Raw genomic sequence first — 56896 nt, 5'->3', positions numbered from 1 at the left:
ACGATGCCAGGCAACTGGACATGGCCGGCGCGCAACGCATGCTCAGCCAGAAAATGGCCAAGCAGAGCCTGCTGGTCGCGCAAGGGGCGCTGCCGCTGGCGAGTCTGGAGGCGACCCTGCAGCGCTTCGAAAACGCCCACCGACTGCTGGTTAACGGCGATTCGGCGCAAGGCGTCGCCGCGGTGGAACTGCCGGCCGCCCAGCAGCGGCTGCGCCAGGTCGATCAGGCCTGGGGCCGCTACCGCACGCTGGTGCTGGCCGTGGCCCAGGGCGACCGCGCTGCGCTGCAGACGCTTGCCAGCGACTCGGAAGCCCTGCTTGCCGCGAGCAACGACGTGGTGTTGCTGATGTCGGCCGAGGCCAACCGCAGTGCCAGCGTGCAACGCTGGGTGGCGCTCGGTTCGACCCTGGCCATCCTGTTGCTGGTGATACTCGGGCGGGTGGCCGGGATGAGTTGGTTGATGCGCCAGCTCGAAGAGCTGCGCGGCAGGCTCGAACGGGTCAGCCAGGGCGATTTTTCCCAGCCGTTGGCGGTGGCTTACCCCGACAATGAACTGGGCCGGATCGGCAGCGACTACAACCGGCTGCTGCACCAGGTCAGCGAGATGATTCGTGCGGTACGCCTGGCCGCCGATCAGGCCGATGGTCACTGCAGTCACATGGCTGCGGTGGCCGGCGAAAATGCACGCAGCGTGGTCGGCCAGCAGGCCGAGATCGACCAGGTGGCCACCGCCATGCACGAAATGCTCGCCACCGCCCAGGAGGTTGCGCGCAGCACCGTGGCGGCCGCGACGGCGGCCGATACCGCCGACAGCGAGACCGGTAATGGCCGTGAAGTCATGCGCAGTTCGGTGGCGGCGATTCGCCAACTGTCCGGGCATGTCGAGGGATTGTCCGAGCTGATGTTGCAGCTGGCCGCCGACAGTCAGGAAATCGGTCGGGTGCTGGAAGTGATCAGCGCGATTGCCGACCAGACCAACCTGCTCGCGCTGAATGCCGCCATCGAAGCCGCCAGGGCGGGGGAGCAGGGGCGGGGCTTTGCCGTGGTCGCCGACGAGGTACGCAGCCTGGCCGCACGGACGCAGAGTTCCGCCGGCGAGATCAGCGGCCTGATCGAACGCCTGCAGCAGCAAACCGGGCGCGCCGGCCGGGCCATGGACGAGTCACGGCGCGGCAGCGATGCCACCTTGCAGCAGATCGAAGCCGCCCAGGGCGCGCTGGAAAATATCGTCGCTGCGGTGCAGTCCATTCGCGGCATGACCAACCAGATCGCCACGGCGGCCGAGGAGCAGTGCCAGGTGGCCGACGACATGCACCGCTCGCTGACCCATATCGCTGGAGTCGCCGATCAGGCGGCCGTTTCCACCCGCGATACCGCATCGACCAGCCAGGCCATCACCCAGAGCATGGATGGGCTGCAAGCGCTGACCGGGCGTTTCCGTCTGCAGGATTGAGCTGCGGCTCGATGGGCAGCGTACGTCTGCCCATCACGCCAAGGCTGCGACCTTGCTGGGCGCGCGCGAGCAACTGCGGCGCCCCCTCTCAGGTCTAGTCGCGGGTCACTCGTAGTAGCTGGCCAGTCTGGGCGTATTGAGGATGCGAATGTTGCGCCGCTCCATGGCGATCAGCCCGGCATCGATCAGCCTATGGAGGATGCGCGAGAAGGTTTCCGGCTGGATTCCCAGTTGCGAGGCGATCAGGCGTTTCGGCACGCTGAGCTTGATCTGCCCATTGCCGGCGGCCTGTTCCTGACAGAGGAAACGCACCACCCGGCGGCTGGCATTGGCCACGGCCAGGGTGTCGATTTCGCTCAGGCGCTGGTCCAGGCGGGTACTGAAACTGGCCAGCAGTTGCAGGCAGATACTCGGTTGCTCTTCGAGCAGATGGCGATAGTGGGCGCCGTCGATGCTCACCAGGCTGCTGGGTTTCAGTGCACTGGCGGTCACCGGATAGTGGCGGGTATCGCTGAACAGCAGGGATTCGACAAAAATCTGCCCCGGCTGGATCACCTCGACCAGCTTTTCGTTACCTTCCGGCAGCACGCGGGTGAGGATGATCTGTCCTTCGAGCAGCAGGTAGAAACGCTCGGCCAGATCGCCCTGGTGGAAGAGGATGTCGAGGCTGTGCAGGCGTCGATGAATCGCCAGGTTGCCGACTTCCTGAAAAGCGCTGTCGGGTAGCCTGTCGAACAACTGGTGCTCGCGCAGCATGGCAAGGGTCGTAGAGTCGCTCAGCATGGGTCACCTCAGTAGGCACCATCTTAGAAGCGCCAGCCGAGACTGCCCATTCCTCCTCAGGACTACCTCTAAAGAGGCAGCCCGGCGTAGGCCCGAGTCAGGCCGTCCATCTGCTTGAGCAGCGTCTCGCAGGTGATGCTGATCAGCGTCGGTACATAGCGGGCGTCCTCGGACAGCTGAAAACCCTGTCGCGAAAATTGCCATTGGCCACTGGCCTTGGCCAGTTCTGCATCGATTGCCGCATTGTTTTCCGGTGCCGCGCGCAACTCTTCCAGGGCCTGGTCAAACTCGTCCACGGCCTGCTCGAACTGGGTCTGCAGCTCTTTGCGCGGCAGTTTCCAGCTGAGTGCCAGATACAGCTTGGCAATGCGCTGGCTGAGCATGCGCTGGCGCCCACTGCGGTTGACCAGGTGCGCAGTGCGACCACCGCTGGTTCGTTCGATCTGTGCCACCAAGGCCTCGCTTTCGGCGAGCAATTGGTCGCTGAGGCTCAGCACCCGCATCGCGGCGTCGCGTTCGGGGCGCTGCAGGATCAGGCTGCGGTACTCCTGCCAGCATAGGATCACACGCTGCAACTGCTGTTCGATGGCCGGACTGGAGGCATAGTCATCCAGGGCGAGGAGGTTGCTTTCGAAACGTGCCAGGCTCTCATCGAGCTGCTGATTGGCCTGTTCCGGCCGAACCTCGGCGCCGATCATCAGGTAATTCTTGGCGATGCGTTGGCTGAGCATGCGCTGCATGCCCGCCAGGTTGACTGCCTCGGCGACGCCGATGGCCGCCAACAACGAAGGGCTGAGGAGCACCAGGCCGAACAGCAGGCCGCACCAGTTTTTCTTGCGCATGGAATCTCTCCAGAGGGGCGCGCCTTGCCACAGGGAAGACGCGCCCGGGGGCGCCCGGTAAAAAACGACCGAGCCTATCGATCAATAGCTGAACTGTGCTTGCAGCCAGAGCTTGTCGGTGTCCACGGAGTACTCATCGGCATCGTAGCCGGCGTATTTGACCAGGCCGACCAGCCCCTGCACGCCGGGAATCGGGTGGGCGTAGGAGACATCGATTTCTTCGCCGTACTGGCTGCTGCCGCGTTCGGCGCGGAAGTCGTGGTACCAGGCCGCCAGGTTGCCGCCGAGCAGGGGGGTAGCAAAGCCGACGTAAGCGTCCTCGACCCCGTCGGCCGGGGTGGCGAGAAACAGGTCGGCCCAGCCCTGGAAGGCGTGCTTGGTCGCCAGTGGGGTCTGGAAGGCGCGGTTGCCCGGCCCCGAGTCGCCGCCGAGCACTTCATATCCGGCCTTCAGCGCCACGCCCTTGAGCGTGTAGCCCAGTTCGCCCAGGTAGTAGTCACTGTCCAGGTCCTGCGGGTTGTCGGCGTAATCCTTCTGCTGGGCGTATTCCAGGGCGTAGCTGACGCCGGCGATGGCGCCATTGAGGCGCAGGCCGCTGGTCTGGCTCGACTGGTTGCCGGCCAGCAGGTTGTCCAGGCCCAGGCGGTACTGGTAGGCGGTGACGGTCAGCTCGGGCATGGCCTGGTACTGGGCATTCAGCAGGTGGCTGTGGCCCTCGATATTGGCCGGGTTGCCGGCGTTGTCGAAGCGGTTATCACCGGGGCCGAAGATGCTGTTGATGTTGTCGATGTAGGCGTAGGTCAGGGTCAGGCCGTCCAGCGGCTTGAGCTGGCCGAGCGCACCGTCATAGGTCTGCTCGTTCTGCCGCCAGCCGACGCCGCCGACGAAGCGCTGGTTGTCCAGGTTGATGCGCTGGCGGCCGACGACTGCGTTGCCCAGGGCATGGTCATAGCGCAGCAGGGCCTGGTTGACCTCGCTGCCGTCCGGGTCGGCGACCACCGCGTAGTCGCCCTGGCCGTTGCGCGTGCTGTTGTAGCTGGCATCGCCGATCCGGCTGACGTTGTCCGCTTCGATCAGCGCCGACAAGCCGTACCACTTGCCGCTCTGGAAGCCGACGCGGGTGCGCAGGGTCTGGGCGTTGGCGTGCTTGAGGGCGTTGTCCTGGTCGACGTGCTCGTAGCGGTAGCGCAGGTCGAGGATCGGCTTGCCGTCGCTGAACAGCTTGCCGAGGTTCTCACTGGCGCTGGCGTTGCTGGCGAAGGCGAGCAGGGCAAGGGCGATTGGCGTCATGCAGGTTTTCATGGCGATGCCTCATCAGATGAATTCTGCGGGGCACGTTAGCGGCACGGCGGCCGAACATATTGATGGCCGTCAAGATGGCGAAAAAGTTGTCGCAGGGCTGCTCCCCGCCGTTGGCGCGCCCTACCTCTAAAGAGGTCGTCCTGATTCAGGAGGGGTAGAGGGCATGGAATATTGATCCACAACAATTTTGCTGCCATGCACCATGCCTATCCTCGCGCATGCCCCTGCCGCCGGTGGGGAGATCGGGAGCTTCGATGGACGTTGATCAGTTATTGGCCAATAACCGCTTCTGGGCCGAGTCACTCAAGGCCAGGGATCCGGAGTTCTTTGCCCGCCTGGCGCGCCAGCAGCGCCCGGAGTTTCTCTGGATCGGCTGCTCGGACAGCCGGGTGCCGGCCAATGAGGTGGTCGGCCTGATGCCGGGCGAGCTGTTCGTGCACCGCAACGTGGCCAATATGGTGGTGGCCACCGACATGAATTTCCTCTCGGTGCTGCAGTACGCGGTCGATGTGTTGCAGGTCAAACAGGTGATCGTTTGCGGTCACTATGGCTGTGGCGGGGTGCGCGCGGCCCTGGGACACGAGGCGCTGGGCCTGATCGACAACTGGCTGCGCGCGCTCAAGGCGCTCTATCACCAGAATCTGGAGCGTTTTCGCGGCTTGGAATCGGAGGCCCAGGTCAACCTGCTGTGTGAGCTCAACGTGCAGCGCCAGGTGCGCAATGTCTGCCATACCACCATCGTGCAGAACGCCTGGAAACGCGGCCAACCGCTGGCGGTGCACGGCTGGATCTACGGCCTTACCGATGGACTGGTCAACGATCTGGGGGTGACGGTCAGCGGGGCGGATCAGCTCGACGACAGCTTTCTCTACGATCAGTGAATGCAGGCGCACACGTCGAAAATTGCTTGATCCCACGCGCCTGAGTGGCAATACAGCTGGTGACACTGAGCGTCACGATTTCATGCAATAGCGCGATCCCGTAGCCCGGACTGCATCCGGGCTACCAGAGAGGGCGCATTGCCCTTATATGTGCGCCGCGTGATGGATTGAACGCTTGGCCCCCGCTGCGCGAACTACAGAATGGCCAGGGCGAAACGCCCAAGACAAGGCCGGATATACGCATGCAATCGCGCTGACGACAGGGTTGGAAAAGCTTTGCTCACTACTTGTGGGGAGAGTCCATATACCACTAGTTAGGTGCCATTGTGCTGATTGATGCGCTCTTGTGAGCGTTGAACAGCGCTTGCTGAAAAGTAACTAGGATGCCGAAGTATCACTGCTTCAAATGCATAATCTTCAAGTCCCATTTCGACAAGAGCAGTGTAGCCAACTGTTTCTTCTTTTCGATTAACTGCCCGTTCAACTGCTTCAAGTATTCCATGACGCTCAATCATGGGCCATGTACGAGAAGCACGGGTTTTCTTTCCGTTCTTTGCGCTTAGCACTTGCTCGTAGGCAAATACTGCTTCTAAACACTCGCGCTCGACGTCTGTTGTTACGCCGTGCTCAATAGCTCTAAGTTCCACTGCGCGCTTTCTAGCGGCTAGCGCAAGATCGGGACGGCCACGCTCTGTCGCATTTCTTTCAAAGACTGCGCAGTCTTTTGGAGTTTTTAGTTTCGCGATGAGGTCGGTCATGTGGCACCTAACGATTAAGCTAAGGGGCTTGCTTTAGCAAGTCCCAGCGAACGAAGTGAGCGATTTGAGCGCATTGTTAGGCGTCTGCTTCGCGTTGTTTTTGTGCTTTGCGCCAGTATTCAAGAAGCTCAGTATTGCCAGATGCTACTTCAATAAGCATTTGTAATGACAAGATAGAGCCGGGAACAATTCCTGCCTCATCAATTTCTTGCCCGTCATAATCTGGGTTGGTGGCAATTTCAAGGTTAACGACCCACCACAGTTCTATTTTACGTAGTAACTCTAGCAGCTCTTCGAATTGAGCTTCATGTTCCGACTCAATCTGGCCTGTGACTACTTCAAATAGTTGATGCGCTAGCAAATTTCTAGTTTTCTTGAGCTTTTCGTACTGATCCAGATCTTTACTGCCTATGGCTCCACTTTCTTGCAGCCATTCAAATGATGCATAAAGCGGGCTCTTATTTCGGGATAAAACTCTGCTCTGGTACTCAGGGCTAATGATTGGGCCGTTTTCGTCCCAACCATTGGCATAAAAATTACGCAGGTGATCAATTACCGAATTTTTGAGTATCTCAAATGCTGTGATGAACATTGTCGCCAGGAAAAGAGATGGCTTGACCGCATCAGGGTCAAGAAAGCGTTCCCAGCGTTCAGCGGTGGTTTCCATCAGATGCCTAACGATAAGCTAAGGGGCGGGCTTTAGCCCGTCCCAGCGAGCGAAGTGAGCGATTTGAGCGACTTGTTATGCATTTCTACGTAGTGCCCAGAATTCACGCATGCTTTTAATGTGATCTTTTGTTGCGATTTTAGATTGCTCACGACTTAGGCCGCGGTGTCTAAAATATTTGCCAGTAAAATCTAATAGAATTTTATCCCATATTTGTTCAAATCCCGTTTTAGGCACCTCAATGAGAACTCTTCCCTCTGATAGTTTTTGGCTCACTCTTTCTCCAGCACTTCCTGTTTGAAGATAAAGCCCGTTGCTCTGTATTATCCCATCAATCAGTGCGTGATTTTTTTCGACATCAAAGCCGATTGCGAATTCAGTGAGTACGGGGCGAGAACTTGTGATTATCAGTGACACTTTCTTTTTCTTCGGAAAACTTGTTGCCCACTGAACGACTACATCTCCAGGGGGCTGATTTCTGTGAGCCTCTACATACTCGCTTATGTCTTTTCTTTTACTGGCATCGACTATAACTGATGGAATTGGCCTGCCATCTGCCCAGCAGGAATCTATTACAACTCCGTCCTCTAAAATTTTGACAGCATCTATATTTGTGAATTTCCTAAGCATTCCGATACTCTTTTATTAAGTAGGAGGTCGCTTCGCTTGCATTTCCTTGAGTGTCCGTGACTCTAAGGGTGTATTTATCAATTCTTCCGAATTTTTTCATTGCCTTGCTGAGCGAAAATAAAAACCAACCTGCCTGCGCGGACTTTCCTTGAATTTCCATGGGAAGCTTAAATGGGCTGACGTGATGACCGACAATAGATTCGTACAGAGAGCTATCGTGCTGAATAATGGAGTTGCCTATGGTTTCGTCTTCCCGGATAAATGTGATGATTAGCTCGATTCTTTTAATTGTGTTAGCCAGAGTTGCTTGATTGGTAACTGATGTATTGAATGCAAAAATATATCCTTCGTTGGCGTCAAGGTAATTAACGCCTTCTATTAGATATATGTTTAGTCCTTCTTTCTTTGACTTGTATTCATCTTCTGCAATTAGCAGTGCTCTTTTTGCTATGCGCGTGCTTCTTATCGCAAACAATGCAGAGATTAGAGCGGCAATCGCCGAGCATGCAGATATGAGTGATTCAATGGTCAATGCTAGGGTCTCTCAATCTATTGCATAACGATTAAGCTAACAGGCGAGCAAAAGCGCAGCTTTTGCGAGTCCAGTGAGCGGAGCGAACGGTGTTGAGCGCATTGTTGTGCGCCGTACTTCAGAGTGAGAGCAAGGCTTTTTCTTTGTCATTTAACTCAATGTCAGCGATCTTTTTACTGATGGGAGCTCTATATGACTTTGGTAGCTCCGATATGGTGAGATATAGCTGTGCCAACTTTACTTCGATTGGCGACATTACTTGGACGAGCTCTGTGGCTCTTGAATTTCCACACTTTTTGACGCTGCGGAGCCACTGTGCCATTTCTTTTAAATTTGAGTTTGCGATTACTGCTTCACGGGTCGGAGGAGCGGTGAGTTGGTTCACTGTATGTGGCCATAGCCAATTAAGAAATGCGTAACCGTCTCCGCTATACCCGCCCGTATGAGCGGTTTTATAGGTTTTCATTAAATTAAGATGTGCGTCTATAAGAGAACTTTCGTTCTCTTTTTTACTTGAGATGTTGTGCCAAATTGCATACAGCACTCCATACACCGTTGCTAAAGCAACAAAGGTTCCTCCAGAAAAAGACCCTAGGTTGGCATAGTCGCTGGGGGTTACTGGCAGCCCGAATTTAAAGAGATAAACGCCAACAGTAAGCAAGGCTAAAGTTGCGAGAGTAATTATGTGTTTCAGCATGGAGCTTTGGACCTCTCTCTAGGTGCACAACGATTAAGCTAAGGGGCGGGCTTTAGCCCGTCCCAGCGAACGAAGTGAGCGATTTGAGCGCATTGTTATAAGTAAGGTACGCAAGGCTAAAGAAAAGTGAATGCATAGCAGGTGAATTTGTGTTCATAGGTTTCGGATTTTTTGCTTGGTATTACGTAATTAACTATGGCAAGGCATTCTGTTGTTACGAACTTGGTTATAGTTGAGCCTGCTTCAGGGTTTTCACTGTTGGCTGCGACGATGCTGTTTAGTTTTGATGTTTTAGACGATATTACGATAGTTTTTCCGGGTTCTATAACCGCTTCCTCATTGCGTAATGGTAGGATGCTCTCAACTACCAACTCGCCATCTAGGTAAGATTGAAGCTTAATGCTTTTCACTGCTGCCGATGAATTGCCGTCGTTCAATATGGCTAATGAAAATTTCTCTGTAGTACTGTTGAGTGTGGATGCGTTTAGTTTTGCGTAATTTCCTTTTGTTATTTTTATAAATGCTGGTTGAGCAATAGCTACCAGTGAGATGGCAGATGCTATAAGAGATGTCAGTATTGCAGCTCTTTCAAAGTGGCTAAATTTCAATTGGAGTATTTTTGCTTTAAGTTCTTTTAGGATTTTCAATGTGTTTGCCGGAAATGGTTGCTTATAACGATAAATAGACACCAATTGGTGTGATAACGCTTTTACGGGCGTGGTGGCTAACATTCCTTGTCCTTTCTGGCGGGCGCTCTAGCCTGGGCTTTGCAGCGGATGAGTGATCAAAAAAGGGAGTTATGCACCAAGGCCGGAAAGCCTCGGTTGCTCGGCCAGGTTCACCTGGATCGAGACTGAATTGAGGGTTGTTATATCGGTTTTTAGCGCAGCAGTCACCGCCAAAGTGGCAAAAGGGTGGCAGATCTTTGACCGCGCGTGCCCATGCTGGAAACCGCGTTGCGGTTTTCCGCTCTACGCTGAGTGCGTAGGTTTGGCTGCGGGCTTTGGGATCGGCTATGTGCCGGATCTGTGTTGCAGGATTGCATGGCTTGCACCGGCGGCAGGTGCGTGATTGTCAGAAGCGAGTAGAGGAGGGGGCAGGCCTCCACGTTGTAAAGAGAGCAGACAAGGCTGCTCCAACCACCTATGCAATCCCTACCGCAAATGTTCCATCGCCCAGACCGCCGCCTCGACCCGCGAGCGCAGGCCGAGTTTGTGCAGCAGGTTTTTCACATGGACCTTGACCGTGCCCTCGGTGATGCCGAGCTTGTGGCCGATGACCTTGTTGCTGTGGCCGGCGGCGATGGTCTTCAGCACCTGACGTTCGCGCTCGGTCAGGTCGGCTTGCGCGCTGGCTTGCGGCGTGCGCAGCGCCTGGGCGAGGATTCGGGTCAGGGTGGGGCTGACCACCAGGCTGCCTTGCAGGGCATCGCGAATCGACTGGATCAGCAACTCCGGCTCCATGTCCTTGAGCAGATAGCCATCGGCATCCAGGCGCATGGCATCGCGGATGTCGTCTTCGGAATCGGACACGGTGAAGATCAGCACCTTGCCGTGGTACTGCATCTCGCGCAGGCGACGCAGGGTTTCCAGGCCGTTCATCTGCGGCATGTTGTTGTCCAGCAGGATCAGCTCAGGCTGGAGCTGGCCGACCATTTCCAGGGCTTCCTGGCCATGCCCGGCCTCGCCGATGACCTCCAGGTCCGCTTCGAGTTCGAGCAGCTGGCGCATGCCGCGGCGCATCATCGGGTGGTCATCGACAAGCAGGATGCTGTGGCGGATCGGCGGGTTCATGCGGCGCTACCTTCTTCGTGACGCCCGAGGAACTCGGGGCGGAACTGCAAATGGATACGAGTGCCCTGGGGCGTGCGGGGTTCGATGTCGAGTTGGCCATGCAGGCTGCGCGCACGCTCCTGCATGATGGTCAGGCCGTGGTGCTGGCGCGGGTCAAAGCCGGGAACCAGGCCGCAGCCGTCGTCTTCGACCGATAGTTCGACCTGTTCGCCGACCTGGCGCAGGCGCAGCCAGGCGTGTTTCGCCTGGGCATGCCGGGCGCAGTTGGACAGCGCCTCGCGGGCAATCTGCAACACATGAATCTGCTCGCTGGCCGAGAGCTGAAAGGCCAGGCGGTCGATCTGCAGGTCGGCGCTGAAGTCGCCGCGCTTGGCAAACTCCTGCACCGTGTCCTTGAGCTCCTGGTCGAGGCCGCCGTCCTGGATCTGCAGGCGGAAGGTGGTCAACAGTTCGCGCAGTTGCCGGTAAGCGGTGTTCAAGCCGTCGCGCAGTTCGTCACTGACGGTTTCCAGGGTTTGTGCGCTCTCCCCGCGGCGGATCAGGGTCTGCAGGCGGCTGACTTGCAGCTTCATGTAGGACAGCGCCTGGGCCAGCGAGTCATGCAGCTCGCGGGCAATGGTGGTGCGCTCGTCGAGCAGCAGCAGGCGATGTTCCTGCTCGCGCTGGCGCTTGAGCGACAGCGCCGTGCCGACCTGGTTGGCCAGGGCCTGGATCAGTGCGGTTTCCCAGGCCTGCGGCTTGTGCCCGTCGCGGAAGTAGGCTTTCAGTTCGCCCAGGTCATTGCCCTGGTTGCTGATGATGAAGGTGGCCTGGTCGGGGTTGTTCTTGCGCTCGCAGGTGTCGCAATTGATGCGCGCGCAGACTTCGCGGGTCTCGCTGCCATGCAGGGCCAGCAGGTGCTCGGCGGGAGCCTGGAGGTTGTCTTCCAGGCACAGGGTCAGGCGCAGGCCCGGCAGGCGTTGCTGGAAGCGGCTGATCAGCTCGTCGAGGCGTTCGGCATTGGCCTGGCGGGTGGCCAGGCTGCGGCTGCTCTGGTAGAGCAGCTCGAGGGCGGCATTGGTCTGCGCCAGGGTCTGGGTCTTCTGCGCCACCCGGCTTTCCAGGGTGCGGTGCGATTCCTCGATGGTCTCGGCCATGGCATTGAAGCTCTCGGCCATCTGTCCCAGTTCGTCATCCGAGCGGAACTCGACCCGCGCGCCGTGATCGCCGTTGCGAAAGCGCTCGGCCGCCTTGACCAGTTCCTGCAAGGGGCTGATCACATTCAGCTGCAGTTCGTACATGCCCACCAGCAGGATGATCACGGTAATCAACAGGGCGGCGCCCTGAATGCTCTGTTGCCAGCCCTGGCGGCGTTCGCTCTGTTTCTGCAGGAGCATGACGAAATGCTCCAGCTGGGCGACGAAGCTCTCGGTGTGCTGCTGGAAAGCGACCTTGTCGCCACGATCCAGGGCCGGACGCAGTTGTTCCTGCCAGAGCGCATGGATATCACGGTAGGCGTTGTACAGCGGATCGTCCGGGCTGGCGCTGATGCGCTGTTGCAGGCTGCCGTCCAGGCGCTGCTGCAGGTCATCGCGCAGCCCGGCGATGCTCTCCGGGGGCGCGCCGGCTTCGAGTTGCCAGTTCAGTCGGTAGGTGGCCATGCGCAGGGAGCCGGCAGTATTGATCGCCGCCGCATCGTCCTCGCTGAACCAGGCGATCAGCCCGGCGCTGATGGAGCTGCCGAGCGCCAGCACGGCGATCAGGGTCACCGCCAAACCGGCTCTGACCGGCACTGAACTGCGCATCCATCTCAACATCGCACTGACTACCTCTAAAGAACTCGGCCTGCCTGCAGGCGTGCGGGCAAGCATTTCAACTTTATATAACTATATGATTTTAAAAGGATTTTATGTGAATTATCGGTCTACCCCTTAAGAGGTAGGCGCGCACAGGGTAGGCCCAGGCAGCTCAGAATTAATTGACTCAAGTCAATTGCGCCGCCCCCCGGCCTCTCTAGTGTGCCGCCCATGGTTCGGGAATTAGGGGGTTCGCTATGGCAACGTTAAGACGACAACAGGGCCTGGTTCTGGGTATGAGTACCCTGGCGTTCACTATCTGCTTCATGGTCTGGATGATGTTCGCCGTACTCGGCGTTCCGATCAAGGAGTTACTGCAGCTCAACGATACCCAGTTCGGCCTGCTGGCCGCCACGCCGGTGCTCACCGGGTCCTTGGTGCGCCTGCCACTGGGCATGCTCACCGACAGATTCGGCGGGCGCATCGTGTTCTTCCTGCTGATGCTGGTCTGTGTGCTGCCGATCTACATGATCAGCATGGCCACCGAGTACTGGCACTTCCTGGTGCTGGGCCTGTTCGTCGGTCTCGCCGGCGGCTCGTTCTCGGTCGGCATCGCCTATGTCGCCAAGTGGTTCGAGCGGCAGAACCAGGGCTTCGCCATGGGCATCTTCGGTGCCGGTAACGCCGGCGCCGCGCTGACCAAGTTCGTTGCGCCGGCGATCATCGCTGCGGCGAGCTGGCAGATGGTGCCCAAGGTCTACTCGGCGATCATGTTCATCACCGCGCTGCTGTTCTGGTTCTGCACCTACGAGAACAAGGGCCATAACGTAAAGAGCAACGTGTCCCTGGCCGATCAGCTGCGCGCCCTGCAAGACCCCAAGGTGATGCGCTACTGCCAGTACTACTCGATCGTCTTCGGCGGCTATGTGGCCCTGGCCTTGTGGATGACCAAGTACTACGTCGAGGAATACGGCTTCAACCTGCAAAGCGCCGCCTTGTTGGCTGCCTGTTTCTCCCTGCCGGGCGGCGTGCTGCGCGCCATGGGCGGCTGGATGTCGGACAAGTGGGGCGCGCAGAGCGTCACCTGGTGGGTGATGTGGGTGAGCTGGGTGTGCCTGTTCCTGCTGTCCTATCCGCAGACCGAGCTGATTGTGCAAACCGTCAACGGCCCGCAGAACTACAGCATCGGCCTCAATGCCTGGGCCTTCACCGCGCTGCTGTTCGTCGTCGGTATCGCCTTCGCCTTCGGCAAAGCCTCGGTGTTCAAGTACATCTCCGATGACTACCCGCACAACATGGGTGCCATCTCCGGCGTCGTCGGCCTGGCCGGCGGCCTCGGCGGCTTCATCCTGCCGATCCTGTTCGGCGCCCTGGTCGACCTGACCGGCGTGCGTTCCTCCTGTTTCATGCTGATGTACGGCGTGGTCTGGGTCTCCCTGATCTGGATGTACTTCAGCGAAGTTCGCAAAACTCCCGTTCTGGGTCTGGTCTCCGAAGAGGCCATGGCTCCTGCTTTCCTGCCGCTTGAAGGAGAATGAGCATGTCCGTAACCAAGAATCCCCCGATATCCGGACAGCCTGCCCAGGGCCCGGTGATTCACGACTGGCGCCCCGAAGATCCGCATTTCTGGGGCAGCGTCGGCAAGCAGATCGCCACCCGCAACCTGTGGATCTCGATCCCCGCGCTGCTCCTGGCCTTCTCCGTGTGGATGGTCTGGAGCGCGGTGACCGTGCGCCTGAACAGCATCGGCTTCAGCTTCAGCAATGACCAGTTGTTCTGGCTGGCGGCGCTGCCGGGCCTGTCCGGTGCGACCTTCCGCATCTTCTACTCGTTCATGGTGCCGATCTTCGGTGGCCGCAGGTGGACCGCCCTGAGCACCGCCTCGCTGTTGATCCCGGCGATCTGGATGGGCTACGCCGTGCAGGATCAGAGCACCACCTACAGCGTGTTCGTGATCATCGCGCTGCTGTGCGGTTTCGGCGGCGGCAACTTCGCCTCGAGCATGGCCAATATCAGCTTCTTCTATCCCAAGTCGCAGCAGGGCACCGCACTCGGCCTGAATGCCGGCCTGGGCAACCTCGGCGTCTCGGTGATGCAGTTCAGCGTGCCGCTGGTGATCGGTGCCGGCCTGTTCGGTGCGGTCGGTGGGCAAGCCCAGGAACTGGGCGACGGTAGCCAGTTGTGGCTGCAGAACGCCGGCTTCATCTGGGTGCCGTTCATTGCCGCGGTGGCCGTGGCGGCCTGGTTCGGCATGAACGACCTGTCCAGCGCCAAGGCGTCCTTCAAAGAGCAGTCGGTGATCTTCAGCCGCAAGCACAACTGGTTGATGTGCTGGCTGTACCTGGCCACCTTCGGCTCCTTCATCGGCTTCGCCGCCGGCTTCCCACTGCTGATCAAGACCCAGTTCCCTGGCGTCGACCCACTGCAGTTCGCCTTCCTCGGCCCGTTGGTCGGCGCCCTGGTGCGCCCGCTGGGTGGCTGGCTGGCTGACAAGCTGGGCGGTGCGCGGGTCACCCTGTGGAACTTCGTGCTGATGATCGCGGCGGTGTTCGGCGTGCTCGCCTTCATCCCGGTAGCCGGCACCGAGGGCAACTTCTACGGCTTCCTGGCCATGTTCATGTTGCTGTTCGTCACCACTGGCATCGGCAACGGTTCCACCTTCCGCATGATTCCGGTGATCTTCCGCACCCTGCATGAACGCAGCAGCGCCGGCCAATCGGATGCGCTCAAGGCGCTGGCGATCAAGAGTGCCGGCAAGGAAGCGGCCGCGGTGCTGGGCTTCAGTTCGGCGGTGGCGGCCTATGGCGCCTTCTTCATTCCCAAGTCCTTCGGCACCTCGATGGCGCTGACAGGCGGCCCGCAAATGGCCCTGTACGTGTTCATCGGCTTCTACATCAGCTGCATTGGGGTGACCTGGTGGTGGTACTCGCGCAAAGGCGCGGAAATCTCCTGCTAAGCGGTAACGAATCGAATCATTGCGTGCGCGGGACGCAGATCCCGCGGCAAGCCTGAGAGGAATTAAACAGATGAGTCATCTACTCGACCAATTGCGTTTCTTCAACCGTAAGCAGGGTGAATTTGCCGATGGTCATGGCGAAACCCGTATCGAGTCCCGCGATTGGGAGAACGTCTACCGTTCGCGCTGGCAGTACGACAAGATCGTGCGCTCCACCCACGGGGTGAACTGCACCGGTTCGTGCTCCTGGAAGATCTACGTGAAGAACGGCCTGATCACCTGGGAAACCCAGCAGACCGATTACCCGCGTACCCGCAACGACCTGCCCAACCACGAGCCGCGCGGCTGCCCGCGTGGCGCCAGCTACAGCTGGTACATCTACAGCGCCAACCGCCTGAAGTACCCCAAGGTGCGCAAGCCGCTGCTGAAACTCTGGCGCGAAGCGCGGGCCAGTCTGGGCCCGGTAGACGCCTGGGCGAGCATTGTCGAAGACCCGGTCAAGGCCGAGTCCTACAAGAGCAAGCGCGGCATGGGCGGTTTCATCCGCTCGAGCTGGAACGAAGTCAACGAGATCATCGCCGCGGCCAACGTCTACACCGTCAAGGAACACGGCCCGGACCGCGTGGTCGGCTTCTCGCCGATCCCGGCCATGTCGATGGTCAGCTACGCCGCCGGCAGCCGCTATCTGTCGCTGATCGGCGGGGTGTGCCTGAGCTTCTACGACTGGTACTGCGACCTGCCGCCGTCGTCGCCGCAGGTGTGGGGCGAGCAAACCGACGTGCCGGAATCGGCCGACTGGTACAACTCCAACTACATCATCGCCTGGGGCTCAAACGTGCCGCAGACGCGCACCCCGGACGCCCACTTCTTCACCGAGGTGCGCTACAAGGGCACCAAGACCGTGTCCATCACCCCGGACTACTCCGAGGTGGCCAAACTGACCGACCTCTGGCTGAACCCCAAGCAGGGCACCGATGCGGCCCTGGCCCAGGCGTTCAACCACGTTATCTTCAAGGAATTCCACCTCGACAAGCCGAGCGCCTACTTCACCGACTACGTGCGCCGCTACACCGACTTCCCGGTGCTGGTACTGCTCAAGGATCACGTCGGCGCCACGCCTGAGCTGAACGGCTACCAGCCGGACCGCTTCCTGCGCGCCGCCGACCTGGCCGACAACCTCGGCCAGGACAACAACCCCGAGTGGAAAACCATCGCTCTGGACAGCGAAACCAATCAGCTGGTCTCGCCGCAGGGTTCGATCGGCTACCGTTGGGGCGAGAAGGGCAAGTGGAACATCGAGGCCCGCGAAGGCAGCGACGGCCGTGAGGTCAAGCTGCAACTGAGCCTGATCGGCGAAGAGATCGCCGAAGTGGCCTTCCCGTACTTCGGCGGCCAGACCCACGAGCACTTCCAGCATGTCGCCGGTGAAGCCGTGCAACTGCGCCGCGTACCGGTACGCAGCATCACCCTGGCCGACGGCACTCAAGCCAAGGTCGCCACCGTGTTCGACCTGTCGGCGGCCAACCTGGCGATCGACCGCGGCCTGGGTGGCGGCAACGTCGCCAAGGATTACGACGACGCCAGCGTACCGGGCACCCCGGCTTGGCAGGAACTGATCACCGGCGTCAGCCGTGAGAAGGCGATCCAGATCGCCCGCGAGTTCGCCGACAACGCCGACAAGACCAAGGGCCGCTCGATGATCATCGTCGGTGCGGCGATGAACCACTGGTACCACATGGACATGAACTACCGTGGCCTCATCAACATGTTGATGATGTGCGGTTGCGTCGGCCAAACCGGTGGCGGCTGGGCCCACTACGTCGGCCAGGAAAAACTGCGTCCGCAGTGCGGCTGGCTGCCGCTGGCCTTCGGCCTGGACTGGAGCCGTCCGCCACGGCAGATGAACGGCACCAGCTTCTTCTATGCCCACAGTTCGCAGTGGCGCCACGAGAAGATGAGCATGCACGAAGTGCTCTCGCCGCTGGCCGACAAGTCGCAGTTCCCCGAGCACGCGCTGGACTACAACATCCGCGCCGAACGCGCCGGCTGGTTGCCGAGCGCGCCGCAGATGAACCGCAACCCGCTGCAGATCACCCGTGACGCCAAGGCGGCCGGCATGTCGCCGGTGGATTACGTACTCAAGTCGCTGCAGGACGACTCGCTGCGCTTTGCCTGCGAGCAGCCGGACAACCCGGCCAACTTCCCGCGCAACATGTTCATCTGGCGTTCCAATTTGCTGGGCAGCTCGGGCAAAGGCCACGAGTACATGCTCAAGTACCTGTTGGGCACCAAGAACGGCGTGATGAACGAAGACCTCGGCAAGCGCGGCGGCTTCAAGCCGAACGACGTCGAGTGGCAGGACGAAGGCGCGATCGGCAAGCTCGATCTGGTCACCACCCTGGACTTCCGCATGTCCAGCACCTGCGTCTACTCGGACATCGTGTTGCCGACGGCGACCTGGTACGAGAAGGACGACATGAACACCTCGGACATGCACCCCTTCATCCACCCGTTGTCCGCGGCCATCGATCCGGCCTGGGAATCGCGTTCCGACTGGGAAATCTACAAGGGTATCGCCAAGGCCTTCTCGGAGATGTCGGTCGGCCAACTCGGTGTCGAGCAGGATCTGGTCACCGTACCGATGATGCACGACAGCCCCGGCGAACTGGCCCAGCCGTTCGGCGGCATCGACTGGAAAACCGCCGGCGAAGCCCCGGTGCCGGGCAAGAACTGCCCGAACATGACCGTGGTCGAGCGCGACTACCCGAACGTCTACAAGAAGTTCAGCTCCCTCGGGCCGTTGCTCGACAAGTTGGGCAATGGCGGCAAGGGCATCAACTGGAACACCGAGCATGAGGTCGAGTTCCTCGGCGAACTCAACCACAAGGTGCGTGCCGAAGGCGTCAGCCAGGGCCGGCCACAGATCGAGTCGGCCATCGATGCCTGCGAGGTGATCCTCACCCTGGCCCCGGAAACCAACGGCCACGTGGCACTCAAGGCCTGGGCGGCGTTGTCCGAGTTCACCGGCCTGGATCACAGCCACCTGGCGATCAGCAAGGCGCACGAGGCGATTCGCTTCCGCGACATCCAGGCGCAGCCGCGCAAGATCATCTCCAGCCCGACCTGGTCAGGCCTGGAAGACGAGAAGGTCAGCTACAACGCCGGCTACACCAACGTCCACGAGTTCATCCCATGGCGCACCATCACCGGCCGCCAGCAGTTCTACCAGGATCACCCGTGGATGCAGGCGTTTGGCGAGCAAATGATGAGCTACCGGCCGCCGATCAACACCCGCACCATCGACTACGTCAAAGGCAAGCGGCCCAACGGCAATACCGAGATCGTCCTCAACTGGATCACCCCGCACCAGAAGTGGGGCATCCACAGCACCTACAGCGACAACCTGATCATGCTCACCCTGAGCCGTGGCGGGCCGATCATCTGGCTCTCGGAAACCGACGCCAAGCGCGCCGGTATCGAGGACAACGACTGGGTCGAGTGCTTCAACGCCAACGGCGCGCTGACCGCCCGGGCGGTGGTCAGCCAGCGGGTCAAGGACGGCATGGTGATGATGTACCACGCCCAGGAACGCATCGTGAACGTGCCGGGTTCGGAAACCACCAAGACCCGCGGCGGCCACCACAACTCGGTGACCCGCGTGGTGCTCAAGCCCACCCACATGATCGGTGGCTACGCCCAGCAGGCCTACGGTTTCAACTATTACGGCACGGTCGGTTGCAACCGCGACGAGTTCGTCGTGGTGCGCAAGATGGACAAGGTCGACTGGCTTGACGGCACAGACGACGAAGCCCTGCCACAAGCCCTGCCACAAGACATCTGAGGATTGATGCCATGAAGATTCGCTCACAAGTTGGCATGGTGTTGAACCTGGACAAGTGCATCGGTTGCCACACCTGTTCGATCACCTGCAAGAACGTCTGGACCAGCCGCGAAGGCATGGAATACGCCTGGTTCAACAACGTCGAGACCAAGCCTGGGATCGGCTACCCCAAGGAGTGGGAAAACCAGGACAAATGGCGCGGCGGCTGGATCCGTAACAAGGACGGCTCGATCAACCCGAAGATCGGCGGCAAGTTCCGCGTGCTGGCGAACATCTTCGCCAACCCGGACCTGCCGACCATCGACGACTACTACGAGCCGTTCGATTTCGACTACCAGCACCTGCACACCGCGCCCCTGGGCGAGCACCAGCCGACCGCCCGACCGCGCTCGGTGATCACCGGCAAGCGCATGCAGAAGATCGAGTGGGGCCCGAACTGGGAAGAGATTCTCGGCACCGAGTTCGCCAAGCGACGCAAGGACAAGAACTTCGACCAGATCCAGGCCGACATCTATGGCGAGTATGAAAATACTTTCATGATGTACCTGCCGCGTCTGTGCGAGCACTGCCTCAACCCGACCTGCGCGGCCTCCTGCCCGAGCGGGGCGATCTACAAGCGCGAAGAAGACGGCATCGTCCTCATCGACCAGGAAAAGTGCCGCGGCTGGCGCATGTGCATCAGCGGCTGCCCGTACAAGAAGATCTACTTCAACTGGAAGAGCGGCAAATCCGAGAAGTGCATCTTCTGCTACCCGCGCATCGAGGCCGGCATGCCGACCGTCTGCTCGGAAACCTGCGTGGGCCGCATCCGCTACCTCGGCGTGCTGCTGTACGACGCCGACCGCATCCACGAAGTGGCCAGCACACCGAACGAGCAGGACCTGTACAAGAAGCAACTGGAGATTTTCCTCGACCCGAATGACCCGAAAGTCATCGCCCAGGCCCTGGCCGACGGCGTACCGATGTCGGTGATCGACGCCGCGCAGAAATCCCCGGTGTACAAACTGGCGGTGGACTGGAAGCTGGCCCTGCCACTGCACCCGGAATACCGCACCCTGCCGATGGTCTGGTACGTGCCGCCGCTGTCGCCGATCCAGAACGCCGCGACCGCCGGCACAGTAGGCATGAACGGGGTGATCCCGGATGTCGACAGCCTGCGCATCCCGCTGCGTTACCTGGCCAACCTGCTCACCGCCGGCGACGTCATTCCGGTCAAGCTGGCGCTCAAGCGGCTGCTGGCCATGCGGGCCTACAAGCGTTCCGAGCAAGTCGACGGCGTGCAGGACCTGCAGGTGCTGGCCGATGTCGGCCTGACCGTGGCGCAAGTCGAAGACATGTACCGCTACCTGGCCATCGCCAACTACGAAGACCGCTTCGTCATCCCCAGTGCGCACCGCGAGGAGGCGACCAGCGATGCCTTCGCCGAGCGTTCCGGTTGTGGCTTCAGCTTCGGCAGCGGTTGCAGTGGCTCCTCCGACACCAACATGTTCGGGGCGAAGAAGGCCAACAAGCGCGACATCCTCAAAACCGTCCAGTTGTGGGAGGACTGAGCATGCAAATTCTCAAGGTGATTTCACTGCTGCTGGATTACCCGACCGAGCAGTTGCTGGAGGGCCGGGCCGAGTTGGCCCTGGCCATCGAAGCCACTCGCGAGATCAGCCCGGCGCAACGCGGCGCGCTGCACGAGCTGCTGGCACTGATCTGCGACCACGACCTGATGGATGGCCAGGAGCACTACGGCGCGCTGTTCGGCCGGGGTCGCTCGCTGTCGCTGCTGCTGTTCGAACACGTGCATGGCGAATCGCGTGACCGTGGTCAGGCCATGGTCGACATGATGGCGCAGTACGAGGAAGCCGGTTTCGCCATCGGCATCAAGGAACTGCCGGATTACATCCCGCTGTACCTGGAGTTTCTCTCCACCCGCGAAGACCTGGAGGCCCGCGAGGGCCTGGCCGATGTCGCGCATCTGCTGGCGTTGTTGGCCACCCGTCTGGACGAGCGTGAAAGCGCTTATGCCAGCTGCTTCCGCGCGTTGCTGCAGATTGCCGGGGTCGAGCCGCAGGAGGCCATGGCCGAGGTGCGCGAGCAGGTCGCCGCCGAGGTCCGCGACGACTCGCTCGAAGCCCTCGACAAGATCTGGGAGGAGGAGGCCGTGGACTTTCTCCAGGCCGAGCAACAAGACCGCTGCCCGAGCCAGACCACTTTGCCGGGCAAGGCCCGTGAAGAGTCGGCGGTGCCGTTGCACTGGGTGGATTTCAATCAGGATGGGTTGGCCACCGAGCTGACCCAGGAGGTGCGCAATGTCTAACATCAATCTGCTGGCGTTCGGGGTGTACCCCTATATCGCCCTGGCCATCTGCATCATTGGCAGCTGGGCGCGTTTCGACCTGTCGCAATACAGCTGGAAGGCAGGTTCGAGCCAGATATTCGCCCGCTCGGCGGCTGAGCAACGCTATATGCGCATCGCCAGCAACCTGTTCCACGTCGGCGTGCTGTTCGTCCTGGCCGGTCACTTCGTCGGCCTGTTGATGCCCGCAGCGCTCTACCACACGGTCATCAGCACCGAGAACAAGCAACTGCTGGCCATGCTTTCCGGCGGCTTCTTCGGCATCCTCTGCCTGATCGGCCTGGTCATGCTGCTCAAGCGTCGCCTCGGCGATCAGCGGGTGCGGGCCAGTTCCAGCACCTCGGACATGCTGGTGCTGGTGGTGCTGCTGGTGCAACTGGTCCTGGGCCTGCTGACCATCCTCGCCTCGACCAGCCACATGGACGGCTCGGTAATGGTCATGCTGGCCAACTGGGCGCAATACACCGTGACCCTGCAACCGATGGCAGCCGCTGCGGCCATCGCGCCGGTGGGCCTGGTCTACAAGCTGCACGTATTCCTCGGCCTGACCCTGTTCGTGCTGTTCCCCTTCACCCGTCTGGTGCACATCATCAGTGCGCCGGTGTGGTACCTGGGACGCCGCTACCAGATCGTCCGGCAGAAGGCCGTGCACCCGGTCGCGCAACGGCCGCAGGGACGTCCGCTGGCCCAGCCTGCCCACGAGATACCGGTGCAAGCGCCGAAGCCTGGTTATGCCTTTGGCGCCGTCAAGGCCAAGGAACTCTAGCGCCTGGGGTGGGCCGGACGGTGATTCGTTCTGGCCCACCACACAGCAAATTTTCTAAGTGCTAACGAGGAATTTCTCATGGGATGCGGATGTGGTGGTGGCAATGCAGGGCAGGGCGGGTGCGGCGGACAAAAGCCGCCCGTCGATCTGATGATCGATACCCCCGGCGTACAAGAGGTAACCCCCCCGGCGCGGCCCTCGGCCGATGAGCCTGAGGCCCTCGCCGAGCAGGTCGAGCCAGCCCCCACGCTGATCGCCAGCAGTGAGCAGGAATGGCCACGGATTACGGTCAACGGCGTGACCATCGCGCCCGACGCCATGGCCCAGGAGCTGCAATATCACCCGGCGGACAGTCGCGAGGAGGCGGTGTTTCTGGCCGCCCAGGCGCTGGTGATTCGTCAGCTGCTGCAGCAGCGCATCGTCGAGCTGGGCTTGCTGGTGCAGGCCGAAGCGGGCGAAAGCGCGGAGGAGGCCGCCACCCGCCAGCTGATCGAGCGCGAAGTGGCGCTGCCAGAGTGCGACGAGCAAAGCTGCCAGCATTATTACCAGAGCAACCGGGCGCGCTACGTCACCGCGCCCTTGCTGGCGGCGCGGCATATCCTCCTCGAGTGTGCCCCGGACGATGCCGAGGCGCGCAGCCTGGTCCGCGAGAAAGCCGAGCAACTGCTCGAGCTGTTGCGCGTCGATGGCGGGCGCTTCGCCGAATTGGCCCAGGCCCACTCGGCCTGTCCCTCCAAGGCCCAGGCCGGCGCGTTGGGCCAACTGAGCAAAGGCCAGACCGTGCCCGAGTTCGAGCGGCAACTGTTCAAGCTGCCTGCCGGGCTGGCCGGCCAACCGCTGGAAAGTCGCTACGGCTGGCATGTGGTCAGCGTCGACCAGCGCATCGAAGGCAAGCAATTGCCCTACGAGGTGGTCGCCGACTCCATCCGCACGCTGCTGCAACAAGGCGTATGGCAGAAGGGCGTGGCGCAGTACCTGCAAACCCTGATTGGCGCGGCGGATATCGTCGGCATCCAGTTGCAGGGTGCCGATTCACCGCTGCTGCAGTAATGCAATCCGGGATGCCGATACGAGTCCCAGGATTGCATCCGGCCAAGACGGCATCCTTCCTGTGGGAGGGGCTTTAGCCGCGATGATTGAAGATTGTTCCCACGTCGAGGCGTCGAATCGTCCGCGTGGGAATGCAACTGCTGACGCTCCGCGTCAGGTGGCGCTGCCCAGCTATCGGAGGAACGATGACTACCCAACTGGCAGATGGCTTTGGCCGGCAGATCGATTACCTGCGCATGTCGGTTACCGACCGCTGTGATTTTCGCTGCGTCTATTGCATGGCCGAAGACATGACCTTCCTGCCACGCCAGCAGGTGCTCGGGATTGAGGAGCTGTATCGCCTGGCGGCGCTGTTCGTCGGCCTGGGGGTGAAGAAGATCCGCCTGACCGGCGGCGAACCGCTGGTACGCAACGGCATCGTCGAGCTGTGCCAGCGCATCGCCGCCTTGCCCGGCCTGCGCGAACTGGTGATGACCAGCAACGGCTCGCAACTGGTCAAACTGGCCAGGCCGCTGGCCGATGCCGGGGTCAAGCGCCTGAACATCAGCCTCGACAGCCTGGATGCCGGCAAATTTCGTGGCATCACCCGTACCGGCAGCCTGCGCCAGGTGCTGGACGGCATCGAGGCGGCGCGCGATGCCGGTTTCGAGCGGATCAAGCTCAACGCGGTGGTCATGAAGGGGCGCAACTTCGACGAAGTGCTCGACCTGGTCGACTACGCCATCGCCAAACAGCTGGATATCAGCTTCATCGAGGAAATGCCCCTGGGCGACGTCGGCCGTTCACGCGGCGAGTCGTACTGTTCCAGCGAAGAAGTGCGCAACCTGATCGGCAGCCGCTACAGCCTGGTCGACAGCGCCGAACACAGCGGCGGGCCGGCGCGCTATATCCGCCTGCAGGGGCATGCGGCTACCCGCATCGGCTTCATTTCACCGAATTCGCACAACTTCTGCAGCACCTGCAACCGCGTGCGCCTGACCGTCGAAGGCCGTTTGCTGTTGTGCCTGGGCCATGAAAACTCCATTGACCTGCGTGCCCTGGTGCGCCGCTACCCGCTGGACGATCAACCGATCATCGACGCGGTGCAGCAGGCCCTGCAAGGCAAACCCTGGCGCCACGAATTCAGCGCCGATGGCGAAGTCAAAGTGCTGCGCTTTATGAATGCCAGCGGTGGTTAACGCTTTACCCTCCCTCTTGGCCGCACTGAGCGGCCTTTTTTTCTGGCGCTTTGCCAATCATGGCTGGCACGGGACTGCTGCCATTGCCCGCCGCGCTCTGTGCCGCCACGAGTCACGCGGCAAACTGGGCGCCGGACTCACAGCACTGGGCGCATGTGGGAGGGGCTTTCGCCTCGACGTTTTTGCTAATAGCCAGGCTCTGCGGGACCAGTAGCGGGGTGCACTCCAGTAATCGAATTGCAGCGTGCGCTAGCGTACAGAGCAGGCCAGACTTGGCGGGTATAGTCGCCAGGTCTGTTTAATCTGGGTGATCGTGATGTCGTTTGGAATATATATCGTCGGCTACCTCATATTCATCGTCGGCCTGGCATTTGGCGCTCATCTGCTCGATGTACCGGGGCAGTGGATCGGCGTCGGTGTGCTCTGCCTGTCCGGGATTGCCGTCGTCCATGGCGTGACCGCCACTCGGCAAAAAGACGCCGCATCCTGACTGCCTAGAACTTGCTGGGGGCGCCAAGCCGCTGCCCAGCGGTTGACCGCCGAATCGAACTCCACAGCCCGAGCCGCCGCTAATTTCATCGAATCAGCGCTGCATTGCCCCCTCGACGGCAACTCCAAGCGCCGCGTCTGCACGGCTGCGAGTCCAGGCCGATCTGCACCTCCAATTCACCCGGCTCGGTCGGCTGTTGCAACTGCGCGTTGCAGCACTTCAGCTCACCTGGGTGTGCTCGCCGGCCTCGATGGCGGAGACGCGATGTCGCCTGCCAATTCCAACTCGATGCCAGGGCCAGGCTGATCGGCCCATGGTGCAGCCTGGACAACGGCTTGGCTGCGGCCGGCCGGTATCGGTTACAACCAACGGCGAACCGTGGATTTATAGCGGGCAAAATCAGCGCCGAACAGTGCCTCAAGCGCACGTTCTTCCGGGGTGATCTGCCAGCGGTTCATATAGAAGATGAACCCCAGCACCCCAAGCAGAGCCCAGGGCGCCGCGAGAAACACCGCCCAGGCAGCGAGAAACAGGGCAAAGCCGAGGTACATCGGGTTGCGCGAGACTCGATAGATTCCCGAACTCACCAGCGCCGAAGCCGTTTGCGGTTGCAACGGATTGACCGTGGTCTTGGCCCGGCGGAAAGACACCACGCCAGCCAGACAAAACAAAGCACCAAGCACCAGCACGCCCGCCGTGCAGGCCAGGCGCAGCGAATCGCTCAGCTCAAGCCCCGGCAGCACAGAGCCAAGCGCCCACATAAACAGTGCGAAAAGCGTCGCGACCAGCGGCGGTGGAATCTTGTTTTCAAGCGCTTGCATGGATTGTCCTCACGATGGCGTTCAGTCTGCAGGGCAGGGCGCTCCGAGCATGGCAGCCCCGGTTTAAGCGCCAAGGTGCCACTCTAAACTGAGCGGCCCGTAAATACCTGGCTTGACCGCACGGGTCGCGCAAGTCCACTGGCGTAATACGCCGTAATCGCTGAACAGGCAGCGCGTCGTCCAGCCTACCTGTGCCCACGTGGGCGTCGGCTGGAACACCGCCAAACCTTGCCCACCACGGCTTATCCAGGCGACCTGGCCGGGCGAGGGGGAGGGCTATTGGCCAGGCGCACCCGTGGGCAAGCAGACAGTAGCCCAGCGGTGATGCTTGCTTGTGACGGACCAGGCGGTTGCCCAGGCGACGACCGTTCAGGCGCTTGCGGCGGCTGAGCCGCAGACGCGATGGTCAAGCCCCTTCCAGGCTGCTGCAATGGCCTGTCAGGGTGTTCCTTGATCTGGAGCAATGTTCACTAACAGCATCTTGCTTATCACAAGGGTAGGTAAGGCGCTGTCCATCGACGATTTTCAAGAGAGTGTGCTGCACAGAAAAAGGAGACCAGCAAAAGCGCCTGACACATCGCTCATTGGCTAAAGCGAGGCGAGTCGGCATGCTTGAATTCGTGTTGGGTGTGGCGTTCTTTACCGGGATCGCGATGACGCTGGTGCTGGCCATACTCCTTGCCCGCTCCCGCCTGATTCCGGCCGGCGGCGTCATCGTTCGGATCAATGAAAAACGCTCGGTGCAGGTTCCCGTCGGGGTCAAGTTGCTGGCCGCGTTGGACCGCGCGGGCCTTCACCTGCCATCGGCCTGCGGCGGCAGGGGCACCTGCGGGCAGTGCAAGATCCGGGTGGTCAAAGGCCGCAGCGCGGCCACTCCCGTCGAGAGCTCCTTGCTCAGCCGTCGTGAAATCGCCAGCGACACCCGGCTTGCCTGTCAGCTGACCATCCATGGCGATCTCGCTATCTCGGTGGCAGACGAAGTCTACGGCGTGCAACGATGGCGCTGCCGGGTGCGCTCTAGCCGTTGCGTTGGCACCCTGATGAAGGAATTGACTCTAGAGCTGCCACCGGGGGAGTCGATCGAATTTCGAGCCGGCGCCTTCGTTCAGGTCACCTGCCCACCCTTTCACGCCTGCTTCAGCGACTTCGATATCGACCCGGACATCCACGATGAATGGGATCGGCTGGGTTTGTGGGCGCTCGAAGTCGACTGCCAGGAACCGCAAACCCGGGCCTACTCGCTGGCCAATCATTCGCAAGAGCAGGGCATCGTGATGCTCATCGTGCGGCTCGCCATTCCCCCTGCCGGCGCGCCCGCCTCCGTTCCCCCGGGCTGCGTGTCGTCCTACCTGTTCAGTCTCATGCCCGGCGACGAGGTCGAGATTGCAGGTCCCTATGGGCACTTCTTCGCCCCCGATACCCAGTGCGAGATGATATTCGTCGGAGGCGGTGCGGGCATGGCGCCGATGCGTGCGCACATTTTCGATCAGCTCAAGCGCTTCAGGGCAAAGCGCAAGATCAGTTTCTGGTACGGCGCCCGGAACAGCCGCGAGCTGTTCTATGTCGAAGACTTTGCAGGTCTGCAGCAGGAGCATGACAACTTCGAGTGGTATGTGGCGCTCTCCGAGCCGGGTCCGGAATGCGACTGGCAGGGCGATGTCGGCTTCATTCACCAAGTGCTGCATGATCGCTACCTTGCCGGGCATCCCAACCCCGAAGAGTGCGAGTACTACCTGTGCGGACCGCCGGAGATGATCCGGGCGGTGCGCAGCCTGCTCGACAAGCTGGGGGTCGAGCCGGAGAACATCAGGTACGACGATTTCGGTGCCTGAGGTGCCGGATCGAGCGAATAGTCAGGCCTGGAATGAGCGGCTACGCTGGGTTCAGCCGAGCAGGGCCCGCCGCAGAGCCGGGCCAGGGCTGAGTCTTGTGCCCGGCTGCGGCGGCGAACCTGACCTGGATAGCGGACGATGACCATCGAGCTGGAAAAGCCTGGCCCTGGCGAACCGACCCCCGCGACACTCGGCGGGCGCGATCCGGTAACGGTAATCCGCCGCTACGTGCAGGCGACACGGCCAATGTTCCTGACGGCCTCGATCCTGCCGGTACTGGTCGGCACCAGCTGGGGCTATCGGGCCGCGGACGAGCTGGATCTCTCCGCCCTGGTGTTGGCGGTCGCGGCCACGGCCTGCGTGCATGCGTCGGTCAACGTGCTCAACGACGTGTTCGACGACCTTGGCGGCAGCGACCCCATCAATACCGGGCGGATCTTCCCCTACACCGGCGGTTCGCGTTTCATCCAGAACGGCGTGCTGAGTATTCGGGCGATGGCGGTCTGGAGCGTTGTCCTGCTATTGCTCGGCGTGCTGCTCGGCGCAGTCCTGATACTGGAGAAGGGTATTGCTGTCCTGGGCTTCGGCCTGGTCGGGGTGGCGCTGGGCATAGCCTACTCGGCACCGCCCCTGCAATTGAGTGCTCGCGGTCTGGGGGAGGCCGCAGTCGGCATGGGTTTTGGCGTACTGCCCGTTGTCGGCGCCGCTTGGCTGCAGAGTCCGGACACGGCGCTGAGCGCGTTGCTGCTGTCCGTGCCGGTTGCCTGCTGGGCGATGGCCATCCTGCTAATCAACGAGGTACCGGACCAAGCAGCAGATGCGGCGACCGGCAAGCGAACACTGGTGGTGCGCCTGGGCCCGACAAGCACCGTCGTGCTCCTTATCCTGCTGCAGATACTGGCGCTGATCGCGATTGCCACGGTGGTGGGCTTGCATTGGCTGCCGCTTGCGGTGCTCGTTGCGCATCCCGTTCTGCTGATGGCGGCTATCTATGCCAGCCTGGGGGGCGTGGCTGGGCAACGCCGGTTGAAGCGCAGCATCGAGCTGACCCTGATGATCCATGCGTTCGGCGGAGTCTGGTTGAGCGGCTGGCTATTGGTGCCAGCGTGATTGCATAAAACCCTTCATTAACTATGGTTTTTATTAGACAGTCCCGCACCGGCGGGCCTGGGCAATCGCTGCGCATCAAGGTCCATACCAATGCCACAAGAATTGATCCTGCTGCTGCATCCCACCTTCGGCGCCCTTGCGATCCTCGCCTCAGTCTGGGTGTTCGCCGAAACCCTGAATAACAGCGAGGCCAGCCAGTGGCGCATCAGGATGGTGAGCCTGGCGGCTGCGCTGCTCATGTGGTTGAGCTGTCTGTTGGGTGGGTATTGGTACGTGCGCTATTACGGCGCAGACAAGGCCCTGATCAACGCCGGTCCCTGGCCATTCGCCCATGGCTTCTTTATGGAAACCAAAGAGCACCTGTTTTTCAGCCTGCTGCTGCTGTCGACCTATCTGCCGATCGCCGCATTCGGCTTGACCGCAGGCAGGTCGCAGGTACGCGTGCTGGTGCTCTGGGTGGCCGCCTGGATTGTCTTGCTCGGCCTGAGCATGGAGGGCGCCGGCGCCATCGTCAGCATGGGGGCCAAGCTCGCCCTGCTGGGCAAAACCATCACGGGGATGTCGCCATGAAAGACACCGGCATCGGTAAGTACACCGTCTCTTTTGCCCTGGCATTTGCCGTGACCAGCCTGCTGAGCGCTGTTCTGGTGGTCGCCAAGGAGCGTAATGAGGATACGCTTCTCGCCTGGATGAAAGCCGCCACCGGCCATCATTGGATCAGCCATGGCATCCTGGATCTGCTGGTATTCGTGCTGCTCGGCTGGGCGCTGGCGCAGATCGGCTTCGGCGCCCGATGGAGTGGCAATGTGCTCAGCGCCATTATTACCAGCAGCGTGGTACTGAGCAGCCTGATCATTGCCGGCTTTTTCGTTTAAGGCCGGGCCGCTTGCTTATTGCGCCCAAGAACGCCAACAGCAGTCCTGTCGCCTGGCTGGGCTGATCCGGTTGTATCACTGCTGGCGGCGAAGGACGGCTTGAGTAGCAACGGGCGGTTGCCCGTGCCGTTCAGGCACTTGCGGCGGGAGGGCGGATGATGCAGTAGCTCAGGAAACGGCTCATGTCCCGGGACAGGTTGATGAAGAATATCCCGAACTGCGGGCTATCCAGCTCCTGCAACCTGGCCAGCGCCTGGCTGGTGATCTTCAGCACGATGCATTCGCTGACCGCCTCGCCGCTTAGCAGCCGCGGACGCATCGCCAGCATGGCGGGAAAACCGACACTTTCCCCGGCGCAGCCGGTGTGGGTGATTGTCCGACCGGTCTCGCTGTCCTGATAGATCGCCATTTGCCCCTGCAGAATCACGTAGAAGCATTCGGCGCGATCACCCTGGCGGTAGAGGTTTTCCCCCGGCGCCAGCTTGAGCAATTCACCGCTGGCCAGCACCTGCTCGACAAAACTGTCCGAAAGGGCGCCGAAGGCGGACATCTGCTTGAAGGCATCGGCAGGAAGGATTGTGTCCAGTGCAGCTAGCTCGAGCGTTTGCATGTGATGGCACCTGCCCTCCCTCCGTGCTGGAGCGGCATCAAGGTCACAAGGCAGCGGCGTGATCGCCGTCATCAGGGCATGCCCGGTAGCAGACTCGCTAACGCTGAGCGGTTGCCGGCATGCCTGCTGCCAGTATACGCCTGGGCGCTGACAGGCCGACGGCAATAGCCGTTTGATGGCGCGCGCAGGACAAATGGCGGCGCGCAGGGACCACGACAAGGCCCTGGCCAACAAATCGATCAGGATCTGCTGGGCGGTGTGGTGCCATGCGCGACGTTTCAGTGGTGACTGGCAAAGCGCAAGGCCCGCCTGACGGCGAGGGTGATCAGCAAGGGGGGATGGTTTTCTGCTGGTTGGGGTGATCAGCAACACTGTCGGAACAGGCGAGTCCTGCAGCGGAACAAGGCCAATAACAATCATGATCCACGTGATCGATTGAACGCTTGGCCCCCGCTGCGCGAACTACAGAATGGCCAGGGCGGAAAGCCCACAACAGGCCGGATATACGAATGCCACCGCGCTGACGACAGGTGCAAAAGCAAAGCTTTGCTCACTACTTGTGGGGAGAGTCCATATACACTTGTTAGGTTGAATACAATGAAGCTCGTTATTTTGATTCGTCGAATGGCGAGATCTGCTGAAATTGGCGAGGTTGGAGTGCGGCGCATAGCTTGCGTATTACAGTTGCACCTTCTAGACGCAGCTTTATAGGGAGCGTCCCAGCGCCGCATACCATTGAGGGCCTGCCAACAATTCTCCAGCTTGGTGGATCAGATCAGAGTCTTGATTGTTTAAATATTCCTCACATATCAAACCAACGTCAGTTTCCCGTAGAAAGGTTGGAAGCTCTCGCCAAGGCTTTTCGTCATTGTGCGCCATTGAATAGAAAGCCGATGCAAGTCTGACCCACTGTTCGTTTTTTTCTTGCCAGAGCGTCTTTGCTAAGACCATTTGCGATCCTCAATGGAGCGGTGACCTAACGTTTGGTAAAGGGGCGGGCTTTAGCCCGTCCCAGTGAGCGCAGCGAGCGATTTGAACCAGTTGTTAGACTGACGAACCCCCTTTGCCTGGCAGAACAATAGGTACATTAAATTTAATTCTGGAGTGGGTTGATGACTCGCCATGAGATGAGCCTTGAGATCCTAAGCCAACTGTACCCAGGAAAACCCCGATACCACCTTTTGTGTCAGTAGCATCGGTTTGGGCTAACGCAATGTCAAACTCCACGACAGTTACTTGTCTTCCGGCTGCGTCTGTCATTATTTTATTGTCTTTTGTGTATCCGTAAACTCTGTCAGACCCTGCACTGGCACCATATTCAGCAACCGCCTCTCTTGCTTCAGCAACACCTGCCACAATTTCCGTTATAGCGGTTTTAATAAAATCTTGGACGTTCATAGGACTTCCTTGTAGGTCTAACGTTTGGTTAAGGGACGGGCTTTAGCCCGTCCCAGTGAGCGAAGCGAACGATTTGAACCGATTGTTATGCGCTAGTGAACTTTATTGGTGAAATAGTTGTTGTAGCCAAAAATTGAAAAATTCACTTTCTTAGTGTTGGCTATTGTTTTTTAGTATTGCGTTGGAGTGGATCTCAATTGTTTTGCACTTAATTGAGTTCTCGGATAAAAACTTTACAGCTTGCGCTTGTTCTTTTAAGGATATGGCTTCGATAATTTGGCGTTGAGTTTCGCTGTTCAGGTTGTTTGATATGTTTTCTTGTGATGAGCTGAAACGATATGATAAGGCGTGATGTATGCTGGACTTTGACTCGTATTCTTTCTTGGCTTCTGGCTTAATCAATACTTGTGCGGCTGTATAAAACGCAGCGCAGTTTATATTCGCGATTGCTAATGGTTCAGGGCTAAAGCCTGTTTGGTTTGCTGATACGTTGAAAGGGGCTATGAGAAATGAGATTAAAGTTATCTTCAGATACTTGCGATTCATGTCTTTGGGTCCGGCATAACGTTTGGTTAAGGGGCGGGCTTTAGCCCGTCCCAGTGAGCGAAGCGAGCGATTTGAACCGCTTGTTAGGCTAATGTTTTGCCATTATTTTATTTATAAATGCGTGAAGCTTATATTTTAAATTTCGTTTTTTGAGCGACGTGATGTTTTCACTTGGATACGCTCCGGTTGTGGTCATGCGAAGTAAATCGCTGTCGTTTGGTAGTCGATAGCCAGATGAAATGCAGTGTGAATTTAGCCAGCGCTCAGTTGCTTTAACAAAAAGACTTAATTTCTCGCATTTATAGCAATCATCAACATTTCTCCACCACAGCATGACTGAGGATGATATACGTCGTTGAATGTCATCTAGATAGTCTTGGCTGGTTGGAGCTATGCTTGCCACAATGTACTCTACGATTTTGTGGGTATAGAAAAGCAAGTATGGGAGCCGGCTATATAGATAGCTCCATTGTGTGATCTTTTGACTCCAGCCAGAAAAGATAAAATTAATATTTAGTCGCTCTGTACGAATCGCTTTGTGCTCTGTAAATAGGTGCATGGCGTGATTACACACTCCATCAAAACTATCATCGTTGTTTTTGTCATATCTGAGCTGCGCTATGTATTCGGCATCTAGTCGAGATGATTCGCCAATAATGTCGAGAACTTTTTGAATGCGCTTGGCATGCCCTGAAACACCTCCTGCATTTTGCGACCTAAGCTTCAGGGGATCAGCCGCTAATGTTTCAGAGAAATTTAATTCATCAAGCACTATGGACTCAAGTAAATAAAGGCTTTCCTGTAATGGCTTCCGTATGAGCATAAAAGAAATGCCTAGCTTGGCTTTTCTGGAGCTTTCTAGGCACTCAAATACACAATGCATCATGTCTGATAGCACTGCGGGCAATACTGTGGCTTTTAATATACTAGCGCGATCATTTATGCGATTTTCTTTTTCGAGCCATGAAAAAATATCATCAGCGTCTTCAAGGGACTTGTGCTCTTCATCGCTATTGAATTTAATTTCCGTGGTAAAGAAATTCCCTTCTTCACCTGATACTATGATTTGTGCCATGACATCATGAATTACAAAGCATAAATCATGAGCACTATCAAAGGTGCTTGGTAGAAACCTTCCTTTTTTGTTTTTTGATGCGGAAGTCAATAGAGCACCTTTGAAAGGAGGGGGCCTAACGTTTGGTTAAGGGGCGGGCTTTAGCCCGTCCCAGCGAGCGAAGCGAACGGTTTGAACCAGTTGTTATGCGTCACATTTATGCATATTAGCGGCTGTGCGAATGTCACGCAGAAGATAGTACCAGTCAAATGTTTGTTTCTTGCGTTTTTCTGCATGCACGTTTTTTGCGCCAAAATAAACCCCAATAGGGTTCACAAATGGAATGTTTGGAATGTTTGACCAAAGAGCTTCGGCTAGTGCCGATTTTATGTTGGGTCGATACCGGTCAATTATTTCGGATGTTGCTATTTGTTCCGAATCCGAAAGCAATTTCCTTGCAAGCTCTAGGTCTTCGTTAGATGACTCGACAATTCTATGCAAGGATTCGCGCATATTGCCGAAATTTCCTTGCCTTTTGATGCGTACGATTTCCGACCATGGAACATGCTCTAGTGATGGGATGCTAATTTCAAAAAGCTTGTATGGAACTATATTTGTGGTTGGTGGTGCATTGAACAAACATACTGCCTCGATTGCGCTTTTTTCATCATTGTTTGCCTGCAGCATGCATGGCACTTCCAGATTCACATCTCGCCAAAGACTCACAGCATCAACAGCAACACGAGCACGACCCTCAGCATGCTCGACACCAATATCCTCAATGGTTCCCCATTCGCGCTTTATCTTTCTCAGCAGTTGATTGTGCGCATACTGCTCCGGGGTCTGTGGGCTTGGGTAAGTATAATTTTCATAATTCTCACCCCACCTAGGAAACCCCCTAATATCCATAGCAGTAATTTTTTTTGCTAAGTCCTTGGAGATTCTTCGCGTAACCGGAACTATTACATCTGATATGGTGTGCAGTTCACTCCGACTTAATTCGTCACCATTAATTAATCGAGTTAATTCGGCGTCTTCATCGTCGTGCCGCACTGTCTCAAACATTACTTCGTCGTACCAAAGAAAGCACAGCTTTAAATCATCCGCTCTAAAGCCGCGCTCTAAGGCGCCGAATGAACTAATTAGGGTTCTTATATTTGCCATGGCCAAAACCTAAGCTTGATGCATAACGGTTAAGCTAACGGGCGGCCAAAAGCGTAGCTTTTGGACGTCCAGCGAACAGAGTGAGCGATAGTTGAGCGTATTGTTAGGCGGTTAGCCAAGATTTTAGTTGCTTTCATGGTGACGTGTCGGTTTTTATTATATTTAGTATGCCGCCATATAGCATTCCAGCACACCACGCATTGGTTAGCCCTGTAAGTGCGATTGGGACATAAATGTCACCTATGCCCTCAGCTATTTCTTTTGTTAGACTGGCCAAGCGCTTTGTGCCGATACCAGAAATTTCGCCGGATGTTAAAGCCTGTGACCATGCTACTAGTGCCAATTCTGTAGTTTGGGCAGTCACCTGCTTTATGTATGTCCCGCCGCGATATTCCCAGATGATCGTGTACGTACTCATAAAGAGCCTAACTATAAATAGACACCAATTGGTGTGATAACGCTTTTATGATCGTGGTGGATAACATTCCTTGTCCTCTCGTCTATCCCTGTCTAGGCTAGGCATTGCAGCGGTCGGATGACCGTATAAGGGAGTTATACACCATGGACGGAAAGCCCCGGTTGCTCGATCAAGTGCGTGAGCAGATTCGCCTCAAACACTACTCGATTCGGACAGAGCGCGTCTATTGCGAGTGGGTCAGGCGTTTTATTCGATTTCACAACTACCGCCACCCGCTGGAAATAGGGGCTGCTGAAGTCGAGGCGTTTCTTTCCGATCTTGCTGTGCGCCGAGATGTCTCCGCATCCACGCAGAACCAGGCGCTGGCTGCTTTGTTGTTCCTCTACAAGCAGGTACTCAAGCTGGATCTGCCGTGGCTTGGGGATGTCGTCCGGGCTAAAAAGCCTGTGCGTTTACCCGTGGTGTTGAGCATTGCCGAGGTTCGGCAAGTGTTGTCGCGTCTTGAAGGCCAGCTCTGGCTGGTTGCCAGTCTGCTGTATGGATCGGGCATGCGTTTGATGGAGGTCATGCGTTTGCGGGTCAAGGACGTGGATTTCGTCCGGAAGGAGATCCTGATCCGTGACGGTAAGGGAATGAAGGACAGGGTCACGATGCTACCCCAGAGCTTGATTCCGCTGTTGCAAGGACACCTGGCCGTGGTGAGGGCCATCCACCAGACGGAACTCCAGGCTGGGCGCGGCGATGTGTATCTGCCCTTCGCGCTCGAACGGAAATACCCGAAGGCTCCGATGGAGTGGGCTTGGCAGTATGTCTTTCCTGCCACCGGTCTATCGCGAGATCCGCGCAGTGGCAAGGTGCGCCGCCATCATCTCGACGAGAAGCGGGTGCAGCGTGCCTTCAAGGCGGCGGTCAAGGAGGCCGGTATCATCAAGCTGGCCACCCCGCACACGTTACGGCACTCCTTCGCTACCCACCTACTGGAAAGCGGCCAGGATATACGCACGGTGCAGGAGTTGCTGGGCCATGCCGATGTGAAGACGACCATGATTTATACCCACGTACTCAACCGCGGCGGTTTGGCTGTGCTGAGTCCGCTGGATCGTTGAGCAGCACAGGGGGCAGCCAGGCTTTACCCTGCAAACCTTCACAGAGAAACCCGTGTGGCCTATTACTCGGACGGTCGAGTCCGACAGGCCGTTAGCGGTGACTCAGGCAGGCTACCGCCGCCCCTGCGCATAACGGGGCTGGCGACTGCATGACAAAAAGGCAGGGAGTGACGGCGATCCTTTCCGAATAGGCGGGGTTGGCTGACAGTCCCTTGGTTTGGTCGAGCATAGTGCAGTGTGTAGCCCGAGCCAAGCCAAGGCTTCAGAGGGCAGGGAAGGCACACCCCGGGAGCCTGCATTAGACCTGGCTAGGTAACGACAACACCGGCTGGCTGTGGGCCGACCTGATACTGCAACGCGACGCCTTGCCTTCGGCAGCGCAGCGGCGGGCCTTCGAGGTCGGTTTTCTCAGCTGGGTGCATCAGCGCTTGTGCTCGCCGTTCGGTGGCAATCACCAGGCCCGGCGAACCTGCTTGAACCTCTAAACGTAGGGGGCTACTCGCCGCAGGCAGTACGCCGATACTTGGCGAGCTGTGGCGAGGCCGCCGCACTTGAAGTTGTGCAGGTTCTTGCCCAATCAGGCTTTTTCCTGCGAGTCAGCACCCAGATCGTCAGCATGTGATTGTGCTCCCTGCCTGGAATGGGGGCTTTAGCGAGGTGGCGGTGCAGTAAGGGCGTCATACGCCCGTGCTGTTTGCGCACCACGGCGGCCACTGCCAATTCCGATTTATGCGTTCTGTTCGCCCGCGCTGCGCGGTTTGCGGCAACGGCGAACTGCGCCTGGCTGGCGGAGGGGCAGGGCCTCTCCCGCTGATTGGCGCCCGCCCACACCGATGCGCGTGGTGCACCCTACGAGGATCAGGCTGCCGTGCTGGTGTGTTCTGGATTCTTGATCATGGTCAATCCAGACAGGGCCTATTTCGCATAATCTCCACTGCATATTGTGGTTTCAGATAAATAAATATCTATATGTAGTGTCAGGAGGCGACATGCTCAGCCCGGTTAAAGCCCTTCACCCGCAGCAGTTATGCAAGCGCGATGGCAGCATCGCCGCGTTCGATCTCGGCAAGATTCGTCAGGCGATCATCGCGGCGGGCGCGGCGAGTGGCGAGTTCGACGAGGCGCTGGCGGGGGAGTTGGCCGAAGCGGTGCTGCTGCGCCTGCTGGAGTTGCCCAGTATCGATGTCGAGCAGGTGCAGGACCGCGTCGAGCGGGTGCTGATGGAGGCCGGTTTCTACCAGACCGCACGCGCCTATATCGTCTACCGCGAGCGCCATGGCCGCTTGCGCCGTGATCGCAAGGCGCTGGTGGATGTGGCGGCGTCGATGAACGAGTACTTGTCGCGCGAGGATTGGCGGGTGCGCGCCAACGCCAACCAGGGCTATTCCCTCGGCGGCCTGATCCTCAACGTGTCGGGCAAGGTCACGGCCAACTACTGGCTGGACGAGGTGTACAGCGAGAGCATCGGTCTGGCTCATCGTGAGGCCGATCTGCATGTGCATGATCTGGACATGCTCGCCGGCTACTGCGCCGGCTGGTCGCTGCGCAGCCTGCTCAACGAGGGTTTCAACGGGATTCCCGGGCGCGTCGAGGCGGGTCCGCCCAAGCACCTGTCCAGTGCCCTGGGGCAGATGGTCAACTTCCTCGGCACCCTGCAGAACGAGTGGGCCGGGGCCCAGGCCTTCAGCTCCTTCGATACCTACCTGGCGCCCTATGTGCGCAAGGACAACCTGGGTTTTGCCGAGGTGCGCCAGGCCATCCAGGAGTTCATCTACAACCTCAACGTGCCGTCGCGCTGGGGCACCCAGACGCCGTTCACCAACCTGACTTTCGACTGGGTCTGCCCGGAAGACCTGCGCGAGCAGATTCCCTATATCGGCGGGGTGGAAATGCCTTTCGCCTACGGCGAGTTGCAGGCCGAGATGGAGCTGATCAATCGCGCCTATATCGAGGTGATGCAGGCCGGCGACGCCATGGGCCGGGTGTTCACCTTTCCGATCCCGACCTACAACATCACCCATGACTTTCCCTGGGACAGCGAGAACGCCGATCGCCTGTTCGAGATGACGGCGCGCTACGGCCTGCCGTACTTCCAGAACTTCCTCAATTCCGACATGCAGCCCAATCAGGTGCGCTCGATGTGCTGCCGCCTGCAGCTGGACGTGCGCGAACTGCTCAAACGTGGCGGCGGCCTGTTCGGCTCGGCCGAGCAGACCGGCTCGCTGGGGGTGGTGACGATCAACTGCGCACGCCTGGGTTATCTGTTCAGGGGCGACACCCAGGGCCTGCTCAAGCGCCTCGACCATTTGATGGAGCTGGCGATGGAGAGCCTGGAGGTCAAGCGCAAGGTGATCCAGCACCACATGGACGCCGGCCTCTATCCCTATACCAAGCGTTACCTGGGCACCCTGCGTAACCACTTCTCGACCATCGGCCTGAATGGTATGCACGAGATGCTGCGCAACTTCAGTGGCGATGAGGAAGGCATGCATACGCCCAAGGGCCGCGAGTTCGCCTTGCTCCTGCTCGACCATGTGCGGGCCACCCTGGTGCGCTTCCAGGAAGAAACCGGGCAGATGTACAACCTCGAGGCCACGCCGGCCGAGGGCACCACCTACCGCTTCGCCAAGGAAGACCGAAAGCGTTACCCGGACATTCTCCAGGCCGGCAGTGCCGAGGCGCCGTACTACACCAATTCCTCGCAATTGCCGGTGGGCTTCACCGACGATCCCTTCGAGGCGCTGGAACTGCAGGACGAGCTGCAGTGCAAGTACACCGGCGGCACCGTGCTGCACCTGTACATGGCCGAACGGATTTCCTCGATCCAGGCCTGCAAGCAACTGGTGCGCAATGCCCTGGGGCGCTTCCGCCTGCCGTACCTGACGATCACCCCGACCTTTTCCATCTGTCCGACCCACGGCTACCTGGATGGCGAGCACGAGTTCTGCCCGAAATGCGACGAGGCGCTGCTGCAAAAGCAGGCCCAGCCGGGCGGCGCCGAGAAGGTCGGTGGCTGACTCGTCACTGCCGGCCTGACGGCCGGGTGGTGGGTTACGCGGCGCTCAACTTAGTCGCTAGCTCGTTCTCCGGAGTTCGGCACCGCTAACCCACCCTACGGTTTAGACGCACCTGCGCCGCGCCCACTGGGGCGGCGTTGATCGACCAAGCTAGAGTTTCCCGTTTCCCCACAGCAAGGAGCGACACCATGCACAGCACTCCGCAACTCCTAGAAGCACAACGCCAGCGCTGCGAAGTCTGGACCCGGGTGATGGGCTATCACCGCCCGGTCACCGCCTTCAACCCTGGCAAGCAGTCCGAGCACCGCGAACGCCAGCACTTCACCGAAGCGGCGGCGCGAGTCAGCGCCGCGTGAGCAGGGCGCTACGGGTCGGGGGCCTGGTGCCCCTGACCACCCTCGACTATCCGGGGCTGTTGGCCTGTGTGCTGTTCTGTCAGGGCTGCGCCTGGCGCTGTCGCTATTGCCACAATCCGGATCTGATCACGGCCCGTGGCGAGCAGGAGATTCCCTGGTGGCAGGTGCTGGACTTCCTCGAACGGCGTCAGGGCTTGTTGCAGGCCGTGGTGTTCAGTGGCGGCGAGGCGACCTTGCAAGGTGGCCTGGTGCCGGCGATGGAACAGGTGCGGCGGATGGGGTTTCGCGTCGGCCTGCACAGTGCGGGGATCAAGCCCTGGGCGTTCTCCTGGGCAGTCAAGGCGGCGGACTGGGTTGGTTTCGACATCAAGGCCCTGGCCGAGGATGCCGAGCTGATCACCGGGGTCAGCGGCAGCGGCAAGGCCAACTGGCGCAGCCTGGAGCATCTGCTGGCCAGCGGCGTGGATTACGAGTGCCGCACCACCGTGCACTGGCATCTTTTGGACGTCGAGCGCCTGTGGCGCATCGGCCAGCGCCTGCATGCCTTCGGCGTCGAACGCTTCGCCGTGCAGATAGTGCGCAGCACGCGCATGCTCGACCCGGATCTGCCCATGACCGCGACGCCGAAGGAGGCGGGCGAGTTGTGGCGGCGCCTGGCGCAACTGTTCACGCATTTCGAGCTGCGTGATCATTGATTGGCGCGCCGCCTGTGCAAGGCGCTGTCCAGGTTAATGGCTGCAACGCGCTGGCGAGAGGCGGGCGGGGTTCTGGGTTAGCTCACGGCCGCTAAACAGTCAGTATTACGGCCCCCTCGACAACAGTGGTGCATGGCGCCTGGCTGCAATCGCTTGTGCGCGAGAATTGACTCTCGTCAGGTGCTGCGCCGGCGGCGCCCCTTACAATGGCGGCATTATTGCCGGCTACCCACGCGGGCAGGGCGCTGCGCTAGGCGCAGTCGTGGTTTTCCTATTCACGCTACGAGGTGGTCGCACATGGACCAATCGCTGAACTTCAATCGCGCGCTGGTCGAGAAGTATGATCGCCCGGGGCCGCGCTATACCTCCTATCCCACCGCGCCGCAGTTCCATCAGGCGTTTGCCATGGACGATTATCAGAACGCCGTTGCGGCGAGCAACCAGGCGATCGCGCCCAAGCCGCTGTCGCTGTATATCCATATCCCGTTCTGCAAGAGCCTCTGTTACTACTGCGCCTGCAACAAGATCATCACCCAGAAGACCCACCGCGCAGTGGAATACCTGACCTACCTCAAGCGCGAAATCGCCATGCAGGCGGCACTGTTCGACCGCACGCGCAAGCTGACCCAGTTGCACCTGGGCGGCGGCACGCCGACCTACCTGACCAGCGAACAACTGGCCGACCTGCTGGCGACCTTGCACCAGGCGTTCAACCTGGATGACAGCGACGACCACGAGTTCTCCATCGAGGTCGACCCGCGCACCATCAGCACCGAACAGATCCAGCATTTGCGCTCGCTCGGCTTCAATCGCCTGAGCTTCGGCGTGCAGGACTTCGATGCCGATGTGCAGGCGGCGGTCAACCGCGTGCAGAGCGAGGAGCAGGTTTATGCGTTGGTCGCCGCCGCGCGCGAGGCGCAGTTCAAGTCGGTCAGCGTCGACCTGATCTACGGCTTGCCGCTGCAGACGGTGGCCAGCTTCGACGTCACCCTGAGCAAGATCATCGCCCTGCGCCCGGATCGGATCGCCGCCTACAGCTATGCCCACCTGCCGCAAATGGTCCGCGCACAACGCCTGATCCGCCGCGAAGACATGCCGCCGCCGGAGCGCAAGCTGGAACTGCTGGAGCTGACCATCAAGCGCCTGACCGACGCCGGCTACGTGTATATCGGCATGGATCATTTCGCCCTGCCGGATGACGAACTGGCCCTGGCGCGGGCCAATGGCACCCTGCAGCGCAATTTTCAGGGCTATTCCACCCATGCCGATTGCGACCTGATCGGCCTGGGCGTGTCCTCGATCGGCAACGTCGGCGACAGCTACAGCCAGAGCGTCAAGGAGCTCTCGCAGTACTACGCGCGCCTCGACCAGGGCCTGCTGCCGGTGCATCGCGGTTACCGCCTGAACGCCGACGACCTGCTGCGCCGCGAGGTGATCAGCGCCCTGATGTGCCATGGCCGAGTCGACTTCGCCACCGTCGAGGCGCGTCACGGGATCGACTTCAAGGACTACTTCGCCGACTCCCTGGCGGCCCTCGAGGAGCATGTGGCTGATCGCCTGGTGGAGATCCACGACGACGCCCTGGTGCTGCTGCCGCAAGGCCACCTGATGATGCGCAGCGTGGCCATGGCCTTCGACGCCTACCTCGGCAGCGAACAGAAGGGCAACTTCTCGCGCACGGTTTGAAGGGGCCGCCATGAGTTATTCGCTGCTGCATGTCGTACACCTGCTCGCGGCCATTGCCTTTATCGGCACGCTGTTCTTCGAGGTGGTCATCCTCGCCAAGGTCAAGCCGCAGCTTGCGCCTGGCGCGCTGGGCGAGCTGGAACAGGCCCTCGGCAAACGCACGCGCACGGTACTGCATTGGGTGGTGCTGCTGGTCTATGGCGCCGGCATCGGCCTGGCCTGGCAGCACCGCCAGGCCCTGAGCGATCCCTTCGCCAGCAGCTTCGCCACCTTGCTCAGCCTGAAGATCGTGCTGGCCGTCACCGTGTTTTTCAGTTTCGGCCTGGTCGCCATGCTGCTCCGCTCTGGCCGCATGACCCCGAGCCTGTACCGCAAGCTGCACTGGGCGGTGCTGGGGCAGATGCTCGGCATCGTCCTGCTGGCCAAGGCGATGTTCTATATCCACTGGTGAGCCAGTCGCTCGACACGTACGCAGACCACATCCTAGAAGAGCCGATGTCCACTCCAGGCCGGGTTGAGCAGTGATCCGTAGGATGGTGTTGAGCGCAGCGATAGCCATCGTGGCGGGCGTCATAAGGGGCGCGGCTGACGCCCTGGCTGCTGGTTTTCTCTGGCAGGCCGTTAGCAGTTTTGTCGCTGGCCGTGATGATCCCGGTCAAGATTCGGCAGCGGTGGACGGGCGTGATTGGCCGCCGATTCAGGCCATGGAAGATCCTTGGTTGCAAACGCAGGCCGGCCTAACGTGAAACCTCAACCCATGATCGATACGAGGTTCGCCATGCACTTCGCCTACAGCCCCCGCACCGAAGCACTGCGTCAGCAGCTGCGCACTTTCATGGACGAGCATGTCGTGCCGCGCATCGGCGCCTGGCACGCCGAGGTCGGCGCCGGGCATTTTCCGGTGTCCTTCATGGCCGACCTCAAGGCTCTGGCCCGCGCCGAAGGGCTGTGGAACCTGTTCTTGCCGGCGCTGGGCGAGGACGAGCCGGGCACCCGCCTGAGCAACCTGGAATACGCACCGCTGGCGGAGATCATGGGCCGGGTTTCCTGGGCCTCGGAGGTGTTCAACTGCAACGCGCCGGACACCGGCAACATGGAGCTGCTGCACCTGTTCGCCACGCCCGAGCAGCGTGCGCGCTGGCTGACGCCGTTGCTCGACGGCGAAATCCGCTCGGCCTTCGCCATGACCGAGCCGGATGTGCCCTCATCGGATGCCAGCAATATCCAGACCCTGATCCGTCGCGACGGCGACGACTACGTGATCAACGGGCGCAAGTGGTTCATCACCAACGCCTCGCACCCTGACTGCAAGCTGCTGATCGTGATGGGCAAGACCGACCCGAATGCCGACGCCCATCGGCAGCAGAGCATGATCCTGGTGCCGTTCGACACGCCCGGGGTGGAGCTGCTGCGCAATATCCCGGTGATGAACCATATCGCCCCGGAAGGCCACAGCGAACTACTGCTGCGCGATGTGCGGGTGCCGATCGGCAATCTGCTGGGCGAGGAGGGTGCTGGCTTCATGATGGCCCAGGCGCGCCTTGGCCCCGGACGTGTTCACCACTGCATGCGCTCGATCGGCATGGCCGAGCTGGCCCTGGAGCTGATGGTCGAACGCTGCCAGGAGCGCAAGGCCTTCGGCAAGTACCTGCACCAGTACGCCAACATCGGCGACTGGATTGCCGAGTCGCGCATCGAGATCGAGCAGGCGCGCCTGCTGGTACTCAAGACCGCCTGGATGATCGACGAGGTGGGGGCCAAGGCCGCGCGCAAGGAAATCGCCATGATCAAGGCGCTGGTGCCCGGCATGCACACCCGCGTGGTCGACCGCGCCATGCAGGTCTACGGCGCCATGGGCCTGACCCCGGACACGCCGCTGGCCGACATGTGGACCACCGGCCGCGCCCTGCGCTTCGCCGACGGCCCCGATCAGGTGCACCTGCGCAGCATCGCCCGCCTGGAGCTCAAGGCCAGCGCAGCCACGCGCGGGGCGAGCGCTGCGTATCTGACCACACAGGATGTGATCGATTTTGTCAGCTATTATCCGAAGACACTGCGGATTGCGTTAGCGCGACCGGGTGCGCGCGCCGCACCCTGGGGTCTGGCGCAGAGCGGGTGCGCCATGCGCACCAATGGCCCGATGCATTAGCCCGATCAGGCGCTGTAAGGTGTGCGCATCCCCGCGGCAGGATGTCGCAACTTGATTTTGATCAAGGGGAGAGAGGGCATGCATCCCCTACCATGACAGCACGTTCCTAGCCGCCTAAGGCGGATAAGTCATATGCAAACCTGTCAGCTGCCGAATGTAATCCCCCATGGTTCATCTACCGGTGCTACGGTGGTTGTTCGATCCAACCGCCAAAGCCGGTCCATGATGAACAGCACCCCCTCCCTGCACTGTGCCTGGCGCTCATGGGGGGTGGCTGTCGCGGTTTTGTTCGCATGCATGTTTGCAACCTTCCAGGGCGTGCAGGCCAAGAGCTACGGCGACATCGAGCAACAACGCATCGAACAGACCTTGCCTGCGGTCGACAGCGTTTCCGCGCCACAAGGCGAGTTCAAAGTACGCACCCTGGCGCGTGGCGACGAGGTGCTCGGCTATGTGTTCCAGAGCCTGGATGTGGTCGATATTCCGGCCTATTCCGGCAAGCCGATCAACATGCAGGTGATCCTCGACACCGCGGGCGTGATTCAGGACGCCTATGTGCTCGAGCACCACGAGCCGATCCTGCTGGTCGGCATTCCCATTGCCAAGCTGCACGCCTTCACCGCCAAGTATCAGGGCGTCAAGGTCAACCGGCGGGTGGTGGTCGGCCGTTCCAGTGACCCCGATGCAGTGACTGTCGATGCGGTCACTGGCGCCACCGTTACGGTCATGGTGGTCAATGAGATAGTCATGCGCTCTGCCCACGCGGTAGCGGTGTCGCTGGGTCTGGTCGAAGAGAATGCCGGAATGGCGCAGCAGCCGGCCACGGTACGCGAAGATCTCTATCAGCCTGCTGACTGGGCCCAGTTGACCGGTAATGGCGCCATCCGCCGCCTGCACCTGACGCGTGGCCAGGTCGACGAAGCCTTCAAGGGCAGCGAGGCGGAAGGCGTCGACCAGGCGGCGCCCGATCAGGTTGACGACACCTTTATCGACCTCTACACCGCTCACCTGAATGCGCCGACCATCGGCCGCAACCTCTTGGGTGACAATCAGTACCGTTTGCTCATGCAGACGCTTGAACCCGGTGAGCAGGCGATTGCCGTCCTCGGCAGTGGCGAGTATTCGTTCAAAGGTTCGGGCTACGTGCGCGGGGGCATTTTCGACCGGGTGCAGCTGCGCCAGTTCGGTGAAACCATCAGCTTTCGGGATCGTGATTTCGAGCGTCTGAGCGATGTCTATGCCGAAGGCATGCCGGATTTCCGCGAGATGGCGATCTTTATCGTGCGTGAGCCGTCCGGATTCGATCCAGGCTCGCCCTGGGCCCTTGAACTGCTGGTGAAGCGCCAGACCGGGCCGATCAGCGGCATCTTCAGCAGTTTCGAGCTGCCCTATCAGATGCCCGAGGAGTATCTCCAGCGGCCACAGCCGACTACCGCCGAGCTGGCTGCCGTCGAAGAAGCCAATCGGCCGCTGTGGCTGAATATCTGGTACCAGAAAAGTTTCCAGATCGGCGTGATAGTCGTCGCCTTGTTGCTGCTGACGGTGATCCTGTTCCTCCAGGACAAGTTCACCCGGCGCCCGCATTTCCTCCACTGGTTGCGCCGCGGTTACCTGATCTTCACCGTGGTGTTCATTGGCTGGTATGCCCTGGGCCAGTTGTCGGTGGTCAACGTGCTGACCTTCGTGCATGCCCTGGTGCAGGACTTCCGCTGGGAGCTGTTCCTCACCGACCCGATCATTTTCATCATCTGGACCTTCACCGCCGCCAGCATCCTGCTCTGGGGCCGCGGCGTGTTCTGCGGCTGGCTGTGCCCGTTCGGCGCCCTGCAGGAGCTGATCAACGAGGCCGCGCGCAAGCTGAAAATCCGCCAGTTCGAGTTGCCGTTCGCGCTGCATGAGCGGCTCTGGGCGATCAAGTACATCATCCTCCTGCTGCTGTTCGGCCTCTCCCTGGAATCGCTGGCCACTGCCGAGCGCTTCGCCGAAGTGGAGCCGTTCAAGACCGCCATCACCCTGAGATTCGACCGTCAGTGGTGGTTCGTGCTTTACGCGGTGATCCTCCTGGTGATCAACATCTTCACCCGCAAGGTCTACTGCCGCTACATCTGCCCACTGGGCGCGGCGCTGGCCATTCCGAGCAAATTCCGCCTGTTCGACTGGCTGAAGCGGCGCAAGGAATGTGGCAACCCCTGCCAGCTGTGCGCCAAGGAGTGCGAGATCCAGGCGATTCATCCCGACGGCCATATCAATGCCAACGAGTGCCACTACTGCCTCGATTGCCAGATGACCTACCACAACGACGACAAGTGCCCGCCGCTGATTCTCAAGCAGAAGAAACGCAGCAAGAAGGCGCCGGCCAGCGCCGAGCTGATCCCCGTAGTGCAAGTAGTCATCCCTGAGCGAGCCCTCTAAGCGCCTGAGCGCGGCCGTTCGACAGCCCGTATTTATCCAGTCAAGGAGCACAACCCATGAGCGATAAAGAGTCGAAGAATAAGCCGGCAGTCGATGCCAAGCAGCAGGTCGAAATGCTCGAAAAGACCGGCTTGAGCCGCCGCGGTTTCCTTGGTGCCAGCGCCATGACTGGCGCGGCACTGGTCGGCGCCACCGCGCTGGGCAGCGCGGTGATGACCCGCGAGTCCTGGGCCGCGGCAGTTGAGGATGCACAATCGAAGATTCATGTCGGCCCAGGCGAGCTGGATGACTACTACGGCTTCTGGAGCGGCGGCCACCAGGGCGAAGTGCGGGTGATGGGCATTCCATCCATGCGCGAACTGATGCGCATCCCGGTGTTCAACGTCGACTCTGCCACCGGCTGGGGCCTGACCAACGAAAGCCAGCACATCCTCGGCGACAGCGCCAAGTTCCAGAACGGTGACTGTCACCATCCGCATCTCTCGATGAAAGATGGCCGCTACGACGGTAAGTACCTGTTTATCAACGACAAGGCCAACACGCGCATCGCCCGCATCCGTTTGGATGTGATGAAGTGCGACAAGATCCTGACCGTACCCAACGTTCAGGCTGTCCACGGCCTGCGCCTGCAAAAGGTGCCCTATACCAAGTACGTGTTCGCCAACGCCGAGTTCATCATTCCGCACCCGAACGATGGCAGCACCTTTAAGATAGATTCGCCAGACAGTTACACCATGTTCAACGCCATTGATGCAGAGAAGATGGAAATGGCCTTCCAGGTCATTGTCGACGGCAACCTGGACAACACCGATGCCGACTACACCGGCAAGTACGTGGCATCCACCTGTTACAACTCGGAGAAGGCCATCGATCTGGGCGGCATGATGCGCAACGAACGCGACTGGGTGGTGGTGTTCAACATCGAGCGCATCGAAGCGGACATTAAGGCGGGCAAGTTCATCACCTTGGGCGACTCCAAGGTGCCAGTGGTTGACGGTCGCGAAGGTTCGCAGCTGACTCGCTATATCCCGGTGCCGAAGAACCCCCATGGTTGCAACTCTTCGCCGGACGGCAAGTACTTCATTGCCGCCGGCAAGCTGTCGCCAACCTGCTCGATCATCGCTATCGACAAGCTCGACGACCTGTTCGATGACAAGTTCAAGGACCCCCGTGAAGTGATAGTGGGTGAGCCTGAGCTGGGTCTGGGTCCGCTGCACACCACCTTCGACGGCCGCGGCAATGCCTACACCACGCTGTTTATCGACAGTCAGGTAGCCAAGTGGAACATTGATGAGGCGGTGCGTGCTTACAAGGGTGAGAAGCTCAACTACATCAAGCAGAAGCTCGATGTGCACTACCAGCCCGGACACAACCATGCCTCGCTGTGCGAAACGCGCGATGCAGACGGCAAGTGGCTGGTGGTACTGAGCAAGTTTTCCAAGGACCGCTTCCTGCCAACCGGCCCGCTGCACCCGGAGAACGATCAGTTGATCGATATTTCAGGCGACGAAATGAAGCTGGTGCACGACGGCCCGACCTTCGCCGAACCCCATGACTGCACCATGATTCGTCGCGACCAGGTCAGGACCCAGAAAATCTGGAGCCGTGACGATCCCTTCTTTGCCCCGACCGTCGAACGGGCGAAGAAGGATGGCATCAAGCTGGAGGCCGACAACAAGGTCATCCGCGATGGCAACAAAGTCCGCGTGTACATGACCTCCATGGCACCGGCTTATGGCCTCACCGAATTCACCGTCAAGCAGGGTAACGAAGTCACGGTAACCATCACCAATATCGATCAGATCGAGGACGTGTCGCACGGCTTCGTCATGGTCAATCACGGGGTGAGCATGGAAATCAGCCCACAGCAAACTTCGTCCATCACCTTTATCGCCGACAAGCCCGGTGTGCATTGGTATTACTGCAGCTGGTTCTGCCACGCCTTGCACATGGAAATGGTCGGGCGGATGCTGGTCGAACCGGCATAAACCCGCACCGTCGTCCTGCTTTTGCGGGGCGACGGCGCAGCCTGTGGCTGCCTTGGCGGGTGGCGGGCTGCTGGTCATCGCTACTTGATAACAGGTAATTGGCTATCCGTATCACTAACGACTTAGCGTTCCATCAAGCAAGACGCGCAATGCCACGCCAGTGGGCATTGCTCCTATTCTGCTGGCTCCTCGGTTCGTCCGCGGCGTTGGCACAACCCTTAGCCACACTGCCCCTGCAGGCCGTGGGCGAAGCACAGTGGCGACTGCCCGCCGGTGAATACCGCGGACAGTTTCGCATTTCCACCCCGATGACCCTGAGTTGCGCGCCCGGCGCAATCATCGACGCTCAGGGCCAGGGCAGTGCCCTGACCATTCAGGCTGCCAACGTCAGCATCCAGGGCTGCACGCTGCGCAACTGGGGCCAAGACCTGACGGCCCTGAATTCCGGCGTATTTATCGAGCGCCAGGCCAGCGGCGCCCAGGTGCGCGACAGTCAGTTGGTGGGGGCGGGGTTCGGTATATGGGTCGATGGCACCGCGAACGTCAGTGTCATCAATAATCAGATCGAGGGCGATCAACGCATCCGCTCCCAGGATCGCGGCAACGGCATTCACCTGTTTTCCGTGAGCGGCGCCCAAGTGATCGGCAATCATGTCTGGCATACCCGCGACGGCATCTATATCGACGTGTCCAACGGCAATCGCCTCGAAGGCAACACCCTCGAGGATCTGCGCTATGGCATTCATTACATGTTCTCCAACAACAATCAGGTGCTTGGTAATCTGACTCGGCGCACTCGCACCGGCTATGCGCTGATGCAAAGCCATCATCTGACGGTAATCGGCAATCGTTCCGAGCAGGACGAGAACTACGGCATCCTGATGAACTACATCACCTATTCCACCCTACGCGACAATTTCGTCAGCGATGTGCGCAGCGGCTCGACCGGCGACAACATGATCTCCGGTGCCGAAGGCAAGGCGCTGTTCATCTACAACTCGCTGTTCAACAGCATCGAGCACAACCACTTCGAGCGCAGCGCCCTGGGTATCCACCTGACCGCAGGTTCAGAAGACAACCGCATCGCCGGCAATGCCTTTGTCGGTAACCAGCAGCAGGTCAAGTATGTCGCCACCCGTACCCAGGAATGGTCGCTGGACGGGCGCGGCAATTACTGGAGCGACTACCTGGGCTGGGACCGCAATGACGATGGGGTGGGTGATGTGGCCTATGAGCCGAACGACAACGTCGACCGCCTGCTGTGGTTGTACCCGCAGGTGCGTCTGTTGATGAACAGCCCGAGCATCGAATTACTGCGCTGGGTACAGCGGGCCTTTCCGGTGATCAAGTCGCCAGGCGTGCAGGACAGCTACCCGCTGATGCAAATCCCGAGCGCCGATCTGCCGCTAGCCAGCCAGGAGCCAACACCATGAATGCCGTCGAGATCGAAGGCGTGCGCCAGCATTACGACAGCCTGACCGTGCTGCACGACTTGAGCCTGTGCCTGGGCGAAGGCGAAGTGCTCGGCCTGTTCGGCCATAACGGTGCCGGCAAGACCACTACCATGAAGCTGATTCTCGGCCTGCTGCAGCCCAGCGAAGGGCAGGTGCGGGTGCTCGGCTGCTCGCCAAACGACCCGCAGGTGCGCCGTACACTCGGTTACTTGCCGGAAAACGTGACCTTCTACCCACAACTCAGTGGCCGCGAGACCCTGCGCCATTTCGCCCGCCTCAAGGGCGCCGCGCTGACGCAGGTGGACGAACTGCTGGAGCAGGTGGGTCTGGCCGAGGCCATGAATCGGCGGGTCAAAACCTACTCCAAGGGCATGCGCCAGCGTCTCGGGCTGGCCCAGGCGTTGCTTGGCGCGCCGCGTCTGCTGCTGCTCGACGAACCCACGGTCGGCCTCGACCCCATCGCCACCCAGGATCTCTATCAGCTGGTCGACCGTCTGCGTCAGCAGGGCACCAGCATCATCCTCTGCTCCCATGTCTTGCCTGGGGTCGAGGCGCATATCAACCGCGCGGCGATTCTCGCCCATGGTCGCCTGCAGGCGGTCGGCAGCCTGGCCAGCCTGCGCGAAGAGGCCGGTCTGCCGGCCGTGATTCGCGCCAGTGGCCTGAAGCAGAGCGCGCAGTTATTGCAACGCTGGCACGCCGCCGGGCATGAGGCGCGCTCAGTCGGCGTAGACGGAGTCGAGGTGGTGGCCATCAACGGCCACAAACTCGGACTGCTGCGTCAGTTGCTCGGCGAGGGCGAGGCACAGGACATCGACATCCATCAGCCATCACTGGAAGACCTCTATCGTTATTACATGGAGCGAGCGGGAATTGTGCCGGGCGCGGAGGGCAGAGCATGAATCAGGTGTGGAATATCGCCCGCAAGGAACTCAGCGACGGCCTGCGCAATCGCTGGTTGCTGTCCATCAGCCTGCTGTTCGCCGTGCTGGCCGTGGGCATCGCCTGGCTCGGTGCGGCGGCCTCCGGGCAACTGGGCTTCACCTCGATCCCTGCGACCATCGCCAGCCTGGCCAGCCTGGCCACCTTTCTGGTGCCGTTGATCGCGCTGCTGCTGGCCTATGACGCCATCGTCGGCGAGGACGAGGCCGGCACCCTGATGTTGTTGCTGACCTATCCCCTGGGCCGCGGCCAGTTGCTGCTCGGCAAGTTCGTCGGCCACGGCCTGATTCTGGCGCTGGCCACCCTGATCGGCTTCGGCTGTGCGGCCCTGGCCATCGGCGTGCTGGTCGAGGATGTCGAGCTGGGCCTGCTGATCTGGGCCTTCGGCCGCTTCATGTTGTCCTCGACCCTGCTCGGCTGGGGGTTCCTCGCCCTGGCCTATGTACTGAGCAGCAAGGTCAGTGAAAAATCCAGCGCCGCCGGGCTGGCCCTGGGCGTGTGGTTTCTCTTCGTCCTGGTGTTCGACCTGGCGCTGCTGGCGCTGCTGGTACTCAGCGAGGGCAAGTTCAACCCGGATCTGCTGCCTTGGCTGTTGCTGCTCAATCCGACTGACGTCTACCGGCTGATCAACCTGTCCGGCTTCGCCAGCGGAGGAAGTGCGGCCGGGGTGATGGCGCTGGGCGGCGATCTGCCGGTGGCCGGGGGGCTGCTGTGGTCGTGCCTGCTGCTGTGGGTCGGGGTACCGCTGTTGGTCGCCTACTGGCTGTTTCTGCGCCGGCCGACGTGACTATGACTAGTCCGTGCGTACGACGCACCCTTCAAGGGCTGTTTCAGCTATGGAGTTAGCAACGATGAACAACCTCTATCTACGCCCGGCGCGAACCCTGCTGGTGTTGCTGCTCAGCCTGGTGCTAGTGGCCTGCAACGAGCCCGAGGAACAACAGCAAAGCCTGGGGCCGGTGGCGTTTCACCCCAGTGATGAGTGCCATGTGTGCGGCATGATCATCAGCGACTTCCCCGGGCCCAAGGCTGAGGCCGTGGATAAAACCGCGGTGAAGAAGTTCTGCTCTGCCGCCGAGATGCTCGGCTGGTGGCTGCAACCGGAAAACCGTATTGGCACGGCCAAGCTCTACGTGCATGACATGGGTCGCAGCGAGTGGGCCAAGCCCGATGACAGTCATCTGATCGATGCCACCAGCGCCTTTTATGTGGTCGGTCTCGCCGACAGCGGGTTGAAGGGCGCCATGGGCGCGGTGCTAGCCTCGTTTGCCGATGAACAGGCGGCACGCAAACTGGCCGCAATCCACGGCGCCCGGGTATTTCGCTTCGACGAGATCGACCAGGACGTGCTGCAACAGGCCGCCGCCAAGCAACCTGCGGCCATGCATTGATTGCCATCCGTAAAGAGGAGATCCAAATGGGTATCAGCATCTGGCAACTTCTGATCATGCTGTTGATCGTGGTCATGCTGTTCGGCAGCAAGCGCCTGCGCAGCCTGGGCGCGGACCTGGGCGGGGCAATCGGGGGGTTTCGCAAGTCGCTTGGCGACGACGAGCCGGCCAGCCCTGCGGACGCCAGCAAGCCGCCAGCGAAGTAGGCCCGGTCGCGCCGCCGGGCTGTGGCTTGCCCGAGTGGCAGCGCTGTCGGCCAGATGCCGAAGCCTGGGCCCGCACTTCAGCGGCCGGTGCGGGCGGCATGCTCGGCGCCCGGGGCTGGTGTTTGTTTGCGTCCAGGGCGCTCCTGCGGGACCTGTTGCCCCAGGGGCGGCGAGCCATTGGGCTGGATCGACCATTGAGACCACGCCGCTCTAGCGGCAGTCCGGCGATCGCTTCACCGTCGTCCGTGCGGGAAAGCTGATTGCGGTCAAGTCGCGTACCGCCCCCTTACCTGTAGAAAGACAACATCCGCTGCGCAATCGAGCGCCGCCGGTTGCCCCCGCGTGGGGATGTTCGAGTTTATCAGGAGGTCTGCAGTGAATGTCATCGACCGGGGTAAAGCCTTGAGTATCCCGCCCATCTGGCGCCTAGCCTTTCGCCCGTTCTTCCTCTGCGCCAGCCTCTATGCGCTGGTCGCGATCCCGCTGTGGGTGCTGGCCTGGTCCGGCCAGTTGGGGGACTGGCAGCCGAGCGGTGGCTGGCTCGCCTGGCACCGCCACGAAATGCTGTTCGGTTTCGCCACGGCGATAGTCGCCGGCTTCCTGCTCACCGCGGTGCAGACCTGGACCGGCCGGCCGGGGTTGTCCGGACGACCGCTGATGGTGCTAGCCGGGGTCTGGCTGGCCGCGCGCCTGGGCTGGCTGTTTGGTTTGCCCCTGGCGGCGCTGATCCCGCTGGACCTGGGCTTCCTGCTGGCGCTGGCCGGGGTGATGGCGCGCCTGCTCTGGGCAGCACGGCAGCAGCGCAACTATCCAATCGTGTTGGTGTTGAGCCTGCTGGCCGGCGCCGACGCTTTGCTCCTGAGTGGCCTGGCCCTGGGCGACGACGATCTGCAACGCCGTGGCGTACTGGCCGGCCTGTGGTTGATAGCGGCACTGATGGGGCTGATCGGCGGTCGAGTGATTCCGTTCTTCACCCAGCGCGGCCTGGGCCGGCTCAATGCGGTCAAGCCCTGGGCCTGGCTGGATATCGCCCTGTTGGCCGGCACCGCGCTGATCGCCGCGCTCTATGCCGCCGGAGTGGGCCTGCAAGCGCAGCCGCTGCTGGCGCCGCTGTTCCTGGCGGTTGCCACAGGTCATCTGCTGCGTCTGGCGCGTTGGTACGACCGGGGCATCTGGGGTGTGCCGCTGCTCTGGTCGCTGCACCTGGCGATGCTCTGGCTGGTGGTAGCGACCCTCGGTCTGGCGCTATGGCATGCCGGCCTGCTGGCCAGCTTCAGCCCGGCCCTGCATGGCCTGACCATCGGCGCCATGAGCGGGCTGATCCTGGCCATGATCGCCCGCGTCACCCTGGGCCATACCGGGCGGCCGCTGCAACTGCCGGCAGGCATGGCCTGGGCCCTGATGCTGTTGAATCTTGGAGGCGTGGCGCGGGTCTTCGTCTACCCGCTGTGGCCACTGGAAGGCTTGTGGCTGGCGGTAACCGGCTGGTCACTGGCCCTGGCCATTTATGCCTGGCGCTATGTGCCGATGCTGGTCAAGCCACGGGTGGATGGTCACCCGGGCTGAATCAAGGCTGGCAAGGTATTGCGCCGACCTTTTGATCATGCAGCGCCGCGTGTGCCGCGCTGACCAATCCATTGATAGCCGGTTGCCTGTGCCTGCGCATGGGTGGCCTTGCCGCTCGGTACTGCCGAGCATCGGAGAAGCTGATGAGAAGCGAATTCCAGGATCGTCTGGCCGTAGTCACCGGAGCCAGTTCAGGTATCGGCCTGGCATTATGCGCGGCGTTGCTGCAACGCGGCGCCAGGGTGCTGGCCATGTCGCGCAGCCTGGGCGGCTTGCAGGACCTGCAGGCGAGTCATCCCGAACGTCTGGTCTGGCATGCTGGCGACGTCACCTCGAGCGAGGATTTGGCCAGCCTCGGCCTGCGCGCGGCGCAACTGGGCCAGGTGGATTATCTGGTGCCCAACGCGGGTATCGCAGAACTGGCCGAGAGTCTCGACCTGGGGGCATTCGATCGGCAGTGGGCGGTCAACGGTGCCGGCGCCCTGAATACCCTGGCAGCGTTGCGTGACAGCCTGGCCAGCCCCAGTTCGGTGGTGTTCATCAGCAGTTTCCTCACCCGTTCGACCTTTCCCGGTCTGGCCGCCTATATCGCCAGCAAGGCGGCGCTTAGCGCCCAGGCGCGTACCCTCGCGGTGGAGTTTGCCCCGGTCGGTGTGCGCATCAATCTGGTCTCGCCCGGACCCACGGCAACCGCTATCTGGGGCAGCCTGGGATTGAGTGAGGAGCAGTTGGATGAGGTCGCTGACAGCGTCACCCAGCGCCTGCTGCCGGGGCACTTTCTCGACGCGGCGGCTGTGGCCAACGTGATCCTGTTCCAGCTGTCGGCCGGTGCCCGCGGCGTCTACGGCCAGGACTGGGTGGTCGATAATGGCTACAGCTTGAGCTGAAACGGCTGCGCAGTCCTGCCTAGGCTGCACTTTTAAAGCATTAATATTGATTTATATAAGCAATAACATTCATTAGAGATAACTTAACGTCCCCCTCACAATGCGTAGGCACTCATGCCTACGCGCCATCTTCTATTGCGCCAACCGGCGGCTGCGTCTGCTCGCAGGCGCTCGTGTTTGCGCGCGCCACAATTCGGAACCCTGGGTCCAGCCTGCTTGCTTCGATCGTCGGCAAGCCATGGCTGCAGCCTTGTCCGTTACTGGTTTTTTTGGCCTGCGTAGGATTCGCTCCCGCCACTCCCCGATGCCAAGCAGGAATAATGCAAGAACAGCTGCTCGACTGGTTCAGGTCTTTCGCCCCCGCACCGCTCAATACCCGCGCCCAGGAATGGCTGCGCGTCGCCATCGGTATCGCTTTCGGCATGTCGCTGTGCGTTTCGCTCGGTGTCTACCTGTTCGGTGCGCCTATCACCTTGCATATCGCTGCGCCTGTTGCGGCCTCCGCGGTATTGCTGTTCGGCGCGTCGTCCAGTCCGTTCGCTCAGCCATGGCCGGTCCTGGCGGGCAATATGTGCGCCGCCCTGATCGGCATCAGCCTGGGCTTGAGTGCGTTGGACAGTGTGACTGCAACCGTGCTGGCCGCCAGTCTTTCGCTCTTCTGCCTATTTGCCTTGCGCTGCCTGCACCCACCGAGTTGTGCATTGGCGGTGGTGGCCGCCAGTGGTGGTCTGGGGGACGACTTGGGCTATGCCGTGCTCTATCCGGTGGCACTCAGCTCGCTGTTGCTGCTGGCCGTAGCCTTGCTCTACAACAACCTGACCGGCCATGCCTACCCGAAACCGCGTCGAACCGGGGAGAACCGTCACCACACGCGCGACCCATTGCCGGGCGAGCGCCTGAGCTTCAGCCGCGCCGACATGGATAGGGCCCTCGCGGAGTTCGGTGAATATGTCGACGTCACCCGAGACGATCTCGCACGGCTGATCAAGCAAACCGAGAAGCATGCCTTGCGCCGCAGCATGGGCGAGATCAGTGCGGCCGATATCATGTCGCGCGATCTCTATTCGGCGGCGCCGGACAGCTTTATTGAACAGGCGTGGCAGACCCTGCGCGAACACCGCCTGCGGTCGTTGCCGGTCGTGGAGCAGGGCAGTGGCAAGCTGATCGGCATCGTCACCCTGGTCGATCTGCTCAAACAGTTTCAGCCCAGCCAGGCGCGGGTCAATTTCGGCCGCCTGAAGTACCTGCGCGGAACCAAGCTGCGCTCGATCATGAGTGCGCCCGTGGTTGCCGTGAAACAGGAGACGCACATGGTCGAGCTGGTATTCCTGCTCAGCGACCAGGGCCTGCACTGCCTGCCGGTGGTGGATGAGCACGAGCGGCTGGTGGGCATGATCACCCAGACCGATCTGATCGCGGCGCTCTACCGCAACTGGCTCAAGCAGCTGCCGGATTGAGTCGTTGCCGGCGAGCTGGCGCGCCAGCCAGGGCGCTTCAAATCTCGTAAGCCCCGCGTGACCAGTCGAAGTCGTCCAGGGCCAGCTCGCGCACCAGTTGCAAGGCACTGCGCAGGGCCGGATTGTCGGCCGCCCGGGGATAAACCAGATAGATCGGGTAGGAGAACTCCGGCGCCAGTTCCACGCGCTTGAGGATGCCTTCATCGAGATAGCGCTGCACCACGCGGGTGCGGAAGTAACCGCGCCCGCCACACGCCAGCAGGTACTGCAGAGCCAGGGGACCGAGATCGAACGAGAGGGTGGTACGGCTGTGTTCCGGCAGGGCATTGTCGTGCAGCTGGCGAAACGTCGGGCCCCAGTCGACGTACATGTAGGGCTCGGGGTGATGGGTCTGGACCACCTGGATCAACTTTTCCTCGAGCAATTGCTCGACCTGCAGGTTCGGCCAATACTCCGGCTGGTGCACCAATGCTGCGTCGAGCACGCCGAGGTCGAGTTGTTGCTGGAGCTGGTCGCCACTGCTCACCACGCTACGCACCGCGTGCGCCGGCATCACCTGGTGCAGGCGCTGCACCCAGGCCAGCATCAGCGGGTTGCACAGGCTCATCTCCGCGCCCAGGGTCAGCAGCTCGGCAGAGCCGCGTGGCAAGGGCAGATCCCGCCGTGCCGCTTCCCAGGTCTGCACCAGGTGGGAGGCATAGGTGACGAAACGCTCGCCGTCCGGGGTCAGCCGGGCCCCGCCACGGTTGCGCACGAACAGCCGGCAGCTGAGTTGGTTTTCCAGGTTGTGGATTCGCGCCGTCACCGCTGTCTGAGTGATATGCAGGCGCTCTGCGGTGGCGATGAAACTGCCGCTGCGCATGATGTCGAGGAAGGTGCGGGCGAGGTCGATGTCCATTGCGCTGCTTCGCTTCAATAATATTGATGTGAAGCCGCATTGTATTTCATCTGGCGCAGATCCAGCGGGTGCATGGCTGCGGTGCGCGCAAGGTCGAGAAGATGCAGCACGCCATC

General features: G+C 60.4%; 49 protein-coding genes and 5 pseudogenes (1 of these 54 only partly in view). 35 read left to right on the top strand and 19 right to left on the bottom strand.

Annotated features, from left to right (window positions below; translation table 11 throughout):
- Nucleotides 1-587: pseudogene (locus tag PH586_RS23690) on the top strand (type IV pili methyl-accepting chemotaxis transducer N-terminal domain-containing protein) (its annotated part extends 142 nt beyond the left edge of the window); the annotation flags it as partial.
- A gap of 18 nt (nt 588-605) precedes the next feature.
- Nucleotides 606-1454: a methyl-accepting chemotaxis protein gene (locus PH586_RS23685; RefSeq protein WP_408636816.1), complete on the top strand. Its 849-nt coding sequence runs from the start codon at nt 606-608 to the stop codon at nt 1452-1454.
- 105 nt (nt 1455-1559) lie between these two features.
- Here PH586_RS23685 and PH586_RS08565 read toward each other — a convergent pair whose 3' ends face one another.
- The 3 genes from PH586_RS08565 to PH586_RS08555 form a co-directional block, all read right to left on the bottom strand.
- Nucleotides 1560-2237 carry a Crp/Fnr family transcriptional regulator gene (locus tag PH586_RS08565; protein WP_271347338.1) on the bottom strand — a complete coding sequence of 226 codons (678 nt, stop codon included), beginning with the start codon at nt 2235-2237 and terminating at the stop codon, nt 1560-1562.
- Between the two features lie 68 nt (nt 2238-2305).
- Nucleotides 2306-3079, bottom strand: a complete 774-nt coding sequence (locus tag PH586_RS08560) for a type IV pili methyl-accepting chemotaxis transducer N-terminal domain-containing protein (RefSeq protein ID WP_271347337.1) — start codon at nt 3077-3079, stop codon at nt 2306-2308.
- Nucleotides 3080-3160: 81 nt separating this feature from the next.
- Entirely contained in the window at nt 3161-4381 is a 1221-nt protein-coding gene (locus PH586_RS08555; protein ID WP_271347336.1) for an alginate export family protein, read from the bottom strand.
- 254 nt (nt 4382-4635) lie between these two features.
- On the opposite strand from PH586_RS08555, the gene can reads away from it, so the two are divergent.
- Complete coding sequence (gene can, locus PH586_RS08550; RefSeq protein ID WP_271347335.1) at nt 4636-5262, top strand: carbonate dehydratase; 627 nt, start codon at nt 4636-4638, stop codon at nt 5260-5262.
- 314 nt (nt 5263-5576) lie between these two features.
- Here the strand turns inward: can and PH586_RS08545 are convergent, their stop codons facing one another.
- From PH586_RS08545 to PH586_RS08510, 8 genes are all read right to left on the bottom strand, one after another.
- Nucleotides 5577-6020 carry a hypothetical protein gene (locus tag PH586_RS08545; RefSeq protein WP_271347334.1) on the bottom strand — a complete coding sequence of 148 codons (444 nt, stop codon included), beginning with the start codon at nt 6018-6020 and terminating at the stop codon, nt 5577-5579.
- A 76-nt stretch (nt 6021-6096) separates the two neighbouring features.
- On the bottom strand, nt 6097-6687 hold the full coding sequence (locus tag PH586_RS08540) for a hypothetical protein (RefSeq protein ID WP_271347333.1): 591 nt from the start codon (nt 6685-6687) through the stop codon (nt 6097-6099).
- Between the two features lie 75 nt (nt 6688-6762).
- The gene (locus tag PH586_RS08535; RefSeq protein ID WP_271347332.1) at nt 6763-7317 is read right to left on the bottom strand and encodes a hypothetical protein; all 555 of its coding nucleotides are present in this window, start codon (nt 7315-7317) and stop codon (nt 6763-6765) included.
- Nucleotides 7310-7849, bottom strand: coding sequence for a hypothetical protein (locus PH586_RS08530; protein WP_271347331.1), 540 nt, complete (start codon nt 7847-7849; stop codon nt 7310-7312). The genes PH586_RS08535 and PH586_RS08530 overlap by 8 nt, the downstream gene beginning before the upstream one ends.
- A gap of 118 nt (nt 7850-7967) precedes the next feature.
- Complete coding sequence (locus tag PH586_RS08525) at nt 7968-8546, bottom strand: hypothetical protein (RefSeq protein ID WP_271347330.1); 579 nt, start codon at nt 8544-8546, stop codon at nt 7968-7970.
- A 116-nt stretch (nt 8547-8662) separates the two neighbouring features.
- Nucleotides 8663-9277, bottom strand: a complete 615-nt coding sequence (locus PH586_RS08520; RefSeq protein ID WP_271347329.1) for a hypothetical protein — start codon at nt 9275-9277, stop codon at nt 8663-8665.
- A gap of 423 nt (nt 9278-9700) precedes the next feature.
- Nucleotides 9701-10339 carry a two-component system response regulator NarL gene (gene narL / locus PH586_RS08515; RefSeq protein ID WP_271347328.1) on the bottom strand — a complete coding sequence of 213 codons (639 nt, stop codon included), beginning with the start codon at nt 10337-10339 and terminating at the stop codon, nt 9701-9703.
- Nucleotides 10336-12135, bottom strand: a complete 1800-nt coding sequence (locus PH586_RS08510) for a HAMP domain-containing protein (RefSeq protein ID WP_271347327.1) — start codon at nt 12133-12135, stop codon at nt 10336-10338. The genes narL and PH586_RS08510 overlap by 4 nt, the downstream gene beginning before the upstream one ends.
- Before the next feature lie 236 nt (nt 12136-12371).
- On the opposite strand from PH586_RS08510, the pseudogene PH586_RS08505 reads away from it, so the two are divergent.
- From PH586_RS08505 to PH586_RS08465, 9 genes and pseudogenes are all read left to right on the top strand, one after another.
- Nucleotides 12372-13674: pseudogene (locus PH586_RS08505) on the top strand (MFS transporter); the annotation flags it as partial.
- Complete coding sequence (locus PH586_RS08500; RefSeq protein ID WP_271347325.1) at nt 13655-15070, top strand: NarK family nitrate/nitrite MFS transporter; 1416 nt, start codon at nt 13655-13657, stop codon at nt 15068-15070. The pseudogene PH586_RS08505 and the gene PH586_RS08500, both read left to right, overlap by 20 nt.
- A 70-nt stretch (nt 15071-15140) precedes the next feature.
- Nucleotides 15141-18911, top strand: a complete 3771-nt coding sequence (locus PH586_RS08495) for a nitrate reductase subunit alpha (RefSeq protein WP_271347324.1) — start codon at nt 15141-15143, stop codon at nt 18909-18911.
- An 11-nt stretch (nt 18912-18922) separates the two neighbouring features.
- Complete coding sequence (gene narH / locus PH586_RS08490; protein WP_271347323.1) at nt 18923-20461, top strand: nitrate reductase subunit beta; 1539 nt, start codon at nt 18923-18925, stop codon at nt 20459-20461.
- Nucleotides 20462-20463: 2 nt separating this feature from the next.
- On the top strand, nt 20464-21219 hold the full coding sequence (gene narJ, locus PH586_RS08485; protein WP_271347322.1) for a nitrate reductase molybdenum cofactor assembly chaperone: 756 nt from the start codon (nt 20464-20466) through the stop codon (nt 21217-21219).
- Nucleotides 21212-22024 carry a respiratory nitrate reductase subunit gamma gene (gene narI, locus PH586_RS08480; protein ID WP_271347321.1) on the top strand — a complete coding sequence of 271 codons (813 nt, stop codon included), beginning with the start codon at nt 21212-21214 and terminating at the stop codon, nt 22022-22024. Before narJ ends, narI begins: the two co-directional genes overlap by 8 nt.
- Nucleotides 22025-22102: 78 nt before the next feature.
- Complete coding sequence (locus PH586_RS08475) at nt 22103-23074, top strand: peptidylprolyl isomerase (RefSeq protein WP_271347320.1); 972 nt, start codon at nt 22103-22105, stop codon at nt 23072-23074.
- Between the two features lie 185 nt (nt 23075-23259).
- Complete coding sequence (gene moaA / locus PH586_RS08470; RefSeq protein ID WP_271347319.1) at nt 23260-24252, top strand: GTP 3',8-cyclase MoaA; 993 nt, start codon at nt 23260-23262, stop codon at nt 24250-24252.
- A 316-nt stretch (nt 24253-24568) separates the two neighbouring features.
- Nucleotides 24569-24742, top strand: coding sequence for a hypothetical protein (locus PH586_RS08465; protein WP_271347318.1), 174 nt, complete (start codon nt 24569-24571; stop codon nt 24740-24742).
- A gap of 359 nt (nt 24743-25101) precedes the next feature.
- Here the strand turns inward: PH586_RS08465 and PH586_RS08460 are convergent, their stop codons facing one another.
- Nucleotides 25102-25563, bottom strand: a complete 462-nt coding sequence (locus PH586_RS08460) for a methyltransferase family protein (RefSeq protein WP_271347317.1) — start codon at nt 25561-25563, stop codon at nt 25102-25104.
- A gap of 608 nt (nt 25564-26171) precedes the next feature.
- Between PH586_RS08460 and nqrF the strand changes: the two genes are divergently transcribed.
- The 4 genes from nqrF to PH586_RS08440 all read left to right on the top strand — a co-directional run bounded on the left by nqrF (nt 26172) and on the right by PH586_RS08440 (nt 29380).
- Complete coding sequence (gene nqrF, locus PH586_RS08455) at nt 26172-27395, top strand: NADH:ubiquinone reductase (Na(+)-transporting) subunit F (protein ID WP_271347316.1); 1224 nt, start codon at nt 26172-26174, stop codon at nt 27393-27395.
- A gap of 138 nt (nt 27396-27533) precedes the next feature.
- Nucleotides 27534-28505, top strand: a complete 972-nt coding sequence (locus tag PH586_RS08450) for a prenyltransferase (protein WP_271347315.1) — start codon at nt 27534-27536, stop codon at nt 28503-28505.
- 90 nt (nt 28506-28595) lie between these two features.
- On the top strand, nt 28596-29075 hold the full coding sequence (locus PH586_RS08445) for a hypothetical protein (RefSeq protein ID WP_271347314.1): 480 nt from the start codon (nt 28596-28598) through the stop codon (nt 29073-29075).
- Entirely contained in the window at nt 29072-29380 is a 309-nt protein-coding gene (locus tag PH586_RS08440) for a hypothetical protein (protein WP_271347313.1), read from the top strand. The genes PH586_RS08445 and PH586_RS08440 overlap by 4 nt, the downstream gene beginning before the upstream one ends.
- 130 nt (nt 29381-29510) lie before the next feature.
- Here the strand turns inward: PH586_RS08440 and PH586_RS08435 are convergent, their stop codons facing one another.
- Entirely contained in the window at nt 29511-29990 is a 480-nt protein-coding gene (locus PH586_RS08435; protein ID WP_271347312.1) for a cyclic nucleotide-binding domain-containing protein, read from the bottom strand.
- A 190-nt stretch (nt 29991-30180) separates the two neighbouring features.
- Here PH586_RS08435 and PH586_RS08430 point away from each other — a divergent pair.
- Nucleotides 30181-30303, top strand: a pseudogene (locus PH586_RS08430) (IS110 family transposase); the annotation flags it as partial.
- 392 nt (nt 30304-30695) lie between these two features.
- On the opposite strand, the gene PH586_RS08425 reads toward PH586_RS08430, so the two are convergent.
- The 5 genes from PH586_RS08425 to PH586_RS08405 all read right to left on the bottom strand — a co-directional run bounded on the left by PH586_RS08425 (nt 30696) and on the right by PH586_RS08405 (nt 34152).
- Nucleotides 30696-30941 (bottom strand): hypothetical protein, encoded by a 246-nt coding sequence (locus PH586_RS08425; RefSeq protein ID WP_271347311.1) that lies wholly within the window; start codon nt 30939-30941, stop codon nt 30696-30698.
- A 93-nt stretch (nt 30942-31034) separates the two neighbouring features.
- The gene (locus tag PH586_RS08420) at nt 31035-31388 is read right to left on the bottom strand and encodes a hypothetical protein (RefSeq protein ID WP_271347310.1); all 354 of its coding nucleotides are present in this window, start codon (nt 31386-31388) and stop codon (nt 31035-31037) included.
- Between the two features lie 150 nt (nt 31389-31538).
- On the bottom strand, nt 31539-31934 hold the full coding sequence (locus tag PH586_RS08415) for a hypothetical protein (RefSeq protein ID WP_271347309.1): 396 nt from the start codon (nt 31932-31934) through the stop codon (nt 31539-31541).
- 88 nt (nt 31935-32022) lie between these two features.
- Nucleotides 32023-33099: a hypothetical protein gene (locus tag PH586_RS08410; protein ID WP_271347308.1), complete on the bottom strand. Its 1077-nt coding sequence runs from the start codon at nt 33097-33099 to the stop codon at nt 32023-32025.
- Between the two features lie 93 nt (nt 33100-33192).
- Nucleotides 33193-34152 carry a hypothetical protein gene (locus PH586_RS08405; protein ID WP_271347307.1) on the bottom strand — a complete coding sequence of 320 codons (960 nt, stop codon included), beginning with the start codon at nt 34150-34152 and terminating at the stop codon, nt 33193-33195.
- A 561-nt stretch (nt 34153-34713) separates the two neighbouring features.
- Between PH586_RS08405 and PH586_RS08400 the strand changes: the two genes are divergently transcribed.
- From PH586_RS08400 to PH586_RS08315, 18 genes and pseudogenes are all read left to right on the top strand, one after another.
- Nucleotides 34714-35676: an integron integrase gene (locus PH586_RS08400; protein ID WP_271347306.1), complete on the top strand. Its 963-nt coding sequence runs from the start codon at nt 34714-34716 to the stop codon at nt 35674-35676.
- A 314-nt stretch (nt 35677-35990) separates the two neighbouring features.
- Nucleotides 35991-36161: pseudogene (locus tag PH586_RS08395) on the top strand (LasR-specific antiactivator QslA); the annotation flags it as partial.
- A gap of 504 nt (nt 36162-36665) precedes the next feature.
- Entirely contained in the window at nt 36666-38693 is a 2028-nt protein-coding gene (locus PH586_RS08390; protein WP_271347305.1) for a ribonucleoside triphosphate reductase, read from the top strand.
- Between the two features lie 188 nt (nt 38694-38881).
- The gene (gene nrdD, locus PH586_RS08385) at nt 38882-39049 is read left to right on the top strand and encodes an anaerobic ribonucleoside-triphosphate reductase (RefSeq protein ID WP_271347304.1); all 168 of its coding nucleotides are present in this window, start codon (nt 38882-38884) and stop codon (nt 39047-39049) included.
- Nucleotides 39046-39744 (top strand): anaerobic ribonucleoside-triphosphate reductase activating protein, encoded by a 699-nt coding sequence (locus PH586_RS08380; protein WP_271347303.1) that lies wholly within the window; start codon nt 39046-39048, stop codon nt 39742-39744. The genes nrdD and PH586_RS08380 overlap by 4 nt, the downstream gene beginning before the upstream one ends.
- A gap of 297 nt (nt 39745-40041) precedes the next feature.
- Entirely contained in the window at nt 40042-41430 is a 1389-nt protein-coding gene (hemN, locus tag PH586_RS08375; protein WP_271347302.1) for an oxygen-independent coproporphyrinogen III oxidase, read from the top strand.
- Between the two features lie 10 nt (nt 41431-41440).
- The gene (locus PH586_RS08370) at nt 41441-41881 is read left to right on the top strand and encodes a CopD family copper resistance protein (protein WP_271347301.1); all 441 of its coding nucleotides are present in this window, start codon (nt 41441-41443) and stop codon (nt 41879-41881) included.
- Between the two features lie 327 nt (nt 41882-42208).
- Nucleotides 42209-43441, top strand: a pseudogene (locus PH586_RS08365) (acyl-CoA dehydrogenase family protein); the annotation flags it as partial.
- Between the two features lie 435 nt (nt 43442-43876).
- Nucleotides 43877-45991, top strand: coding sequence for a transcriptional regulator NosR (gene nosR / locus PH586_RS08360; RefSeq protein WP_271347300.1), 2115 nt, complete (start codon nt 43877-43879; stop codon nt 45989-45991).
- 113 nt (nt 45992-46104) lie between these two features.
- Nucleotides 46105-47979: a TAT-dependent nitrous-oxide reductase gene (gene nosZ / locus PH586_RS08355; RefSeq protein ID WP_271347532.1), complete on the top strand. Its 1875-nt coding sequence runs from the start codon at nt 46105-46107 to the stop codon at nt 47977-47979.
- A gap of 149 nt (nt 47980-48128) precedes the next feature.
- Complete coding sequence (locus PH586_RS08350) at nt 48129-49412, top strand: nitrous oxide reductase family maturation protein NosD (protein WP_271347299.1); 1284 nt, start codon at nt 48129-48131, stop codon at nt 49410-49412.
- Nucleotides 49409-50335, top strand: coding sequence for an ABC transporter ATP-binding protein (locus PH586_RS08345; protein WP_271347298.1), 927 nt, complete (start codon nt 49409-49411; stop codon nt 50333-50335). The genes PH586_RS08350 and PH586_RS08345 overlap by 4 nt, the downstream gene beginning before the upstream one ends.
- Nucleotides 50332-51162 (top strand): ABC transporter permease, encoded by an 831-nt coding sequence (locus PH586_RS08340; protein WP_271347297.1) that lies wholly within the window; start codon nt 50332-50334, stop codon nt 51160-51162. The genes PH586_RS08345 and PH586_RS08340 overlap by 4 nt, the downstream gene beginning before the upstream one ends.
- 64 nt (nt 51163-51226) lie before the next feature.
- Nucleotides 51227-51766 (top strand): nitrous oxide reductase accessory protein NosL, encoded by a 540-nt coding sequence (locus tag PH586_RS08335; protein WP_271347296.1) that lies wholly within the window; start codon nt 51227-51229, stop codon nt 51764-51766.
- Nucleotides 51767-51792: 26 nt separating this feature from the next.
- Nucleotides 51793-51972 carry a twin-arginine translocase TatA/TatE family subunit gene (gene tatA, locus PH586_RS08330; RefSeq protein ID WP_271347295.1) on the top strand — a complete coding sequence of 60 codons (180 nt, stop codon included), beginning with the start codon at nt 51793-51795 and terminating at the stop codon, nt 51970-51972.
- A gap of 375 nt (nt 51973-52347) precedes the next feature.
- Nucleotides 52348-53538, top strand: a complete 1191-nt coding sequence (locus PH586_RS08325; protein WP_271347294.1) for an NnrS family protein — start codon at nt 52348-52350, stop codon at nt 53536-53538.
- Nucleotides 53539-53681: 143 nt separating this feature from the next.
- The gene (locus PH586_RS08320) at nt 53682-54425 is read left to right on the top strand and encodes an SDR family NAD(P)-dependent oxidoreductase (protein ID WP_271347293.1); all 744 of its coding nucleotides are present in this window, start codon (nt 53682-53684) and stop codon (nt 54423-54425) included.
- Between the two features lie 320 nt (nt 54426-54745).
- Nucleotides 54746-55882, top strand: a complete 1137-nt coding sequence (locus tag PH586_RS08315; RefSeq protein WP_271347292.1) for an HPP family protein — start codon at nt 54746-54748, stop codon at nt 55880-55882.
- 37 nt (nt 55883-55919) lie between these two features.
- Here PH586_RS08315 and PH586_RS08310 read toward each other — a convergent pair whose 3' ends face one another.
- Nucleotides 55920-56780 (bottom strand): LysR family transcriptional regulator, encoded by an 861-nt coding sequence (locus tag PH586_RS08310; protein ID WP_271347291.1) that lies wholly within the window; start codon nt 56778-56780, stop codon nt 55920-55922.
- Nucleotides 56781-56896 lie beyond the last annotated feature (116 nt).

It is taken from the genome of Pseudomonas aestuarii (assembly GCF_027988105.1).
In the GTDB taxonomy this organism is placed as follows: Bacteria; Pseudomonadota; Gammaproteobacteria; order Pseudomonadales; family Pseudomonadaceae; genus Aquipseudomonas; species Aquipseudomonas aestuarii.
Note: the sequence above shows the minus strand (reverse complement) of the source record. Positions and strands in the feature narration are given on the sequence as shown.

What these genes read in the sequence shown, in the direction of transcription:
- PH586_RS23685 (WP_408636816.1), top strand. Translation starts at nt 606, where the DNA reads ATGATTCGTGCGGTACGCCTGGCCGCCGATCAGGCCGATGGTCACTGC.
- PH586_RS08565 (WP_271347338.1), bottom strand. Translation starts at nt 2,237, where the DNA reads ATGCTGAGCGACTCTACGACCCTTGCCATGCTGCGCGAGCACCAGTTG.
- PH586_RS08560 (WP_271347337.1), bottom strand. Translation starts at nt 3,079, where the DNA reads ATGCGCAAGAAAAACTGGTGCGGCCTGCTGTTCGGCCTGGTGCTCCTC.
- PH586_RS08555 (WP_271347336.1), bottom strand. Translation starts at nt 4,381, where the DNA reads ATGAAAACCTGCATGACGCCAATCGCCCTTGCCCTGCTCGCCTTCGCC.
- can (WP_271347335.1), top strand. Translation starts at nt 4,636, where the DNA reads ATGGACGTTGATCAGTTATTGGCCAATAACCGCTTCTGGGCCGAGTCA.
- PH586_RS08545 (WP_271347334.1), bottom strand. Translation starts at nt 6,020, where the DNA reads ATGACCGACCTCATCGCGAAACTAAAAACTCCAAAAGACTGCGCAGTC.
- PH586_RS08540 (WP_271347333.1), bottom strand. Translation starts at nt 6,687, where the DNA reads ATGGAAACCACCGCTGAACGCTGGGAACGCTTTCTTGACCCTGATGCG.
- PH586_RS08535 (WP_271347332.1), bottom strand. Translation starts at nt 7,317, where the DNA reads ATGCTTAGGAAATTCACAAATATAGATGCTGTCAAAATTTTAGAGGAC.
- PH586_RS08525 (WP_271347330.1), bottom strand. Translation starts at nt 8,546, where the DNA reads ATGCTGAAACACATAATTACTCTCGCAACTTTAGCCTTGCTTACTGTT.
- PH586_RS08520 (WP_271347329.1), bottom strand. Translation starts at nt 9,277, where the DNA reads ATGTTAGCCACCACGCCCGTAAAAGCGTTATCACACCAATTGGTGTCT.
- narL (WP_271347328.1), bottom strand. Translation starts at nt 10,339, where the DNA reads ATGAACCCGCCGATCCGCCACAGCATCCTGCTTGTCGATGACCACCCG.
- PH586_RS08510 (WP_271347327.1), bottom strand. Translation starts at nt 12,135, where the DNA reads ATGTTGAGATGGATGCGCAGTTCAGTGCCGGTCAGAGCCGGTTTGGCG.
- PH586_RS08500 (WP_271347325.1), top strand. Translation starts at nt 13,655, where the DNA reads ATGTCCGTAACCAAGAATCCCCCGATATCCGGACAGCCTGCCCAGGGC.
- PH586_RS08495 (WP_271347324.1), top strand. Translation starts at nt 15,141, where the DNA reads ATGAGTCATCTACTCGACCAATTGCGTTTCTTCAACCGTAAGCAGGGT.
- narH (WP_271347323.1), top strand. Translation starts at nt 18,923, where the DNA reads ATGAAGATTCGCTCACAAGTTGGCATGGTGTTGAACCTGGACAAGTGC.
- narJ (WP_271347322.1), top strand. Translation starts at nt 20,464, where the DNA reads ATGCAAATTCTCAAGGTGATTTCACTGCTGCTGGATTACCCGACCGAG.
- narI (WP_271347321.1), top strand. Translation starts at nt 21,212, where the DNA reads ATGTCTAACATCAATCTGCTGGCGTTCGGGGTGTACCCCTATATCGCC.
- PH586_RS08475 (WP_271347320.1), top strand. Translation starts at nt 22,103, where the DNA reads ATGGGATGCGGATGTGGTGGTGGCAATGCAGGGCAGGGCGGGTGCGGC.
- moaA (WP_271347319.1), top strand. Translation starts at nt 23,260, where the DNA reads ATGACTACCCAACTGGCAGATGGCTTTGGCCGGCAGATCGATTACCTG.
- PH586_RS08465 (WP_271347318.1), top strand. Translation starts at nt 24,569, where the DNA reads ATGTCGTTTGGAATATATATCGTCGGCTACCTCATATTCATCGTCGGC.
- PH586_RS08460 (WP_271347317.1), bottom strand. Translation starts at nt 25,563, where the DNA reads ATGCAAGCGCTTGAAAACAAGATTCCACCGCCGCTGGTCGCGACGCTT.
- nqrF (WP_271347316.1), top strand. Translation starts at nt 26,172, where the DNA reads ATGCTTGAATTCGTGTTGGGTGTGGCGTTCTTTACCGGGATCGCGATG.
- PH586_RS08450 (WP_271347315.1), top strand. Translation starts at nt 27,534, where the DNA reads ATGACCATCGAGCTGGAAAAGCCTGGCCCTGGCGAACCGACCCCCGCG.
- PH586_RS08445 (WP_271347314.1), top strand. Translation starts at nt 28,596, where the DNA reads ATGCCACAAGAATTGATCCTGCTGCTGCATCCCACCTTCGGCGCCCTT.
- PH586_RS08440 (WP_271347313.1), top strand. Translation starts at nt 29,072, where the DNA reads ATGAAAGACACCGGCATCGGTAAGTACACCGTCTCTTTTGCCCTGGCA.
- PH586_RS08435 (WP_271347312.1), bottom strand. Translation starts at nt 29,990, where the DNA reads ATGCAAACGCTCGAGCTAGCTGCACTGGACACAATCCTTCCTGCCGAT.
- PH586_RS08425 (WP_271347311.1), bottom strand. Translation starts at nt 30,941, where the DNA reads ATGGTCTTAGCAAAGACGCTCTGGCAAGAAAAAAACGAACAGTGGGTC.
- PH586_RS08420 (WP_271347310.1), bottom strand. Translation starts at nt 31,388, where the DNA reads ATGAACGTCCAAGATTTTATTAAAACCGCTATAACGGAAATTGTGGCA.
- PH586_RS08415 (WP_271347309.1), bottom strand. Translation starts at nt 31,934, where the DNA reads ATGAATCGCAAGTATCTGAAGATAACTTTAATCTCATTTCTCATAGCC.
- PH586_RS08405 (WP_271347307.1), bottom strand. Translation starts at nt 34,152, where the DNA reads ATGGCAAATATAAGAACCCTAATTAGTTCATTCGGCGCCTTAGAGCGC.
- PH586_RS08400 (WP_271347306.1), top strand. Translation starts at nt 34,714, where the DNA reads ATGGACGGAAAGCCCCGGTTGCTCGATCAAGTGCGTGAGCAGATTCGC.
- PH586_RS08390 (WP_271347305.1), top strand. Translation starts at nt 36,666, where the DNA reads ATGCTCAGCCCGGTTAAAGCCCTTCACCCGCAGCAGTTATGCAAGCGC.
- nrdD (WP_271347304.1), top strand. Translation starts at nt 38,882, where the DNA reads ATGCACAGCACTCCGCAACTCCTAGAAGCACAACGCCAGCGCTGCGAA.
- hemN (WP_271347302.1), top strand. Translation starts at nt 40,042, where the DNA reads ATGGACCAATCGCTGAACTTCAATCGCGCGCTGGTCGAGAAGTATGAT.
- PH586_RS08370 (WP_271347301.1), top strand. Translation starts at nt 41,441, where the DNA reads ATGAGTTATTCGCTGCTGCATGTCGTACACCTGCTCGCGGCCATTGCC.
- nosR (WP_271347300.1), top strand. Translation starts at nt 43,877, where the DNA reads ATGTTTGCAACCTTCCAGGGCGTGCAGGCCAAGAGCTACGGCGACATC.
- nosZ (WP_271347532.1), top strand. Translation starts at nt 46,105, where the DNA reads ATGCTCGAAAAGACCGGCTTGAGCCGCCGCGGTTTCCTTGGTGCCAGC.
- PH586_RS08350 (WP_271347299.1), top strand. Translation starts at nt 48,129, where the DNA reads ATGCCACGCCAGTGGGCATTGCTCCTATTCTGCTGGCTCCTCGGTTCG.
- PH586_RS08345 (WP_271347298.1), top strand. Translation starts at nt 49,409, where the DNA reads ATGAATGCCGTCGAGATCGAAGGCGTGCGCCAGCATTACGACAGCCTG.
- PH586_RS08340 (WP_271347297.1), top strand. Translation starts at nt 50,332, where the DNA reads ATGAATCAGGTGTGGAATATCGCCCGCAAGGAACTCAGCGACGGCCTG.
- PH586_RS08335 (WP_271347296.1), top strand. Translation starts at nt 51,227, where the DNA reads ATGAACAACCTCTATCTACGCCCGGCGCGAACCCTGCTGGTGTTGCTG.
- tatA (WP_271347295.1), top strand. Translation starts at nt 51,793, where the DNA reads ATGGGTATCAGCATCTGGCAACTTCTGATCATGCTGTTGATCGTGGTC.
- PH586_RS08320 (WP_271347293.1), top strand. Translation starts at nt 53,682, where the DNA reads ATGAGAAGCGAATTCCAGGATCGTCTGGCCGTAGTCACCGGAGCCAGT.
- PH586_RS08315 (WP_271347292.1), top strand. Translation starts at nt 54,746, where the DNA reads ATGCAAGAACAGCTGCTCGACTGGTTCAGGTCTTTCGCCCCCGCACCG.
- PH586_RS08310 (WP_271347291.1), bottom strand. Translation starts at nt 56,780, where the DNA reads ATGGACATCGACCTCGCCCGCACCTTCCTCGACATCATGCGCAGCGGC.